A 57,671-nucleotide genomic window follows, 5' to 3' on the forward strand; every position below is an offset into this window, starting at 1 on the left:
CTGGGGCAGTTCAGCGGCCCGTTTGGCCTGTGCACCGCGATGAAACGACCAGGTGGCGGCACATGGATTGTGGGCAATGAGCTTTTCGACGCCGCCACCAACCTCCCCATCACCCCAGCGCCCACCCCGCTAAGCGCAGCCCACCCACTGGAATGGTTACCGCTACAAGCACTGCACTATCTTCGGGTGCGCAACCTCGATGTGAGCAGGAAAATGCGGGCCTGCACTGTCAGCGACGCCACGCGCCTGCTAGCGGAGCCGGAATCAGTACACGAATTCACATGCGGCGATGTGGTGCTTGCAGATATGGTGAATGAAATCATTGCCACTGTCCAAGCCCTCACCCTCCCGCCTGCAACGAAAGAACCGCCACAATGACCTCCTACCTGCGCACATTCTATGAAACGGTGACCACCACGTGGCCAACTACACCTGCCGATGGCCAGCCTGATTATGGGGTGGAGCTTCCGCCGCGCATCCCCACCCCGGCCACCGAGGATACAATCGCGGCAGTTGTTTCGCGCTACCCACTCGCCCCACCTGAACTTCTCTGCTTACTGCGGGAAGCGGATGGAACATGGCACAAGGGTGACTTCCGAGGGTTCCTGGTGTTTTTCCGTGAAGTGGATGGATATGTTGAGTCCGCCTGCCTGAACTCCTGCCAAGACATCCTCGACTATAACGAGACGGAAAGCCTCGAAGACTACTACGGTATGGACACGATTCGCGCCGAAGGGGAAAGTCTCCTTGACCCGCGAATCGACCCGACAATCCCCATGAATCAGCGCATGTGGATCGGCACCGACCGTGTTTTCTACGACGTGTACCTCGACTTCAACCCAGCGGAAGGCGGCAAAGTGGGCCAAGTTGTGTGGTCAGTACACGACGCCGACGAGTGGCGCGTCATCGCACCTAGCTTCGCTGACTACCTTTCAACACTCGAAGCACAAGCTGCGACTAACGCCCGGAACTACCACCCCTAGAGGCTGGTGAAAACCTGTGCTCACATCGGTTTACAGCCGCAGACACATTCAGCCTTGAAGCCGAAAATATGTGGGTTTTCGAAACACGAAACTACGTGAGTGTTCAGCCGCGATGATTAGCTTCACGCACCCTGCCGCACAACGTGTACAAGTAGTACGCTAGGGGCAATGATGCACGTACCCCTTTCCCAATTCCGCGATAAACTAAGCGACTACATCGCGGCTGCGCAGCGCGAACCCGTAGTTGTCACGTCGCGTGGAGCTAGGCGTCGCGCAGTTGTGGTTTCACCTGAGTTTTACGATCAAGCAGTGCAAGCGATCGAAGAACAAGAGGATATTCGCGCAGCAACCGAAGCACGCAACGAGAACGGACGTGTCTTAAATGATGAACTCATCCGCGAACTAGGGATCTGATGCTTTACCTCTGCCCCACGAAATTAGCTAGGTCCCTTCTGGCGCACAAGCAATGAGAAAGCTTACAGGCTCACTGCCCTAAGAATTGCGAGCGCGATCGGCGAACTAGCAAACAACCCACGACCGCACGGATGCATTCAGCTTTGGGGCGGAAATGGTGAGTATCGCATAAGGGTAGGCAGCTATCGGATAATCTATGATATCCAAGACCAAGAGCTCATTATTCTTGTGCTCCGGGTAGGCCATCGGCGTGAAATCTATCGCTAAATACACACAGTTACTCAATCGATAAGACCGCTATCAATATGACGCGAACGCATCATATCTAATACCTAACACCTAATTTTCGTGCTTTATTGAAAGCACCATATGCCGCAGCTGCATTTTCCATTCAAGCTACGTCCGCATTATTCTGCGGATATCCACCATTCATACCGTGTTTCAGGACCCGGTGATGTTGTCCAGCTAAAGCCGAGGACATCAGCATTGCTGACGCCGCTAGATAATTGTGGGCAAATAAAACAACAATTGCAGCGATTCCCATAACGATTGAGCCGACAAGATAAAGGCGAGCTTCACTCATGACACCCATTAAAACACCACTACCACCTTTCCGCCAGGCGCAGTTTCATCAGGAGATCAGTGGCACCAGGATGGCTGCTTAAATTGTGTCTTAGATTCAAGGTAAAACAGATATCCTTATCCGCCATCTTCCAGCACACGACCACCACAGCACCCCTCCAACAAAAACCCAGCAACTGAATAAGCTTCGAAATCTATTGGAATGAAGGATTTCCTTGTAGCCGAAAGGGAAAATATCCACAGGGAGAAATAGTTGTTTATTCTCCCCTGTGTGTAGATACAACCAAAGCGCATAAACGATCACAACGGTGAATTCTAAATTTTACCCAACCACCCGCGATCAGTGTCCCGCCTGATAACACCAACAGTTTTCTACGGCTTAAGAAGAACCGAGAATGCTGTGAGCGATAAGCATGTCGAGGCGTCTAACGTCGAGACCTCGACCGATTTTGATCTTAATCTTGCCCGCCCGTGTCCATAATTCGACTTCCGCGTTAAAGTCCAAAGTTCCTGCGTTTTCTGTAGACCACATATTGATTGACGAATAAGGAAGAGAGTAAATTTCCACCTTTTTGCCACGCAATCCTTGGGCATCACGTACAATCAACCGTTTCGTTGTGAAAATCGCGCTGTCACGTAGTGTCTTAAACGCCACCACAGGCTGCTCGCCAGGTACCATCAGCCCTACAACATCAGCTGGGATCGGCACTTCTTCTATGAATGTCCACTCAGCGATTCCCGCCATCTCCATAGCTGCACTCCTATCAATTTTTCAGCAAAAACTCACTTGAACATTACTATATCCCTTTCACTGTGGCAGGGTTGCCAGATTTCGCATTTTCGCTATTTTTGCCTTCCTGAGCTACTTTTATCCACTAATGAGCATTTGAGGACGTCTCTAATTGAACCACCTAGCTCGCCTTTTGACACAACGATCGTTTCCCAGCCAGTTATCAACCATCAGTGAAACTCATCAATCGCAGCCCACTCGTACCAACCAAACAAAATAGCGTTGGCGTAACCGGCAAAATTTAAAAGGCATCGCGAAAGTCGCCCCAAACGGTAAAAATTTCCTTAAAGCACGCGGTCAGATATCAGCCTACAAAATTCCTCTTTCCCAACATGAATATTGGCGGTGGCGAGTTGCTGCGCGTTGCGGTCAAACCAGGTTTTATTAAAAATCACTTCGTCGTCGGATATTTTCATACTGGAAATATTGGAGGAATTGATGCCCAGTTCATCTGGTTGCGGTTCGTGACCTGTGATTACTATTTCGCCGATCACCTCTAATGTCGGAATGGTGATTGCGTAAAACCGGCCTGCATCTGTGCACATAACCGCGATGGAATCGGTTATTTTCCAGATATTCGTCAGACACGTTTCATCCAAGTCCTGGAATTCTCTTTCTATTTCGCATGTGAAGTCGGGATACGATAATACAGCGAGTTTTTCGTCATAGAAATCTGCACATATAACGTGATTTCCCACGCTAAACATGAACGTTAATTCCGGTCGAAATTCATACGCAGTGGTAAGTTTTTGGCCGTCGAATTGGACGCAATAATCTTGGCTACCGTCCTGCCCGGCCGCGAGAGAAATGACGACGCGATCGGCATCAGGAAGCGGGATTATGTCGATGGTGGAATCACCAAACGGGTCAGGTAGCGCGAGTGTTCCGAGCGTGGTTACGGTGGAATCCGCGACAGTAACCTGCACGGAATCGGCGTCCAGGCGGCTAAAAGTCCAGTGATATTGACGCTTGCCGCCGGGGCTGGTTTCGTCCGCTTCTTCGGTCACGCACACGGCAGTGTTTTCCGCTTCGTTGTTTTCACAATCGGAGTTGGTAAAAAACGTTGTTTTAGGGATTAACTCTGTTGTCGTTTCGGTGTATTCCGTGATAGAAATCGGCCGCATTATGATCCTTTTGGGGTTAATTGCCTAGGCAGTAAAATGCCAAGGCTGTGATGTGTGGGATCGTGTAGTGGGTGGCAATTCGTTCCAGCAACTCCGCCCCGGTGGGCGCATTCATCGCACGCAGCTGGGCCCGATCGGTTTTCAACTGCTCATGATGTACACCGGACTGGCCTTGAAGCGCGATGCGCTGTAACCACGAATAGACCACGGTTGTGGGACTGGGATCGATATAGCCTAACTCTTTGTTGGGGCTAACGACTGCGATGTCGGCACCGCGCCGGTCAAGGCCCGGAATAAGCCGAGTTTCGTCGATCCATACGGCTTTTATTATCCGGTCGTGGACAACCAGCGTGATGGTTTCGGCATCAAGGACATCCGCCACCAGTCCCGCCACCCCGCACTGAGTGGCGGTGCGACTAAAAAAGTAGTCGGAACCGGGACCGAATGATATTTTGGCGAGATCCGCGTAACTAGGAGTGCCGGTAACGGTGTCGACGCCGGGTATGGTTGCGACGTCGCCACAAGTAACAGCCCGGCCTTGGGCAGCGCGAATGTTTTTGCCTGATCCGATGCGGCCGTCCGTGCTCGCAGACCCGCCGGAAATGATGACTGTTCGGGTGGATAGCTCGGTGAAACTGGTGTTGATGTCGCCAAGCCGGACGGGACCGTGCCATACTTTGGCAACATCGTTGAGAGTCCCTGGCGGGGTTTTGCCCACTGTATATAGCTTCCCGGTTTTATCGGCCAAGGTCACCACTACGCCGGCAAAGCCAGAGTCGGTGACAACGGGCTCGGCGAAGATTGGGGTGAAGGTTCCGTCGTCGCGCCCTGGGGTTAGTTCGGTGTAGCTGCGTCGTGCCACACCGATGGTGGCGGGGTTGTCGGGTTGGTGGGAAATAAGGTGGGCGATTTGCAGGAGGTTTCCGAATGCCTGGGTGATCGCTTGTCGACGTGGCCCGGTGCGCTGGTTGCCGCCACGGATCCTGTTGCGAACCGTAACCACGGCTGTCAGGGCGCGTTCCAAGCGATAAAGCTTATGGGTGCGCGCATGGTGAACAGCGGCAACCAGCTGCGCGTAACTGAGCGGACTGAGCGCGGGCAATCCGTAGGTTATCAATTCCGTTAACACTGGTTGGATAAGATCACTTGCTGTACGCAACGCCGCTTGCTGTTCGGATGTCGATAAAGCCGGGACGGTTTCTTCCTGTGGCTTGCTGTCGGGTGTGGCTGCCGCGATTGGGGTGTCGTCAGCGACATCGGCGGCAAGCGCGACGGCCCCGCAGTGGGCACATTTAGGTGACAGCAAACAGTCGCAGGCTAATTCGTTTTCACTAAAGGTAACGGTATTTGTACCAATCGTGATCGTTAGGGGCGCATCGCTAATCGTCCACGTTTGGGCATCCTGCGCGAGTGCATCGGCGCGTTTCTTGAGCCGAGTGGGCAGGTCACTGATGATGTCATGGATTAGCTGCGCTGGTAATTGGTAGGTCACGCTAGCACCTCCGTTACCCACCTGGCCAGCTCCAATGGGGTCACTTGGGCAACCCGCATTCCGGCGCTGGCTACCTGTCGAGCCACTGCTTCGTCGTAAGTAGCGACACCGGAATCATCCAAGGCTGCGCAGCCTAACAGTTTCACCCCGTCGTCGTGGAGCCGCCGAACGGTATCAACTAGTCGATTGATCGAACCATATTCTTCAAAGTCTGTAATGAGAATGACTGCGGTTCGGGTGGGATTTTCAATAAGCGTTTCGGCATACATCAGTCCCTTGGCAATATTGGTTCCGCCGCCGACGGAGATTTCGAGTAACAACGCTAGTGGGTCTTCGACGTGGTCGCTTAAATCGATGACCTGTGTGTCGAAAGTGACGAAATGTACCTTTAGTGTGCGGATTTGCGTAAGAATCGCTGCGGTCATGGAGGCATAGATGGTGGAAGCTTCCATCGACCCGGAAACATCCACAACAACGATGATGTGCCACGGCGAAATTTTTGTCTGCGTCTGGTAAAACCTCGGATTGACTGGGACGATTGTGCGCCGATTATCGTGTTCCACGACGTTTGTGAGATTCGCCCGAATCGTCGCGGCCAACGCTAGCCTGGGGGATTTCTTCGTCGACGTTTTCACGTTGGTCAGTTGCGTCAGTGCGGGGCGGACCGTGGTGGCGAGTTGTTTACTCAACTCCGATACGATGCGAGCGACTATGGGGCGCAGTTTCGCTAACCGCGCTTCTGGTAATGCACCTTTCAAATTCAAAATGGTCTTCAACGAATCCACGCTAGGTGTCACCGAATCAGGGTCGAGTGCGGCCGCCACATCACCGCGCCCAGCTTCAAGTGCATCACCGAAGATTTCTTGAACCCCTTGATGCCCAAATAGTGACTCGATGTCTTCTTTCCATACCCGGGCGGAGATAGTGCCAGGCTTATGCCCAGCAGTTATTCGGCCATCACCAGGTGATGCGTCCCCATTCGGGCTAAAACCATAGAGTTCATCCAAGGCCGTCGCCATTTTCTGCGCTGTACCGGTTAGTTGATCCGGCTGGGCACCGAGGATCAATCGCCACCGGGTAGCTGGATCGAAGGAAAGGTCCATCAACCCTAAGGCGTCAAGAAGTTCCCGGGCGCGGGCATCTTCCGTGGCAAACTCTACGGCGCGCTGCGGATCAAGTGTCGTATCGATGTGCCCAATGCGTTCGTAGAGCCGATCAAGAAACGCTTCGCGCTCCCCCGCTGATGTCAGATCAAACGTGGATCTGAAACTTGGCAGCATATTTATGAATGCGCTGTCCGCGATGGTTTCAATGTTGTCGATAAACTCGTCAAGCAAATACGAATCCGGCCAGGCTGGCCCCAATGCGGAAAGGAATCCCACCAAGTATGGTTTCGACGCCTGGTCGGTCCACGATCCCACTAACGCTTTCGTATCGTCATCGGGGGCAAGCGCATAGGCAGCTCCTTGCATAAGCGTACTGCCATGCGTTTTCAACCGGTACAGTGTGTGTTTAAGCAGACCCGCGTATTCGGTGCCAAAGGACATCAAGTGCCCTAATGCCCTGGCATCGTGGGGATCAGTGGAACCGGCGATGCCATTAACGCTGGAAATAATGATCGGCGCTAATTCGTCGGCAAGGCTAACACACCGGTTTTTAGTGTCGTCTGCCAGCAACAGGGCGCCAGCGTCCGTAGCGGAGACCACCCCGGATAAAGTTTCAGCAACCGTAATGGCCTGATGCAGGCTGAGGGAATTGAGCCAATTCCGGGTTAGTTCTTGCACAACATAGTTGACCACCTGGTCAATTCCGCAGCCAATGGCAACCCCCAATGTTGTCAGCAACGTGTCCAGTGGCACATCAGGCTCATTCAATGTCACCAATAGAATATGGGCCACGGCTTGCTCCACGGTAACACCGTGCGCTGCGGCAAGATTGGTCGCGGTCTCCGCACCGGGACTCCACGTACAAGTAATCGTGTACCCTTGCGCCTTCAATCCGCGTTGGGTGCCTTCGGTTTTGTCGGTTGTGTACGGAATACCCAAAACCTCAAGCTGTTTGAACAACACGTGTCGTTTCAGCGCGGTGTGGCCGCTGAACGGATCGACCCTAAGCGTTTTTGACGGTTCTTTGATTTCCGACGGCAGTTTCACGGAAGCCAATTGGTGTTTGATCTCGACAACCAGTGCCGGGTGTGGTGCCGCTGGCGCAACCGAGCCCCTTTTATCGCCTACCAACACCTCTTGGAGCGCCTGGGCGACCGCACGACCTCGACCTAAGATTTCACCGTGGGCAAACACGGTGGTCACGGCCTCGATGGCTTCACGACGCCCCACGCTTGGCAATTTCCGCAAGCTGGCCAAGTCTAATGCGACGCGGACCGCTTCCATGGTCTCTCCAGTTCCAGCCGGATGACCTTGGTGCCGAAGCTCACGGGTGACCGATACCATCACGTCCCGAACAACATCCACCACTTCGGCGCGGCTTTTGCCCATAACTGCTTGTTGCCACCAGGGGTCCCGAATCCCAGCCGCGTACCCGGACCGGGAATCAAGTTGTGCGAAAGAATACGGAACAACCGAGGCAGTAACCAGTGACCAGTCGGTTTCCAGATCGGGGGTGGTGTCGTTCGCACTGTTATCGAGCAAGCCTAAACAGTGATATGATCCAACCACTACCAGTGTGACGCCAGGCAGCTTTCTAAGCGCCTGGCGCATAAATTTTTCCCGCCTTAAAGTGTGATAATCCGGCGGTTGTAGAAACCTAGTTGCAGCGCCCACCGCCAATGCTGCGGTTTGGATATTATGCCACGACTGCCCCACCGCGGCGGTTTCTACCTGTGTATCCCAGCTTTCCTGGCTGATAACCTCAGCTATGCGTTCTTGGTGTTCCTGAACTTCAATTTCGTCCTCACCGACACATGGATGTTTCGGCGCACCAACTGGCAAATCAATGGCGTGGACCGGGATGTTTCGCTTATGTGCCCACCGGATGATCGCAAGCTCGGGCGAAAAATCCGCAAACGGGTACAAGCACCCCGAGTGCGGGTCCCCCGTCACTGCCGCAGCAATGGCGATCGGCGCCGTGGTTTCGTCATGCGCTAGCCACGTGATGCAATCGTGGAGGTCGGCGGGTAATTCCACCGCGATTGCTTCGGGGTTCAGTTCTTCGGCGGCCTCCACCACCATGCGGGCGCATGCTGGCGAGTGATGCCGGATGCCGAAAATATTCTCGTGGTGCCCAAGCTGCTCCAATGCCGCTTCGAGATCATAAGGTTTAACTGATGTCATCGCGGTGTTCCCAGATAGTAGACCATGGCGAATTGGGGTTAGCCTTCGCCCGACGCTGGACGGCTTTATCGAAATAGGCAACGATCCGTTCGCTGTCCTTTTCGTCGTCTTTACGCACCGCACCGAGGATGTGCCCCGGGATCAGACCCAATTGGGTGCCAGAATCCGGAAAATAGGCCGATGCCAAGCTAATGGAGGTTGAAATAGCAACCGCCTCCGCCGTTGACATGACAGTTGATGGTTGGGCAACGCTCCACCCCTCTGAGGTGATGCCTGTTCTGAGGTCTTTAAAAATTGTGACCAACGTTTCCACCACTAAGTCGTCCACATCGACGATGGCATGGGCATCCGCTATTGCGCGCTGGGTTCGGCTTTTCACCAATGCGATTTCGGCAGCTTTGTCCGCAATCGGGTCGATGTGTTCAAAATTGAAACGACGTTTCAGCGCCGCTGACATCTCGGAAACGCCGCGGTCGCGCAAGTTCGCGGTGGCGATAACGCAAAAGCCTTCCCTGGCAGCCACGCTGTAATCGCCTAATTCGGGAATAGCTATTCGACGCTCCGATAATACCGGCACCAGGCTATCTTGAATCTCCGGTTGACACCGGGTAATCTCTTCGATTCGAGCCACTTTCCCGCTGGTCATCGCCGTAAGCACCGGAGAAGGCACTAATGCGTTGATGCTTGGGCCCTCGGCAAGCAGCAGTCCGTAATTCCAGCCGTATCGTAGTTGGTCTTCAGTGGTCCCCGCACTGCCCTGCACCGTTAGAGCTGATGTTCCGCTGATTGCTGCCGCCAGTAACTCCGACAGCATGGATTTAGCAGTACCGGGTTCGCCAACTAAAAGCAGCCCTCTGGCACCCGCTAGGGTAACCACGCACCGCTCCACTAACGCCTTGTCACCAATGAATTTCGGCGGAATATCCATGCGGGTGTTACCCGCTAACCGCAATCCAGCGGCACCGCAGATAAACGCCACGACCGCTTGAGGGGTCAGCTGCCAACCGGGAGGTTTCGGCCCATCATCCCACCGCCGTAAAAACTCGATTTGTTCTGCGTATTCATCTTCCGGCACCAGCATCTGGACATTGAGGTTTTCCATAGCGAATGATTGTAGTTTTCGCCCCCAACACGACGGGGGCGATTCTCCCCCTTTTGTGGTTACTCGGCTTCTTGCCGCATAAACCACTCGTCCCACTCCACACTGTCCAACGGATCACCCGCCTGTAATTGCTCATCGAACACGCCAAATGTTTTGGTAAAACTGTGTGTTGTAGTGCGAGTTTCAAACCGCACTGTCACTATCCCATGCCCCACCCCTTGAATCCAGCCGTGCCCAAATTCCGGGTGGAACACATCCTGAGTGGGAAACCACGTCACCGCCGGTTCCTCTGAGCTTTCGGTTTCCTCGGGTAGATCGATGGCAGTTTCGTGGGTGTTGTCGCCCCGCACCCCGGATTCCCAATCCGTTTCCACGATCGTGGTGGGTTTGACGAATTGCAGTTCCGGAAATAGCATTTCTTGGCTTGGCTTTTCCAGATTGGAAAACGACACCCCCACCAAGCGGATTGGCCCTACTTCGTCCGGGTACCGCACCAGAAGATCGACCATGCTGCGCAGTTGTGACTGGTCGTCGGTGGCATACAGCACGGATTGCGACCTGGATTCGATATGAAAATCCGCCAGTTTTAGCTTGACGCTGACAGTACGGGCTCCACGCCCATCGGCGATAAGGCGTCGAAAAGCGGCTGCGAAAGCTCGATCAACGGCGGTGTCAAGCTCGGTGCGGGTGATGAGATCCTTTGGGTAGGTATATTCCGCACCAATCGACTTCGCCTCCGCGCGGGGCGCAACCGGGGCGGTGTCGTTGCCGCGCGCAACATTCCACAGCGACAATCCGACCGCTTTACCCAGGCTGATTTCCACTTCCTTGGGCGGCAGCGCCGCAAAATCAGCGATGGTGTAAACCCCCATTCGCTGCAATTTCACCTCCGCAACCGGCCCGATCCCCCACAGTTTCCGCACCGGCAGTGGCCCTAAAATCTCTGCTTCTTCCGCGCGCGAAATCACGAACGTACCGTCGGGTTTGGCCATGCCCGACCCGATCTTCGCCGCTTGTTTACCCGCCCCGGCACCTATCGACGACGGCAACCCCGTCTCCGCTCTAATTGCCTCACGCAGCTCATTCGCCCACTGACGCACCTCATCCGGCGAAGCTCCGACCAAGGCAGGCGGTTCCATAAACGCCTCGTCGATACTGATCTGCTCAATCACCCCGGCACGCGCCGCCACCAACTGAAACACCCGGCGCGACACCATCGAGTACAGCTTGTGCCTGGGGCGTACACTAATTCCGCGAAACCCCACCAGGGCGCGGGCTTGGTGCATCGGCATTGCTGATCGTGCTCCCAGGGCGCGGGCTTCGTAGCTTGCCCCGGCGACCACTCCCCGCCCGGAGGTGCCTCCCACCAGCACAGGCCTACCCCGGAGGGTGGGTCTGGTGAGTTGTTCGACGGATGCAAAAAACGCGTCCATGTCGATATGTAACACCCACCGCTGCATAGGTTTAAGGGTAGCAATAGATACCAGGATAAAGAGCTTTTGAGCTATCTACGGACGATCACCGCAACGACGACTAAGGCGATACCGACCAGTTCAATTGCGGTGGGTAGCTGCCCGAGCATGACTGCGCCGCAGATAGTTGCCACCAGGGGCATGAGTGCAGTGAGTACCGCATATAACGAGGCCGACGATAGCCGCATGGCGACGATTTCCAATGAGCTTGGAATAACCGTTGATAAGACTGCAAGGCCGACCACTAATCCAATCATCGTAGCCGGGTCCATCGGCACCGAGGTAGGAAACTGAAATACCACCAGTGGCAAGGCGAATAATGCGCCATAGAGCAACCCAACCCCCAGCATTTGTTGGGTTTCTTTTCTGCCTAACAATACCCGCGACATTTTCAACCCAACGGCAATGTACATGCCCCACCCGGCCGCTGCACCTAGGGCAAATAGTATGCCACGGGCGTTGTCTGTCCACTGCGCTCCGGATAGCACAATCACCCCTGCTGCAGCTAATAGGAGTGCAACCCACTGTTGAATTTTTCGGCTTGCAACTGCTCCGACAACAATGGGCCCCAAAAACTCCACGGCCACCGCTGTCCCCAACGGTATTGTCTCAATGGCGTTGTAGAAACAAATATTCATCAACACCATTGATGCCCCGTAGGCCATCGCGAGCTTCGATTTATCGCCCACGAAGCTTTTAAAATGTGGGCGATAAATGATTGTCATTATCAACCCGGCGCAAAACACCCGCAGCCAGGCAACGTGGGTTGGTGGCAAGACGACGAATAATCCTACCGCAACAGCTGCACCGATATAGACGCTGGCTCCGCTGGCAATGATCAATCCGATAGGCGCCAACCTTTGATAAGTGGAGTTTTCAGTCACGGCGTCTAAGATTAGTAGGTAATTTTACCAATGCCTAAAACGAAAAAGCCGTGTTATCCTTGGCTCTTGTCGTTATTTACACATCAACTACATAGTTAAGCACATCATGAAAAAAGCCTTAACCTGCACTCGGTCGGCCGCTATTGCGGCAGCACTAGCTACTACCTGTGCTCTTTTGCTTACCCCGCACGCGGTACTGGCGCAACCCTTCCCACCTGAAATCAAGGAAGAACCGCTACCGGATCTAAACCTTGCGGAGCCAAAAAGTAATCCGGGTAAGTATCAGGCGGTGCCGCACGGTGGTGCACAATACGTGGCTTTCGGCGATTCCTACGCGGCTAACCCCAACACCGAGGAACAATACGAGGCACGCCAAGACGGCGATCCGTGCCGCTGGGGTGATAATTCCTACCCCATGCATCTATCTAAGAACTTCTCGTCCTTTTTCAACGCCACCTGCTCGGGTGCTGTGATCGAACAGGATTACTTCAAGGCTGCGCCGGTTACCGCACGGCTGAGCCAATTGGTGGATCGGGCGGAAAACGTACACGCATTAGGACCACAAACGCAGCTGGTAACCATAACCATCGGTGGGAATGAAGCGTGGTACGCTATCCGCGACTATGGTCATTTGGGTTCCTCAAAGATGATCACCCCTGCGGAATACAGCCGAAGGATCGGCCCGTCGATCGCCCGGATTCGCGCCCAGGCTCCAAACGCCCGGATTTTGCTCGTCGGCTATCCCGAGTTTGTCGGTGCGGACAACCGTTTGTGTTATATCGACACCACCCGCTACGGCTTCCCGCTAAAGATAGTGGTGCACGACCCAACCCAACGTACCTACATCAAAGCGTTAAATGATGCCATGCGCATGTCTGCCCCAGATCTTGGCACCGAATACGTCGACGTGTTCACCCCTTCCCAAGGGCACGGATCCTGTGTACCGGATGACCAACGGTGGGTAAAAAATCTGCTCGATGCCCCGGAGCGCGATCCGCACCTTATCCTTCACCTCAATGAGGTCGGCACTAAGGAACAAGCCCGGATCGTTGGTGAATACCTGAAATTGGATAATCTGCCACAGCTTTAATCGTCGACAAGCACTAGCACCAAACACGATAGGTTCCTACCATGGCTGCATCGGAGTATTGCCCTGGGGTCGCGGTCACCGATCCGCAGACCTCCATTCGGCTCTGCCGGGAACTTATCTATCGGTTCTTTCCCGGGAATATCCGCAGCTCTAAAGTGTGGATTGATCCGCACCTCTACCCAACCAAACAGTTTTCCTTCAAGCGTCCGTTTGCCACAACTGATGCGACACGGGTAACGCCCGCGCAGCTCACCGCATTGTTTCCGAGCGAAGAGCTCTACGTTCTTCCGCACCACCCGGTCGCAGGCGTTGAAAACACGGTGCTGCGCGCCTCTAGCTCTATGCTTTTCGACGCCCTCAGCGACCTCGATAATCCCAACAGCGCGGCTCTTTCCACCATCATGGAATGGGCGTATATCTTCGACCAGGATTTCACCCACTGTTTCTGGGTTTCCGACAGCACCATGCCGATTCAAACACCCACTGGAAATATCCATCAGGCGATCATGTTCATGTATTCCCCCTGCCAGATTCACAGTTCCCATTAGCGGTTCGCCCACAATTGCCTGCGGTTTTCATGAGGAAATCAGCATTCCCTTTTCCCGAAACCGCACTACAGACAGCTATTATTCACTAATTCTTTTTGTGGACGTTTTCGCTATGAGCATTATCAATCGGTTTTATACTTTCATTTTCAGTGCCAACCTTGTCGATGGAATTATCGGTGCCTACCTGCCGCTGGCTGCCGCCGCCAGCGGATCTTCTGCGTTGACCGTGGGGATCCTATCCTTCTTTTCGTTTCTTCCGTGGCTTTTAAGCGCCGTGATTGGTGTTTATGTTGACACCATTGGAAGCGCACGATTTTTGTTGTTAACCACCTATTTTCGCGCGGCAGCGTTACTGTTGGCCGCGGTTCTTGCCTGGGCGGTCGGTGTTTCCCTACCAGTGGCACTTAGCTGGGTTGTAGTGGCATTCATCATCGGATTGAGCGACATGTCGACGGATATTTCCGCACAAAGTCACGCCTTCCGCCTCAACTCTCCTGCCCGGCCGGAAACGGTCTACGGCGCAGTCGCTACTCTCCAAACCATCAGCGGCATGCTTATTGCACCAGCAGTTGCTGGAGTTTTGGCATCAACTTCGGTCATCCCTGTTATCGTTGGCGCTGCAGTTGTGTCGGCACTCCTCATTCCATTGGTCGCAGGCATCAGCACGCACAACGCGTTAGGACAACCGCAGTCTGCCCACACTAGTGGCTCAGTCATTCGAGATGCGCAAGCTGGATTAACCGAGATTAGAAATGACTCGTGGTTAGGTCGCACCGCTTGGGTCATTGCTGCGCTAAATATTGCATCTGCTGCATCAATGACAGTCGCTACCGTCTATATAGTTCAACACTTGGCACTTGATCCGGCCGGAGTTGGTTTTCTATTTTCTGCCATCGGCGCTGCTAGCGCCATGGGTGGTGTCCTGGCTGCCCGGTACGCGGCGCAGATAGGTTTCCGAAAAGCGGTTGTATTTGGTGGCACCGGAATCGCTTTAACATTATTCGCCCCAGCACTTAGCTCCACTATTTCCATCGTGGCATTGGTCTGGGCAATTGGCGCATTGTTCTCACCGTTTTTCGGCGTGAGTATTATCAGCCACCGGCAAAAGTCTTATGATCCAAGCCTAATCGGACGCATCAACGGCGCCTTTCAATTCATTGGCGTAGGAATCGCACCACTAGGCGGCATCATCGGCGGCGCCCTCGCCAGCATCATCGGTTTAGTTCCAACCCTGTGGCTGGTCGCTGGATTCGCCAGTTTCGCCATCCTAAGCGGAAGGCCGTGGCAAACATAGGGAAAACCGCTAATCCTCACTAAAGTGACGTTTCACCAAATCGAAGAAAACCGGCATTGCGGTAGACGGAACTGGCCCGATCTTGTTGGCTGCCGTCGTTTTACATTGTGTCTTTGCGTTTTCGCAGGCTACTTCATAATCCTGTTTCGGAAAATCAGGAGGTAAACTTTTCCCTTCCTTCATAAGCAACCCTTCTTTCTCGACAAGCTCCCTAATTTCTCTTTTAGTTGACGGGCATTTCTTAGACGAGTGCATAGCAAGCCAAACCTCAAAGCAAGGATTAGAGACGATAACCGTTATTCCTTCTTCCTGGGCTAGCCGCATGGCTTTTTCGAGTTTGTCTCCCCACTCATCAACATCAACTATGGCGAAACACTCAACAAATTTACTCCTTCCTTCACCATCACGCGCGTCTCTTTCTTCGATTGCTTTTTCGACGACACTTAGTGGATCTGGATTCCAATTGCCCTTTGCTCCTTTAGGGATACAGCGAATTGCTATCTTTTTGTCATTAAGTACTCGCCCTAAGTTTTCAAAGTATTGCGGTTCAGTGCAGGTACCTTCAGTAACAACCAGAACATGCTTATGCTCTGGCATATTGGGGCCACGCCCTGCCCTGCGACCAAGGCGTGGACCAGCGTTTCTAGGTTGTTTTTTCGCCATAGGTTAGATTGCCTGTTTCTCCCCCGAAACTAGTCCACGAATCGTAGACGGAGAGGGATAAGGAATCGCACCATAATTTCCATCGAGATAGCGCTTTTCATAGTTTGCCTTCGGTTGGTTTGGATACCGGCTTAAACAGCGATATTCGCTGGCACCGCTATAGTTTTTCGATACAAACCAATACGAATCCTCTATTAGTCCAAGATCGCGACGTTGTTCCAAAATATTGGTGTTGTGCGAACTGAAAAAGAGTTGTGCACCTGCGGTATTGATTGATGGATCGCTGAAGCATTCCACCACCATCGATACAATCGCGCTGTGTAAGCTACTATCAAGTTCATCAACCACCAAAATTTTGCCGTTGCGTAAAACGTCCAGCAAGACAGGAGCTAGCGATAGCCACAACAATGTCCCGGTTGATTCTTCCTCCATTTCCAATGTGAATATTTCGCCGTTTTCTCCCCAATGTGCAAAGCGAAGAACGTAAGCGATCCGCTCAATCATTTCGTCTTCAAGGGTTTCCAGGTTAGGACGTTTGACTTCCGTATCTTCGCTGTTCAAGGTCTCGATGAATTCGATTAATGACTTCAAATGCTCGAAAGCCTTTTCAGGAAGTTCCTCCTCTTCAATACGGACATCTACAATCCCAGTGTCAGCGGCCTGTAGCATGAGCGCGAGGTCGTGAATGCGGAATTTATTGTTTCGTACCAATTGAATGAATTGTGAAATCCGTCGATCCCGATACATCTCACCAAGTGGTAATAGAACAATGGAGTCCAGCAAGACTGAACCGATCTCACCCAAAGTCCCGATATTGTGCTTCGTTGCTGCGGAAATAAATAGTTCAGAGTCATTAAACTTTGCCAGGAACTTGGAGTCCTCAGCAGGAAAAACGGATCGGTTGAAATATGTGTCGCCACCTGATCGCTCCCGATCCAGGCACAATGTCCATCGCGCTGCCTTGCGGGACAACCATTCACCGTGAATCCCGTCGAAAGAATACGAAAAACCATAGATATAGCGGGTTTCATTGTGGATGAATTCAAATTCAAAACTACTAGGTTGGTTTCGCCATTTTTCAGACAATTTGAATGGGTAATGCGGCTTTGGCCGACCACTTTTGGAAGATTGCCATTCCGTTGCGGATAGCTTGATCGCAGAAAGCGCAAAGCCTAATGCATCGATTACGTTACTTTTACCCGATGCATTGGCGCCAAACAGCGCAACCACCGGCAATGGCGTTTCTTTCTTTGTGGAAGTGAAATGAATAGTCTGCTCTTCACTGATGCTACGAAAATTTGAAACAGAAAACCGTAGTAGGTCCATAGCCCCACCATAACATCTAAATGGCAAATTTTTATATTTTTTATCAAAAATCTGGGTTAATAATTCGATTTCTACGGAGCTAAAGCCCATCCCTGCACCCGCTGCTGCAGAAATGGAATGATCTCGTTGAAACCGGTCAACTCGTCAATGGTTCCGAGCCACGGCTGTGTGATGGTGGTACCGGGTGTGTCGTCGATGACAATCAGGTGCCCGGTTGCGGTTCGACTCAGGGTGAGAATTGCGTTGTCTGCGCCAAGTCCGGTGATGGTGACGTAGTGGTCGGTGGCAGCGATGCCGGCGGTGCCCGTGATTATTCCTGCACCACCAACAGCTGCCTTGCCGTGGATGTGGGCAGAGCCGGAAATCTGAACCTGGTCGGCTATAGAAGCTTTTCCCGTGATTTTTGCGGAGCCGAAAATTTCCGGGGCACCAGTTATCCTCACCTCGCCGGAAATGTGGGGTGAGCCGGAGATTATCGCGCTGTCTTTTAATTCTGCATTTCCGGTGATGGTGGCACTTCCTTCCACTGTGACGGCATCGGCTATCCGGGCGTTAGCGGATACGGAAGCTGTACCGAAAATGAGCGCTTCGCCACCAACAGATGCTGTCCCGCTGATGCATGCCTGTTCGGATACCGTTGCACGTTCCGATACTGTTGCCTGGTCGCGAACAATTGCCTGGTCCGTGATGATCGCTACCCCAAAGACCAGAGCTTCGCCGTAGACTTTCGCATCCTTGTCCACCCAGGCGCAATCGGCAAGATTGCCTGGATGCTCAATCCAGCCGCCGATGTCACCTGCCCGAACGACTGGCGACAGGTCCCGGGTTGCCCTAATCCGTTTGAGGATGCGCGCATCGAATTCCAGCTCGTCGCCGCTAAATTCCCAATGTCTGATTAATGTCGTCATTGTGACTGCTCCCATTTCTGAGCCACGGTGGTTAACCATGGCGTGAGCGTCGAAAAGCGTTCGTCTAATTCGTCGATTGTGATAACCGTTGGTGCTTGGTAGGTCGCTGGTTTCGGTGGGTAATGCAGCGGCCTGGGCAGTGGGATCGCCGCACCCGGCGCAATCACGACTTTGTGCCCGGACCTGGTGCGAAACATCGTCAGGTGGGTGCCGCTGGCATCGAGTGGATCGATGGAAATCCAGTGGGAGTCGCTACACACGTCGGCGTCACCGGCAATGATGGCACGGCCGCATAGATGGACATCGCCATAGACGCGAGCCGTTCCACAGATATGCACCCGGTCGCCTACGGTGGCAAGCCCGCTCACCTGTGCGTTTCCGCAGATTTCCGCATAATCAGAGACACACGCGGCACCGGAGATGACGGCGTTGCCCCAGACGATCGCATCGACGCCGATATCCGCATTGCCGCGTATGTTTGCAGCGGATTCCACCCACCCGGCGCGACTGCCGGGAATGTCCGGCCAGCAGTCGGTGCTGTAGCGCAGGCGATAAAGGGTGTGCCCATAGTGGTCGCGAGTGTCGTTTGTGAGGAGAAATCGGGAGATTGTCATGACGCGTGCGAGTTGTTGGTGAGGTAAAAGTTGGCGGCCTGTACTGCAGCTTCGGCATCATCGACAGTGATAACCAGCGGCCGGGTGCTGCGGCGGGAAATCTTTATGCCCGGGCCACCGCGTAGCAGGATGGCGGTGGATTCGCCGTTGAAGCGATAACCCCAGCCACCGTAGTCACCGGGCGAAACGGTCACCAATTCCACCCCGGTGATCTCAGGCCATGGAATGGTTTTGGCAATTATTCCACCGAGAGCCCATCGAATCCCCTTGTCGGTGATAGTGACGGCCACTCGCAAAATCAGCAGCGCAATCACCAGTGTGATCACCCCGATCACCATCGTGAGTATGGAATCAACAAAATAGCTGAGAACCATCGCACCAATGGAGGTTACAATCATGAGCATCCCAACAGCCCAGTGTGTCTGTCCGGAGCCGATCCATATTACTTGTGCAGTCGGCGGAACCGAAAGACTGGGGATACTGGTTGTGGCGGAAGTTTTCGATGCTGCCCCACTATACGCAGCCGGATTTATGAGTGCGCGCCCCAGCAGGAAGAATCCCGCTGCGATTATTACCCCAAGCAGCAACCACGCGGGGGCGAATTGGGCTTGTGCCGGGTCAGTTAGGTCCCGTTGAATCCACAGGGAGTAAAGCGTCACAAAACCTAAGAAGCTGGTTATTGCCAGTGTTAATCCACCATGGATATGGAAGTTGCGTGGCGCGGGTGGGACCGCATAGAAACTAAAGCACATGAATGCACTTAAAAGCACTGCCATCCCTGTTATTCCGGCGATATATGTAACTGGGTCACCGAAGTTATCTGGGGTTGTGCCGCTAAAGTGAACCGCTATCTTTTCCGGCAGTCGCGGTAATTGTGCTACAGCGACTGCTGCCCAGATTGCGGTTAGTCCGACGTTCGCGGCCACTATTTTTAGTATTTCGCGGTGTTGAGGTTTGCTCATGTAAGTCCCCGCTTTCGTAGTTCGTTGATTACCGTTTCTGCTGAAATTGCGTGGTCATTACACGCTGTAGTTAGGGCGTCGATAAGCTTTTCGACGCTTGCCGGCACCGTAGCGTTAGGCGTTTGCGGCGCCAAAACGATCGCACCCCGGCTGCGGCGCAGTTCTATTACGCCACTGTCTCGCAAGTGTCGGTATGCCTGCAAGACAGTGTTGCGATTGATCCCCAATGCTGCAGCCAGGTCTTTGGCAACAGGCAGGTGGTCACCAGTTTTAAGTGAACCTTCCGCGATACGGATTACAACCTGGTCGATGATTTGTTGGTAAATCGGCTTCGTATTGGCTGGGTCAATGACGAGCAACATGCCTTTAGACTACATGAACTAGCACTACTAGCACAAGTAGCTTTAATTGCTTTAACACCGAAAAACCGTCGTCGGTTCCCATACATCTGGAAACTGATGACGGTTTAAGCGTCGAAAAGCTAAGTTTCGGCCACTTCGAAACTTAAACTTCATTTACGACAGTCGCGGCTGCCGCTTGATGTGATAATTAATCACCTGGCTAGCTATTTCAGCATCGTCGATACCGACAATAACGGACCCGGTCTCCCCCACCCTGGCCAAAACCTTTACCCCTGGGCCGTCACTGAGAACCAGCGCGGTCTGCTCTTCACTCAATCGAACGCCCCAACCACCGTATTCCTTCGCCGTTACCATTAACGATTCGGCTCCTGTTATTTTATCCCACGGCACCGTCATAGAGATTATATGAAGCAGCAATCCCACATGTATTCCATCAGCATTAATGGCGACCGAAATCTGGACAAGCTGCAAGACTATCAGCGGTAACACTATCCCCATGGCCATGGCTGAGACAGAGTGGAACATAAACCCAAGGAGAACAACCACACAACCGACCGCAATCAATACGACTTTCAGCTTCCGGCCGATCCGAACATTACCCGCCCAGGTTTGTTCCGGGGAGATTGCCGCAGATTCCCCCGATCGCCCTAACATAGCTGGCGCCACAGCCCGTGTGTTTACGATTACCCGACCAAGCAGAAAGAAAACCAGCGCAATAATCAATGCTGGAACAATCCACAGCGGCGAAAACTTAGCGTCAGCAGCCTTAGCCACACCGACCTGCCCCAGCACAATGCCTAACGTATAGGTTCCAAGGAAGCCGGTTGTTGCCAGCGCTAACCCACTATGTAGCCGGAAACTGTTAACCGACGCAGCACCAAGGCGCAACACTTGGCACAGGAATACAGAAACCAGCACGGCTATCAGGGCATGTGACCACACGAACACTGCGGGGCTGCCAAAGTTATACGGCGTTGTACCAGTTAAGTTGAACCCCACCGCCATGGGGTTCGGCAATTGGGCTAACTGCATGGTGGCATAGATCGCCCACAACGCAGTAAACACAATCGCCACCCAGGTCAGTTTGCGAATTTCGCGGCGCTTAGGATTAACCATCGTCGAACTCACTCCCCTTAATTATTTATAACCATTGTCGATGTATCGCTATGGTCACTGTACCCGCTCGCGGCGGCGCTAACAGGCTTTTCGACGAAAAACGCATCGGACGTAAAGTGCCTTGTAAAAGTCAAAAACCGTCGTCGGTTCCCATACATCTGGAAACTGACGACGGTTTAAGCGTCGAAAAGCTCCTTACACCTTTGACACAGCAGCCGTAACGTTAGCCACCACTTCATGCGGCAAGCTTTGATCTGTCACGACGCTAAAGTCCACCGCGAGGACCTCACCAGCGATAAATTCCTTGTGGCGGTTAGCCCACTCCACTTTATCGGCGGGCACAGCCAACGTAACCGCAATCCGGTCGGAGACTTCAAAGCCGCTAGACTTACGTGCGTCCTGCAACCCACGAACCACGTCTGCAGCCCAACCTTCGGCCTCCAATTCCTCGGTAACGGTCATGTCCAACAAAACCAAACCACCAACTCCTGGAATCTGAGCCGTGGACTTTGGATCAGCCGCAACCAACCGCTCGTTAAACTCATCCGGATTCAGCTCAATGCCATCAGCTATAACCGTACCGGAATCAGTGTGCTCATAATTACCAGCTTTGACGGCCTTGATAACCCGCTGCACATCGCCACCTAAGCGTGGACCTGCGACCTTAGCGTTAACTACCACTTCGAAGCGACCAACGGAATCAACATCATCGGTAAGGACAACCTCCTTCACGTTGACCTCATCACGGATGATAGCTGCGAAATCACTCAACTGGTCGGACTCCGTAACTGCAACAGTCAGTTTCGGCAACGGCAACCGGTTCCGCAACTTATGAGCCTTACGCAGCGACGATGCCGCAGAACACACGCCACAGGTTTCATCCATGGCAGACACTAGCGCAGCATCTGCCGGGAAGTCCTCCGGCTTCGGGAAGTCCGTCAGATGCACGGAGCGCACACCAGTCAAACCACGCCAGATCACCTCAGAGATCATCGGCAACAGCGGCGCAGTTACCCGGGTCAGCGTCTCCAAAACCGTATAAAGCGTATTAAATGCTTCCGGATGCTCATCGTCGCCTGCCCAGAACCGTTCCCGTGACCGACGCACATACCAGTTGGTTAACGCCTCACAGAACCAGCGGACTTCATCACATGCACGAGCGATATCCGTGTTATCCAATGCCTCATTGGTGTTTCGCACCAGATCGTGCAGCTTGGCCAGGATATACCGGTCCAGCACATCACTGGAATCCACCGACCAGGTTGCAGGCTTTGACGAATACAGCTGCAAGAAGGAATACGCATTCCACATCGGCAATAATGCTTGGCGCACGCCTTCACGGATACCCTGCTCGGTGACAATCAGGTTGCCGCCGCGCAGGATAGGCGAGGACATGAGGAACCACCGCATCGCGTCCGAACCATCCCGTTGGAACACCTCATTAACATTCGGGTAATTGCCCTTAGACTTACTCATCTTCAGGCCGTCATCGCCCAAAACGATGCCGTGTGCCACTACCTTCTTGTATGCAGGCCGATCAAAAAGCGCCGTTGCCAACACATGCATGGTGTAGAACCAACCCCTCGTCTGGCCGGAATACTCCACGATGAAATCGGAAGGGGAATGAGTTTCAAACCACTCCTTGTTTTCAAACGGGTAGTGCTTTTGCGCAAACGGCATCGAACCCGACTCAAACCAACAATCCAGAACCTCCGGAACCCGGCGCATCATGGACTTACCAGTTGGATCATCTGGGTTAGGGCGCACCAACTCGTCGATATATGGCCGGTGTAACGAGGTTGGACGCACCCCGAAGTCCCGCTCAAGCTCATCAAGGGAACCATAGACGTCCACCCGTGGATAGTTCTCATCATCAGAAACCCACACCGGGATTGGTGAACCCCAATAACGGTTGCGGGAGATATTCCAGTCCCGTGCACCTTCTAACCATTTACCAAACTGACCATCCCGGATATGCGCAGGCATCCACTCGATCTCATTATGGTTTAGTTCCACCATGCGATCGCGGAACTTCGTGACCGCTACGAACCATGACGGCAAAGCCATGTAGATCAGCGGCTCTCCGGAACGCCAGGAATGCGGATAGGAGTGCTCGATGGTTTGATGCCGAACCACCCGCTGCGCAGCTTTAAGGTCACGGATGATGTTCTTATTGGCATCGAATACCAACTGGCCTTCATAATCCGGTACCAGTGAGGTGAACTTACCGTCCATGTCCACCGGGATAACGACATCAATGCCCGCTGCCTCACAGGCAAACATATCGTCCTCACCGAAAGCAGGTGCAAGGTGGACGATACCGGTACCATCCTCGGTGGTCACATACTCCGCAGCGATGATCTGGAACGCATTGGGGTGATCCCGGAAATAGTCAAAGACCGGCTCATAAGTCAATCCCACTAGCTCTGAACCAGGGTGGGTAGACACCACCGTGTACTCCCCTAGTTCCTTGGCGTAAGCAGACACCAAATTTTCCGCCAATAACAACCGCTGGCCCTCAAAGTCTGCCACGCCACCAGCGCCAACTTCTACCAAGGCATAGGTAACGGAAGGATTCACCGCCAACGCCAAGTTAGAGGGCAACGTCCACGGTGTGGTGGTCCAGGCAAGTGCAGCAGCTCCCACCAGATCCAGGTTTGCCGAACTATCAGCAAGTCGACCAGTGATCGGCAACGTGACCGTAAGCGTCGGGTCCTGGCGCATCTTGTAGGAATCATCCAACCGCGTTTCCTGATTAGACAACGGAGTATGCTCCGCCCAGGAATACGGCAACACCCTAAAGCCCTGATAGATCAGTCCCTTATCGTAAAGCGTTTTAAACGCCCACATGACGGACTCCATAAAGTCCATGTCCATGGTTTTATAACCGTTATCGAAATCCACCCACCGAGCTTGGCGAGTCACATACTCTTTCCACTCCTCGGTGTATTGCAACACCGACGTGGCGCAGTACTCGTTGAATTTCTCTAGACCCATGGACTCGATCTCACCCTTGTCCTTGATGCCTAGTTGCTTCTCTGCCTCTAATTCCGCAGGCAAACCGTGGCAGTCCCAGCCAAAGACGCGCCCCACCAAATTGCCCTTCATGGTGCGGTAACGTGGGATGATATCTTTGACGTAACCAGTTAACAGGTGCCCATAGTGCGGCAGACCATTTGCAAAAGGCGGGCCGTCATAAAAAACGAATTCTTCATCAGCGGCACGGTTTTCTAAGGAAGCGCTAAAAGTCCGGCCATCAGCCCAATACGCTAAAACTTGCTGCTCCATTTCCGGAAACTTGGACGATCCACCCGTCATGTCGACTTTGGGATACACTTTGCCCACATCAGCCATGAGATTGTTCTCCTAAACCTACAAGTTTTTACCAGTTCTTTTATTGGTTGCGGGGACGCTTGCACGCGGTACCACCCCGCTTGGGTGCAGCTACGCTACACCCCACTTCATTAGGTTAAGGAGATGACGGTCTTACCCGTCCGGTTCTACTGAGGCACTTCATAGGTGCCGGTTCTTCCGGAAGGCTCCCCGGTGATTGCCGGATCATTGCCTAAAAATAAGGAGGGATATGTTATCTGATAATTCCACCGCAATGCTGATTTATGGTTCAGTGCTACCAACACAACCCCATAATCATCAAGTGCGATAAGACTTATCATGTGTGGTCAAGTATAACCGACCCTCAGTATCGAAATTCAAATCAGGACTGATCGTTACGCTTACGCACGTAATCAATCGTGAGACAAATCAGGCCCGCAACAGCCGAAATAATTGCAGCGAATTGCCAATAACCACCAGTCAGGGCCACGGATAGCACCAAAAAGCCGATGCCTAAAAACCCTAAACCAAGCGCAGCGATCAGCATATTTCACTCCGTTCCCAATTTAATGTGCATGGCCTTGGAAGCCATTAGATTTTACTATGTATTTCTAACAAATCTTGTGCTACAACCGCAAAAACCTCCTGGGTGAGATCGGTCGTCACCTAGGAGGTTTGCGTTCGCGCTTAGCTTAGATCAGCACTTACTTGTCACTGCCCGGCAAAGCAGAGCCGCGGGATTCCAACTCTTCCAATTGGCTTTGCAGCAGGGTCTTAAGCCGGGTGCGGTATTCGCGCTCGAAGGTACGTAATTCCGCAATCCGGGTTTCCAGAGCCGTCTGCTGCTGCTTAACAGTAGCCATGATTTCAGTGTGCTTACGCTCAGCATCAGCCTGAAGCGCATTAGCCTTGTCTTCGGCAGCCTTAACCTGAGCTTCAGCACGGGAGTTCGCTTCCGCAATAGTTTGCTCAGATTTCGCCTGCGCATCAGAAACCAGACGATCAGCCAGTGCATTCGCCTCAGCAATCTGCTTATCCGAACGCAACCGGGCGTCTTCCAGGGTGGCGCGCGCGGTAGCTTCAGCAGAGGAGATTTGCTTCTCAGCTGCAGCACGAGCGTCGTCAAGCATCGAACGAGACTCAGCCTGCGCCTCGCTGGTCATGCGATCAGCCATCTCCTGCGCAAGACCAAGCACCTTTGCAGCCTGCATGTGGGTGTCTGGGCTGACCGGGTCACCAGTTGGCAAGACTGCAGCGGCGGAAACCGATGCAGCGGAAGAAGCAGACTTTGCAGCTTCAGCTTCAGCCTTCGCTGCACGCGCCTCAGCATGTGCCCGCTCCGCATCAGCCTTCGCGTCCGCCAACTTCGCGTTGTACTCATTGCGCAACTGCGACTCGATCTGCGCACGAATTGCGGACTCATCCACGCTTGCACCACCGCGGGACGGCGCCCCACCGGAACGTGCCTGCTCAAGCTCAGCTTTGAGCTCTTCTACCTGCTGACGAAGATCATCGTTCTCGTCTTGAATCTCGGCGAGAGTATCCTCAACCAGGTCCAAGAACTGATCGACCTCATCCTCGTTGTAGCCGCGCTTGCCAATCGGCGGCTTGCTGAAAGCGACGTTATGCACATCGGCTGGAGTCAGCGGCATGGAACTATTCCCTTCGAGATTCATAGACTATCTTCAATCCGGATCCGTCGAACCGAAGATATAACTTTTATAACGTTCTTGTTAACCATAACGCACATTCAAGTCTAAATGTTAAGTCCAGTTATCAATCTGAACGCCGAACGCCCAGGAAGCACCTGCGCAGATTCCCGCGATTACAGCGGTAAACAGGTGTTTTAGATAGTCCAAAAAATTCTTATAATTTTTTGGATTTTTAGTCTTTTCACCGCCCCAAGTAGCCCACCCCACACTCCCACCGCCCCCAGTAGTGGGTACCAAAAATATAGAATCCATAAACCTTTTTCCGACACGCCCGTCGGAAACACCATGAAAGTATAAAGAGATTATCGTTCTAGTATTTTTCGCGTTTTCCGCGCGTCCCAATACCGTTAGACGAAAAAACTAACCGGCCCTTCCCACAGAAAAAACCGCAGAAAAAGGCCGAAAAACTAACGTCCGAACAACTGTTTTATGCCCATCGCCGCTTACAAACCGGCAATGTGAACCTTACAGCACTTGCTGGACCACAAGCTGCAAAAGCGACAAACCAAAGTACAAAACCAAGACGGACAGATCCAAGGCAACGTTATTCATTCGTAACGGTGGAATGATCGAACGCAGTGCCTTGACCGGTGGGTCAGTAAGTACGAAAAGAGTTTCAGCGAATCGGGTAAACCAACTCGGAGCTGTGAAGTTTCGGGAAAATGAGACGATCATTTCCACCAAAATCCTACCGATGAGGATGTACATGTAAATCTCGATCGCCCAAGACAAGGCAAACTTTACTACTTCCACGTTGTTTTCATTAACCTTCCGTAGTGACAAAACTGGGGTTTTAGCCTACTGCATTACTTTAAAGCAGGTTGCGAACTTGGAAAAACCGCTGCCCTAGCCTAAAAAATCCACGCCCTTACACCTTAGCCAATTAAGCTTAAGTCGCTAATGGTGAAACGACGTGGAGTACGAATTTGTTTCCAGTTACGAAGAATACAACATGATTATGTTTTAAGCGGAAGCGTCGAAGTGCAACATATGTGTGCGAGAGGAATTATGGTAACCACACTCGCACCAGCGCTATTGAATGTTCGCAGCTCGACGCAGGTCGTGAAGATCGACGGTTGAGTGCTCTGGCGTGATGGCAAAAATCTTGCCTTCCAGCTTACGCATCTGTCCCCGTAATGCGTAGCACAGCCCGGCAGCGAAATCGATGATGCGCTTCGCTTCATCCGCCTGCATTCCACTCATATCGAAAATAACGGCATCGCCATCGCGGAATGGCTCACCGATCTTTACGGCATCGTTGTAATTGAAAATCTTGACCGCAACGATCGAGGTGTTGTACACCACTTCGCGCTCGTCACGGTAATCGTCGTATGCAGGCTCGTAGGCAACTCGCTCCGGAGCGTATGCTACGGCACCGTCGTAGCGCGGCGCGTCTGCATAATATGGATCCTCGTGCTCCATCTCATATGGGCCAAGACCGAAGAATTGCTTTGTTTTATTGACGATTGACATGGTGGTTTAGTTCCCTTCCCCTCGTATATCTGACTGGTATCAACTTCGTAACGGTTGGATATTTTTTAAAGTACTGTGCCCTACCGTGTGTTACTGGTTCGGACACGCGGTGTGGCGTGAAAAATTTGCCAAATTTCTCTTATGAAATTTTAAGTAAGAAATATGACGCCCGCTTGCCGCCCAGTGGTTCCTTCCCGGCGATAAGAAAAGAAAGATTCGTCCTCAATAGTGCAACGCGGATCGGCGTCAATTGCGGTCACACCCAGCCCCATTAATTGGCGTACTAGGCCAGCACGGACATCAATTCCCCATGTTTTCTTATATGTCCGGGTTAACGAACCAGGCAGATGCTTTTCGACGTCACGGGCCATCGCTTCTGGCACCTCATAACGGTTACCGCTGGCCGCGGCCCCCAGTAACGCATGTATGTTTTCTGGCTGTGCGCCGAGCCTCATCATTGTTTCCACGGTTGTGGACACTATCCCATTCCTAGCGCCCATCCGCCCGGCATGAACGGCGGCAATAACGCCAGCTTCGGTATCGGACAGCAACACTGGCACACAATCGGCCACAAGAACGCACAGCGCAAGCTGGGTGTCGGTGGTAACCATCGCATCGGTAGCAGGCACAACTGTTCCTCGCATTTCCTGATCAACAATGGTTACTGTGTTGGAGTGGATCTGTTCCATCCACAACAGTTGCTCGAATTGCAGGCCAAGCACCGAAGCCAATCGCTCTCGATTGGCACGAACCGCCTGAGGATCGTCACCGACATGTTCACCAAGATTGAACGATTCATATGGGGGTACAGACACACCTCCGAACCGATTGGTAAACACTTTACGGACGGGACGACTATCGACGGTTCTTGCCATTGACTTCCTAAACTAGCGATTGAATTCTTCGGCGTTTGGGGTTAACTGCGATATGATCGCGGTTTATATAAGGCGACCTAAAATAACACCAGTAATTACCGGAGGAAATCCGGTACGTCTAGTTCATCACTATTGGATGCAGGTTGTTCCCGGTGCTCCCGATTGGTAAACAGTCCACCGCTGCGATCATCGCGGTACGAAGGCTGGAATTCCGTGGAGCGACGATGCCGGGCATCATAGTCATCTTCACGAGACTCTTGGCCAAACAGTGATGAGCCCTCAGTGACCGGGGCTGGAGTAACTGGCTCAACCAAATGCGGCTTTTGTACTTCTGGCTCCGGCTGCCGCTGAATCGGGGTATCAGATTTGCGCCCTTCGAATCCGGTAGCGATAACAGTAACCCGGACTTCGTCACCTAAGTTATCGTCAAAAATGGTTCCAAAGATTAGGTTAACGTCGCCGTCTGCCTTTTCTTGAACCATGGTGGCAGCGTCATTAACTTCCTGCAGTCCGAGATCAGAACCGCCAGCAACAGAGAGCAACACTCCCTTGGCACCCTCCATCGTCGATTCTAAAAGCGGGGAGTTAATGGCCTGTTGAGCTGCGCTCATAACGCGATTTTCACCGCGTGCAGAACCTACACCCATGAGTGCCGAACCAGCGTCGGCCATAACGGAACGAACATCGGCAAAGTCAACGTTAATCAGACCTGGGATAGTGATTAGGTCGGTAATACCTTGAACACCGTTGTGCAATACCTGGTCGGCGGCACGAAACGCCTCCATCATGGTCAAATTGGAGGAATCCAGCTGCAACAGGCGGTCATTCGGGATCACTATCAAGGTGTCACACACCTCACGCAGAGCATCGATTCCAGCCATTGCCTGGCGGGTACGCTTCTGACCCTCGAACTTGAATGGTCGAGTAACGACACCGACGGTCAACGCGCCCATTTTCTTAGCAATGGCCGCCACCACGGGAGCAGCACCCGTTCCGGTTCCGCCACCTTCACCTGCGGTAACGAATACCATGTCTGCACCCTTGAGGGTTTCTTCAATTTCGCTCTTGTGGTCTTCAGCGGATTGCCGTCCGACCTCGGGGTTAGCACCGGCGCCTAGGCCACGGGTTGCCTCCCGGCCAATGTCGAGCTTTACATCTGCATCGGAGAACATAAGGGCTTGCGAATCAGTATTGACCGCAATAAATTCAACGCCCTTTAATCCCTCCTCAATCATGCGGTTGACGGCGTTGACGCCGCCGCCGCCGACACCAACAACCTTGATAACGGCGAGGTAGTTATCTGGGGAAGTCATAAATGAGACTCGCCTTTCCGTATGGGTATATCCAAAGTTTTGCCTATCGAATCCTATCGTGAACTAAATCCCAGTGAGGTAATTTGGGGTCATTTATCTGCACCCAGCCCCGTGAGAAAGCCAACAATATGATTCTGCTTTCGCAGTTACATCTTGTCCGAAAACTCGGCACTGGGTGGGGACATTTTGGGCGGCGTGTCGGCACCTTCAACCCAAGGTTTAGACTTTTTACGTGCGATTATGAGAATTACCTAAATGGAAATCGAATATGCTACCAGCGGATTCTAGTACCCCCTACGACAGTATCCCCAGCGACTATTTTAAACACTGTTCTCACTTTTCACCCCATGAGCAGCGCGATTAACTAAAGTGCACAATTGACTTTTTCAGTCACAATAGTTCCTAGTATCACCATCTACCCCAGCGCCAACTGCCACGCAATTCAAATGATAAATCTAGGGAAATTTTTTCTCCAGCAGTGAAAAAATTTCTATCGAACCGCGATGACTGGGGCACCCGAAATATCAAGTTGTGCTTCAGGTCGAGACAATGCCGCGGCGAAAGCAACTGCTTTATCGCTATTATTCTCCGGTGCTCCCCAGAAAATGACTCGACCGTCGTGAAGCGCCAATTCCACCGCAATACTGTCTTTGATGCGAATCTCGGCGATATGGACTTTCATGTCCGGGCCTATTGCTTCAAGAACTCCGATCACCGACCGCAAGAAATTTGCGTCGTCTTCGGATGCCCCGGTCACAGCAATCGCGCCTTCCGGATGATTTTCAATAACGAACGCCACACCATTGGCATTGATGAGGTGCTCACCATCTTCACGCGGCGCATAAAGGATGGCTTCGTGCTCCTGCAATTTCACTTCTACTGTGGAAGGAAGTTTTTTTACCGCTGTTGCCGAGGCAATCCACGGCAATGCAACAAGCTGGTTGGCAACCTCATTCGTATCCACCCGGAGTACGTTTTCCCCCACCAGCGGCTGAGTTATAGCTTCTAGTTCCTCCGACGTGGTGTGTACTTGCCCGGACACGTCTACTTTCTTCACCGTTATTACCGGATAAAGCCATAAGGTCAACGCCGCACAGGCAATGATGACGAGCCCGAGAACGGTAATGAGAAACTTTTTCATAGCTGCCCTTAGTCAACCGACTGATTTTCGTTCCGTAATTGCAACAGAATTTCGTCGGCAAGCATCGTAACAGAACCTGCCCCCATAGTAATCACCATATCCTGTGGCTGGGCAATGTCAGCGATAGCTGCCGGTACCCGAGAAAAATTCGGTTCAAATAGTGCAGGCTTCGTCATATGCTGCGTGATGATCCGAGAATCTATCCCCTCAACAGGTTCCTCCCGCGCGCCAAAAATATCGAGAACTACTACGTGATCGGCAAGCGACAGCGCCTTAGCAAATTCAGTTGCGAACTCCATTGTGCGGGAATACAGGTGAGGTTGGAAGGCCACTACTACTCGGCCGGAGCCCCGAGCATCAACCTTTTCCCGTGCTGCTGTTAAAACAGCTTCTACCTCCGTCGGGTGGTGTGCATAATCGTCGTATACTTCCACCCCTGCAAACTGGCCAGTTTCCACGGCCCCGTGGAACTCGAAACGGCGGCGAACACCGGTGAATTCCGAAACCCCAGAGGCGAGTTTTTGTAACTCGCCACCGGCTTTCACCCCTGCGGTGAGCGCAGCAGCTGCGTTTAGCACCATGTGCATTCCCGGTATGTGAAGCGTAATTACCACTTCCTTGCCACATACTGTCAGACGCGCAGTGGTGGCATTATCCCCCACCTTTACTTCTTCAACGATTGTGTCCGCTAGATCCGGATACTTTGCCGCCGCCTCGGCCGTGCCATAACCTACAACCGTAATGTTGTCTTTCTTTCGTTGCCCCAGTTCAGCTGCATGATCGTCGTCAAGACAGACAATTAGACAACCAGAATCGGACACCCGGTCTGCAAAATCGGAGAACACCTGAAAATATGCCTCCGGGGTTTTGAAGAAATCCAGGTGATCTGGCTCAATGTTGGTAACCACCGCAATATCTGGGCTATATCGCAACAGCGACGCATCAGATTCATCAGCCTCCGCCACAAAACATTCGCCATTTCCCTGGTGAGCATTGGTGCCGGCTTTATTCAATTGACCACCAATAGCGAAACTCGGATCCATTCCAGCAGCTTGCATAGCTACCACAGCCATTGAGGTGGTGGAAGTTTTACCGTGAGTACCGGCGATGAGCACTTGAGTTGATCCCACCATGAGTTCGCCTAGAAGATCGGAGCGGCGAATCACTGGAATATTGTTCTCAGCTGCTGCAACCAATTCCGGATTGTCTTTCGGAATCGCTGCAAACGAAGTCACCACCACGGTTGGCAATTCATCCGAAAGCCGTAGATTCTCGGGCTTATGTCCAATTGCAATTTTCGCCCCCATTGATCGCAATGCCAAAATCGGACGGGATTCCTTTACGTCAGAGCCGGTAACGACTGCACCGCGACTCAGCAGAATTCGGGCCACTCCCGACATTCCTGCCCCGCCGATACCGATTAAATGAACACGGGAAAGATCATAAGTGTTGGTCATGGGAAACGATGTGTTCCTTTCATACATATGTCACGGTCTAAGGTGACGTGTTCATATTGGCCAGGTCGACAAACTGCCGTGAAATAGGGTCGCAGCCTAGGCTATGTAGCGGTAATTTCTTCCACAATATCTGCTATCACCTCGGCAGCATTGCGCTCAGTGGCGGAGATCGCAGCCTGTTTCATTGTCGCCAATTCTGCTTCGTCTCCCAAAAGATTTGACACGACATGCAGGAATCTGGCCTCAATCTCAGCGTCGTTAATCAACAACGCTGCACCTTTATCCACTACATCTTTCGCATTCAATCCCTGTTCACCATTTCCATGTGGCAACGGCACATAAACGGCTGGCAATCCCGCTGCGGTGACTTCCGCCACCGTCATTGCGCCAGAGCGGCACACAATCAGATCCGCCGCGGCGTAAGCTGCGGCCATATCTTCGATATACGGCACCGCACAGTGATGTTCGCGCGGTGTAGGCGGCTCATTCTTTGCTCCAAACGCATGCAGAATCTGAAAACCGGAAGCCACCAGATCCGCGGCGGCGTTGTCCACCGCCGCGTTTAGCGACGCTGCCCCTTGCGAACCGCCTGTAACAAACACAGTTTTGCGGTTAGGATCTAACCCCCAGTTGGCTAAAGCGCGTTCGCGGGTTTCGGTGCTTTGGGCAGCTTCACTTATCGACGCCCGAATCGGAATCCCCACAACTCGTCCCGACATACCAGAGTTCTTCACTGCGTTAAGCCCCAAGCCACCGAGTTTCACCCCGAGCTTGTTTGCCATCCCGGCCCGGGCATTGGCTTCGTGAACGATAAAAGGAATCCCGCTCATCTTCGCAGCTATATATCCAGGAGCCGCGACATACCCACCGAAACCTATGAGAATATCCGCATCAAAGTCTTTTAAAATTTTACGGGTTTGAGCGATGCACTTAATAAGACGAAACGGCAGCTTAAACAGATCGCCGTTGATGTTACGGGGAACGGGAACCGGGTTAATAAGTTTCAACTCAAAACCGCGGGCTGGAACGAGACGGGTTTCCAAACCTCGCTGAGTTCCCAATGCAATCACATTACTGCCGCGTTGCTTTAGCACGCTTGCGACCGCAAGTGCTGGTTCAATGTGGCCTGCGGTACCACCACCGGCAACGACAACGTTTAGGTATGTCTTTGTCATGTCTTCTATTGTTCCCGTTCAAATGAGTATATTCAGGAAGTTGAAAACTTCTTCATCTAGCTCACCGTAAAACTTCACGCACGAGCACCAAAACGAACGATACTCCACCAACACCCACCAAAGCTATTAGCGCATTGCATCACGCTCACCCACGCGGTGGCTACCGCTGTCGATATGGCCGGGAGTTTCGGTAGCTTCCGTCGCGGATTCCATCCCGGTACGGCTGCGACTCCGGCATTGTACGAGATCTGCTACGATAGGTCGCTCCGCGTTCCGAAATAGGTTGCCGCAGCGTCTGACCCCCGCGTCGCGATCTGGTGCGTTGGGTATCCATGCGCTGTGCTGCATTACGTACGGGGACTTCTCGGATCCGTTGGTCACGTACACCTGGACGCTTCAAGCGGCGAGGTTCCGGTTCCATATAGCCCATTCCTTCGCCGTTGCGGGGGTAGCTGTTCTTACCGCGACGCTGTGGGGTGTCTAGCCCCTTGAGGGTTGGCTCTGGCAGCCGAAGCAAGTTTTCGAAGGTTGGCTTTCCGTAATTTGCCATCGCGGAAATTGTCTCTGGTTCGTGTCGTGCGCAATTGGCTAGAAGCCCCATAGCCGCCAAGGTGATCACCGCCGAGGTGCCACCAGCGGAAATTAGTGGCAGCTGAATACCAGTGACTGGGAGCAACCCGATAACGTATCCGATATTGACGAATGCCTGTGCCACGACACCTGCGGTCAAGGTAGCTGCTAAGAGAGAAAGAAACTGATTAGAGGTTTTCATCGCGATTCTAAAACCGATAAAACCTAGCCAACCAAATAACGCGATAAAAAGTATGCCTCCGACGAGCCCTAGCTCTTCACCGATAATGGCGAAAATAAAGTCGTTTTTGGCTTCGGGAAGATAGAACCACTTGGCGCGCGACTGCCCAACCCCAACCCCGGTCAGCCCACCGTCGGCAAGCGAAAGGAAGCCCTGATAGGACTGGAATGCGGCATCTTTCGATTCCTCAAAATGCCCAAACAGCGCATCGAAATATACTTCGAAGCGTTTACCACGGAACCCGCCCGATAGTGCCAGAACGACGACACCCAACAATGCAGTACCGCCGAAAGCCATGAGAAGCTTTCCGTTGATGCCTGCGAAAAATAAGATCGCAAAAACCACGGACAAAAACGTCAATGCCATACCGATGTCTTGCTCAAGAATGATGAGCACACACATGAAGGTCGCAACACCAATAAAATTAAAGTACCGAGTGCCAGGCGCGAAACCGGTAAATTTATGTCCAGCCAGGTAATGTGCGCCCCAAACGGCGATGGCAACTTTGGCAATTTCGGAGGGTTGCAGGCTAAAAAATCCAAGGTTAAGCCACGATTGTGAACCTTTTGATTCCAAACCAGTACCAATGCCTGGAATCAACACCGCGATAAGGAGAATAAAGGCCACAGTTAATAGAACCCCGGAGAATCGTCTAACCCACTTGATGGGCATACGCAGTGCCAACCACATGGTGACAAAGCCCAAAACAACCATGATGCTTTGCCGTAGAGTGGTGGCCCACACTCGCTGTCCGTCAGCAACGGAGGTAGACATCGACGCGCTCATCACCATGGCAACGCCGAAGAATGCTAGGAGTAACACGACCAACATAATGTTGAAGTAATCGAAGTACGGTCGCCGGAAAATGTCTTCACGGCGACGCCGGAGCGCTTCCCACAATGTGGGGTTTGCTGATCCGGAGCCGCGCTGGCCTGCGGTTTGTGCCGGTGCGGTCATGATTACCTCTACTTTATAAACATCGTGGCAATTACTGGGGTTCTCCTTCGTGCCCATCAGTAACATGAGCACCAAGATGCTCACTAATATACTGGGTAAACAAGTTTCCGCGGTGCGCCATACCGGAATACATGTCTAAAGATGCTGCGGCGGGGGCTAAAACAATCGCGTCACCCGATTCAGCTTGCGTTACCGCCCACGCACACACCGCCGACATTGCCTCCTCCGGGTCCGTTGCATCAGTGACGAACACTTCCACGCCAGGTGCTAGCTTTTCGACGGCTGCAGCGATCACCTCGCGATCAGCCCCAAGCACCGCCACCGCCTTCAGACGCTTCGCATGTGTGGCAATCAACTCAGAAACATCTGCGTCTTTGAGCTGACCACCAGCAATCCACACGATGGATTCATATCCAGACAACGCGGAATCTGCAGCATGCGGATTCGTAGCTTTGGAATTATCAACCGCCACTATTCCGTCTTTCTCCGCAACAACTTGGCCCCGATGTCCTGCCACTTCAAATGTTGCCAAGGCGGCAGATACCTGAGCCGCACTGACACCTACCGCACGTGCCGCGCCAGCTGCCGCAAGAGCATCGTAAATTCCGGCAGTTCCGGGCGGTTGGATTCCGTCCGCTTCAGCCAGAACGACTTCCGATTCACCGGTTAGCTCATCGCCGTCAACGACCATGCCGGTTGCGTCGACAAGCTTTCCCTCCCGGATACCTAATTGCCCCGGCATCGGTTCCGCCAAGCTAAAACCAACAATGTTCTCTGTTGTTTCCAATCCAGCTACTTGCTCCATTACCAGCGGATCATCCGCACCAACAACAGCAATTGGTGCTTTGAGAACCTTGGCTTTAGCCGCTGCATATTCAGCCATCGACCCGTGCCAGTCGATATGATCTTCGGCCAAGTTCAGCAGGATTCCCACTTCTGGCACTAAATCCTTAGACCAATGCAGTTGGAAACTCGACATTTCCACTACCAAGACATCCGCTCGATCAGCACTAGTGAGCGCATCGGCAACGGAAACACCAATGTTTCCCACCGCTACGGCAGCTGCACCTGCTTCAACAAGCATGGCGGCAAGCATAGCGGTTGCTGTGGTCTTACCATTCGTACCGGTAACCACCAACCAACTGCGGCTTGGCCCAAAAACTTTAGCTTGATCAAGTAGATAACAAACCTCAACGTCGCCTACGACTTCAAGGCCAGCTTCGGCAGCTGCGACCAGTAACTTAGCCGTTGGCGGCCACCCTGGTGACGTAACAACGCAGCTATAGGTGCCCAATCGTTCCTGTGCCTGTGCAACAGAAATCCCGACAGCCCCAGTGGCCTCGGCCGCCTCGGCGACAGCAGTTTCGTTTTCGTCAGTAATCTCCACACTCACGCCGAGATCAGTAAGCAGTTGGGCTATTCCCCGCCCCGAGATTCCAGCACCGGTTACTAGCACCGGACCAGCAAGAATAAGTGGCAACTCTGCTGTGGCAGTCTCAGTAGTTTCGGTAGCCATGTGTTAAATACCTCCCAGCGACAGCCACTCACCGTAGAAAATAGCTGCGCCAAATAGTGCGGCAACGGAAGCAATCAGCCAGAACCGAATCACCACTGTGGTTTCAGCCCAGCCGCCGTTTTCGAAATGGTGATGGAACGGCGCCATCCGGAAAATACGAATTTTACGGGTCCGATAGCCGACCACCTGGATCACAACCGAGGCTGCTTCGATAACGAACAATGCCCCGACAACAATCATCAGCAATTCGGTGCGGGACGCGACCGAAATACCAGCTACCAATCCGCCGAGGGCAAGTGACCCCGTATCACCCATAAAAATCTTGGCAGGGGCAGCGTTCCACCAAAGGAAACCCAAACAAGCCCCTAGGCCAGCTGCTGCCAAAACCGCCAGGTCCAATGGGTCACGAACGTCGTAACAACCGGGGGCTGCGGTATCGGCACAAGAATTACGGAATTGCCAGAACGTAATCGCGGCATATGCACCCATAACGATTGCGGTTGCACCAGAGGCCAAACCATCAAGGCCGTCGGTTAAGTTGACCGCGTTACTCCAGGCGGAAATTAAGATGTACATGAATGCCAGGAACACGATGATTCCAAGAATGCCGCCGCCGAATGCGATGTCTACGGTATCCAGATCCCGCAAAAAACTAAGATGCGTTGACCCTGGCGTTAAGCCGTCTTCGTTGGGAAACAGCAGGATTAAAATACCAAAAGCCAATGATGCGGCTAATTGACCCGCCAGCTTAGCCCGCTTGTTTAGCCCCAGATTCCGGCCAAGGTACAGCTTGATAAAATCATCCGCAAAGCCTAAACCGCCCAACACCAATGTGAGGCCTAAAACCAGAAGGCCCGAGGCGGTAAAACCACCAACATCGGTGATTTCTCCGTAAGTCGCGGTGGTCACGTAGGCCACGGTGATACCAGCCAGAATCGCAATTCCACCCATCGTCGGAGTACCGCGTTTACGCAGGTGCGATTTCGGCCCTTCTTCCCGAATCTCTTGTCCTATTCCCACCGCGCTGAACTTTCGGATCAACCACGGAGTAATAAAAATGGACACCAGTAGACCAATGGCCCCGGCGAGAATCATCTGGGTCATTGCTTAGTTCTCCTGCTTTCCGTTATTCGCCAAAACTGCTTCAGCGACCTTCCACAGTTGGTAAACATTTGATGCCTTTGCCAACACCACGTCAGAAGGCTGCACTTCGTCCAAGACAATCTGCGTGGCTTCATCGCAATGTGCCGCTGCGGTGACTTTCACTCCTAAGTGAGAGGCCGCAGAAACCATTGCTTCGCTGTTACCATCGTTGCCAACAATTACCAGTTGGTCAATTCCACTTGTTGCCACGACATCAATGAGCTGGCGGTGTTCCTCGATCGCTTCTTCACCTAACTCCGCCATCGGACCCAAAACCGCGATGGCGCGGGCACCATCACCTTGGTGTTGCTTGGTTTTAGCTAAAACTGCTAACCCAGCTCGCATTGATTCTGGATTGGCATTGTAGGCATCGTCGATCACCACCACCCCATCCCCCCGTTGGCGGACATCCATTCGGTGGGCAGAAACTGGAACATGTCCTTTGACAGCAGCCACGATGTCAGCACAATCAATTCCGGCAGCCAGTCCCACCGCTACTGCCGCAAGCACGTTGGACACTTGATGCAACCCAGAAAGCTGAAGTCCAATCTGCTCTGACGAAACATTCCCCTCATCATCGCGTATGTATAGCCGAAACGATGGCCGAGTCAATGCGTCCACTTCGATATCTTCGGCCCATACACGGGGTGGTTGCTGACCATAGTAACGACCACCTGCCGCTACTGGTTCCGAATCCTGAGAACGATAGTTAGTCGAGTACAGCCAAACGTCTGCCTGGGTTCGGCTCGACATTGCAGCGACAAGTGCATCGTCACCATTCAAAATCGCGATACCGGATTCAGGTAGCGCTTCAACCAACTCGCCTTTGGCGTAAGCGATGTTTTCCCGAGAGCCAAATTCGCCAAGATGAGCGGAACCGACATTTAAAACGACGCCGATTACCGGTGGTGCAATCTCTGCCAGTTGTCTTACATGCCCGATACCCCGGGCAGACATCTCTGCCACAAGGAACTTGGTTTCAGGTGTACACCGCAATGCGGTATAGGGGTGACCAATCTCGTTATTAAATGACCCAGGTGGCGCGACGGTAGGCCCCGAGCTGCGCAGCACTGTGGCGATAATGTCCTTCGTCGATGTCTTACCTGCCGAGCCAGTAACACCTATAACCTTCAGTCCTGCCTGCCGTTTGGCGAGATCATCAACAACAAACCGCGCAAGCTTCGCTAATCCCGCTAACACGGCGGCGACTGAACCATCCGCATCGTGTTCCGTAGCGTAAGAAACCGTGTCACTCGCCATTTTTTCCGCAGGCGGAACGATAACTGCGGGCACTCCCACAGCCCGAGCAGCTAGCACCCCGACTGCCCCGTTGATCATTGCTGTTTCAGCGAAGTCGTGGCCATCCACTCGGGCGCCAGGGATAGCAAGGAAAAGATCGCCCGGGTTAACTGCACGTGAGTCGAATTCCACGCCGCCGGTAACTTCTTCCGCCCCGGAGGCATCGGCAAGCGTCCCACCCACGATATCCGCAATCGTAGCTAGCGTGAGATTAATCATTGTGTTTCACTTCCTTGCCAAACCGGGTGTTGATTGCGGCTTGAAGTTCTTCCCGGTCATCAAAGTGGTGTTGCACCCCCGCGATGAGTTGTCCAATTTCATGCCCTTTGCCCGCCACCACAACTACGTCTCCTGGTTGCGCCCACGCAACCGCTGTTTCGATTGCTTTTCGACGGTCCCCTAGCTCGATCACCTCTACCTGGGGATTGGTCTGTGTTACTTCCGCATCCGCCGTACCGGCTAGAACCGCAGCACGAATGGCTGCCGGATCCTCCGAACGAGGATTATCGTCCGTAATAATGACGAGATCCGCCCGTTTCGCCGCTTCTTTGCCCATGATCGGCCGTTTTCCGGCATCTCGATCGCCACCAGCGCCAACCACGATCGCAACCCGGCCGGATGTCTGCGCGCGGACAGTATCTAATACCGCTGCAATAGCCGCAGGTTTGTGAGCGTAATCAACAATCGCCAAGAATTCTTGTCCACAGTCAATTCGCTGCATTCGCCCTGGAACGCCAACGTCCGCGATACCCGCGATCACGGCCGCACGATCCGGTACACCGGCAGCATCCGCCAAAGCTACCGCTAGCGCCGCGTTAGCAACATTAAATTTTCCAGGTAGCGGCACAACAAGCTCAGCTACGCCATGGGAGTTGGCCAGCGAACAAGTTTGAATCCCATTAGCTGCCACCTCAACGTTTTCGGTGCGGTAATCAGCGTTGTCATAACACGAGGAATCTGGGGTGGTTGCAACAGTCCACACTGCGCTGTCTTCACGCTCGGCGCAGGCGACATCAAACATCTTCCTGCCCCACTCATCATCAACACAAATGACTGCTCGATCCGCCCGAATCGGCGAACCTGCGGCGAAAAACATCGCCTTAGCATCAAAGTATTCCGACATGGACGAGTGGAAATCGAGATGATCCTGCGACAAATTGGTAAAACCGGCCACATCAAAGTCCACGCCTTGAACCCGCCCTAACAAAAGAGCATGGGAGGAAACCTCCATCACCACATGGCTTACACCTTCCGCACGCATACGCTCAAATAACGCCTGCAACGTTGGTGCCTCCGGGGTGGTCAAGGAGGTAGGAACCGGTTGACCTGCGATCCGGGTACCAGTGGTGCCAATCAGCCCTACTTTCAAACCTGCACGCATCAATCCGGCTTCCAACAGGTAACTGGTAGTGGTTTTGCCAGATGTACCAGTAATACCGATGACTGTCATGTCTGCGGATGGGTTTCCATACACCTGCGCTGATAGCATCCCGAGGACTTTTCGCACATCAGGTACTTCCAACACCGGTCGGGTTTCGCCTTCTTCCAACAGAATTAGCCAGCCCGCGTGGTCGGTAAGCACCGCTGCGGAATGAGTGCGAGCCGCGAACTGCGCCCCATGCACTTTCGTTCCAGGCAGCGCAGCAAACAATCCACCATGTTCTGTATCCGACGAATCTAGACTGACAGAGGTTATCGCCTGCGCCAATAGATCAGTGGGGGCATCGGCTACGCTTTCTGGCACATGCACAGTGGCGTCGATAAGCGTAGCGAGATCAGAAATCGTTGGTGTCATTGTCTACCTCGCGCTCCTTTCACTTGTGGTTTTAAGTATGGTCGGCATCCTTAGATCACGTTAATTCCAGCCGACAAAAGTGTCCTTGTATGAAATTAGTACATAGTACCGACACGACAGGTGCCGATCGGCAATCAGATTTTTACGTATGCATCCCACACTGTGGTTTTTGTGTATAAATGCCCATAAACGGTAACCAAGCCCACAACTTTACCCCGTCTGTGGGATAAGCCCGTCTTCAACTGTTTTCGTGCCACATTACTGAGCCTGTAAAACCAATTGCCCTTCTGCTGGCGGCGAAAGTGGGACGTTATCGCGATCAAGAAGCCAGGAAGCAATATCGTGGAACAGCGGCGCTGCGGACTGGCCGCCTTCACCATGTACACCCCGAGTTGGGTTATCAAGCATCAAAGCCACCACAAATCGCGGATTGTCGGCGGGCGCGATGCCTGCGAAAGTAATCCAGTATTTCGAATTGGAATAAGCACCTGTATTGGGGTCAACCTGCTGGGCGGTACCAGTCTTGCCCGCAATCTGATAGCCCTCGACTGCTGCACCCGCACCGGTGCCTTGTTGAATGCCAGCCGGATCTGATTGCACAACCGAACGGAACATATCCACTACCGTGCGTGCGGTTGATTCAGACACCACCCGAGTCTTTTTCGGTGCGGGTTGTTCGATCACTTTGCCCGTGTTATCGCGGATTTCTGCCACGATTCGCGGCTCTATTCGTTCGCCACCATTCGCCAGAGTCTGATACACACCTGCCATTTGCAAAAGCGTCAAACTCATGCCTTGTCCAATAGGAAGGTTGGCAAACGTACCGCCTGACCATTGTTCCAATTGTGGCCGCAGACCAGCCGATTCACTCGGTAATTCAATTCCGGTCGTTTGCCCAATACCAAAACCAGTCAAAAGCGAATCGAACCGTTGCTCGCCTAACCGTTGCGCCAACATGAGTGTTCCCACGTTCGATGATTTACCAAAGATGCCCGTGGTGGTGTACGGAGTTGGCCCATGATCCCATGCATCTTTCACATTCACACCCGCCATATCAATGGAGCCGGGAACCGTCAGCACTTCATCAGGGGTGGAAAGCCTATCCTCGATCACACCTGCCGCCGTGATGATCTTGGCAACTGAGCCAGGTTCAAACGGCTCAGAAACCGTGGAATTGCCAAATTTCTTGCCTCGATCAAGTTGTTTTTGAATATCCCCCATTGGGTTAATAGCGTCAGTGTTAGCCATCGCTAGCACCTCGGCGGTTTCAACATCAAGGACAACTGCCGAAGCGCCCTTCGCCCCGGAATTAGTCTTGGCTTGCTCAAGCTGCTGTTGGACATATGTTTGCAAATCCAAATCGAGGGTCAACGTCACATCAGAACCGTTCATGGCGGCGACTTGATCACGAGTAGTACCAGGAATAATCTGCCCATCTGTGGAAACATCCACCACAGTCTGCCCATTGATACCAGACAACAACGAATCATTAGAGGCTTCAAAGCCAAACTGTCCTTGGCCGTCTTGGCTAATCTTTCCAATAACATTGGATGCAACTGACCCATTGGGGTACTGACGGATGTCTTGAATATCCGCCGCAATTCCGTGGTGTTGTTCCGAAATCGACACAGCTACGTCTGGATCAACGTTGCGAACCAATACTTCGTAGGTTGTGTCCGCATCTAGTTTCTTGCGGATTTCTTCCGACTTGATCTCGCTTGTCGACGCCCCAGTCTCAGCGATGATCCGCGGAATTTCCTCGGAATATGAGTCCAAATAGTCAAGCACTTTTTGGTCAATGCGCTTTTCGCGCTCCTCTTTGCTTAACCCGTAGTAATTGTCAACGGATTTAGCTAAATCATTGTTTGCCACATAGCGCAGCTCCTTGCGCAAATTCTTCGGCGACACCGTTAACGAACGCGCCTGCATGGTATAAGCAAGTTGCTGACCAGACCTATCTTGAATTTCTCCCCGCCGTGCCGGGTCTGTGTACACCCGATACCGCTGATCAGCTGCCTTTTGGCTCAGTTCTGGCCCCCAGACCAACTGCACCCACGCCATGCGACCTGCCAGTAATACGCACACGCCTATGGCAATGACTTGAACCCACCGTAACCTACTCAGCATTGTTGTTCGCTGTGTCTCAGGACGGGAAGGCTTGCTGCTAGGGCGCTCTTGGGGCTGGCCCGTTTGACGAGTACGGGGCGAGTTAGTTGCTCGCCCCGTACGGCCAGATCTCGGCTGGTTCACTACTTACACCTTAGTCGGTTCACTCTATCTAATTCCCGGACGGAATACTTGCAAGATATGGTGCAACATTTGGCAAGGATGGTTGCACCGGCTGAACCTCATTGAGGTTTCCGGAAACCTCTTGCGTCGCCACTGGATCACTTGAGGCAACCCGTGGCCGAACTTGCTGACCATTGACATCAACTATAGGGCGAGTTACGTCACCTGGCGGGCGTTGCTCCACCATGTCGCCGGTTTCATTTCGGATTAGTATTCCCGGCTGGTCGGGAACAACCATCCCCATCTCCTGCGCCTGTCGCGCAATTTCCGCAGTAGCAGACACGTTTTGCAGATCGCGATTCAGCGTTTCCAGCTGATTGTGCAACGTCGCTTCCTGATGCCGCAATTGCTGAATCTGGAAAGTTTGCTCCGTTGAAAGACCTGACAGCACCATCGCCATAACAACGCCGAATACCAGAATCAATGACGTTGAGGCTGCAAACCGAACTTTCTTCGGATCCGCCTTCGGCCGCACCAAGCGCTTACCCCGCTCAGTAAATACCTGTTGCGAACCAGCGGACCGCTGAAACTTACGCTTCGGTACCGCTGTTGTCCGTGGCCGATGCGGCACCCGGGTAGGCGCACCCGAAAAATTATGCTGCTCCACCAGCGACGTGGGCTCTGTGAGGACCATCGTGGTTCCGCTAGAACTGCTGAGATCGCGCGACGTGTACGCAGACGGGCGATAGCTTTTCGACGACCTACCGCGCGCATAAGAAGACGCATCACGATTGTGGGCACGATGAGTGTTCCTACTGTCCCTGCGACGAGGCTCTCTGATTTGATATTGGGTGCTCATTCTTTCGTCTCCTTTCTGTCATATACGCAACTTCCGTCCGGGTTCAACGCTTCGATTGCACGAACTCGAACCGGTGCCGCCCGCGGATTTTCCGCGATTTCTGCCTCTGTAGCTTTTTCTGCACCACGGGTAACCAACCGGAATTTGGCCGCATATTCCGGAAGATCCACAGGCAAGCCCGGTGGTGTTTTTGACTGACAAAGCTCGCTGAAAAATTTCTTCACCAGCTTGTCTTCCAAGGATTGATAGGACATGAATACCGCCCGACCACCCGGGATCAACCGCTTGGTGATCAGCGGAAGAACATTTTCGATGGCCTCTAGCTCCTTATTCACTTCCACTCGCAACGCCTGGAACGTTCGTTTAGCAGGATGCCCACCCGTACGCCGGGTCGCGGCTGGAATCGTTTCGTACAACAGCTCAACCAACCGCGCTGACGTCGAAAAGCTACGTTTTTCTCGTTCCTTCACGATCGCCTTGGCGATTTTTCCCGCGAACCGTTCGTCACCGTAGTTTTTTAAAATCCGGGCTAAATCCCCATGCGAATAGGTATTAAGAATGTCCGCAGCAGTTATGCCTTCGGTATCGTTCATCCGCATGTCAAGCGGCGCATCGACGCGATATGCGAAACCACGGGCTACTTGATCGAGCTGCATCGACGACACGCCCAAATCAAACAAGGCATCCGCGATACCCTGCTCCAAAGCGGCCTTGCACGCCACATTCCCGGACTCGGCAGCCTCTTCCATCGGTTGAATAAATTGATCGAACCGAGTGTGAAGCCCCACGAAACGATCCCCGAATCGTTCCAGACGACGCCGCGCCGCCTCCAATGCGTGAACGTCCCGATCCAGGCCGATCACGTAGGCATCAGGAAAAGTCTCCAAAAAGAATTCAGAGTGCCCACCAGCACCCAAAGTCCCATCAATGATCACCGCACCCGGACCCGCATGAGCGATCGCTGGCGCCAGCAATTCGGTCACACGATTACGCAGCACTGGTACATGCCCATGGTTGGCTGTCAGCTCATCCTGCAACTTACTTGTTGATTGTTGGGGATCGACCATTACAGCCCCCTCTCTCGCACCGTGTCCGTTTATTGTCTGTTCCTACATGTAGCGGTGTGCATAGAGCCCCACTCGAGTAAAAAATTCTGATATCGGGGAAGTACACCAGACTTATTCACTTCGAGTGGAGTTCTTACGCACACTCCCAATGCGTTGCAGCAATCGCCTACTACAACAGGCCACCCAGCACATCAGCATTTGCTTCGGCAAACGCTGCCTCTGTCTCCGCCTGGTAGCGGTTCCAGGATTCGGCGTCCCAGATTTCCAGGAAGTCCATCGAACCAATGACGACACATTCCTTTGTCAACCCCGCATATGCACGATGCGCCGCCGACAGGGTAATTCGCCCTTGACCGTCCGGTCGTTGCTCGTCAGCACTAGCCGCCAAGTTTCGGATAAACGCCCGGGCTTCGGGATTTGTGCGTGAAACCTCAGCGGCCTTACGCGCCCGTTGGATGAATTCCTCTTTGGGGTAAACCGCCAACGAGTGATCCTGCCCTTTCGTCACCATCAACCCTCCTGCTAATTCCTCTCGAAATTTCGCCGGAAGAGTTAATCGGCCCTTATCGTCAAGCTTCGGTGTGTAGGTACCAAGAAACATCTCGGAACACCTACCTCTCCGAAAACCTCCGCGATATAACGAACAACTTCCTGCAGTTCCAAGAAAACCGAGTCACATTAGTCCCAACTTTCCCGTCACTGTCCCCCACAATACCCCACAATCCCCCACTTTTTACACTCCGGATCGATTTTCTTCGCCACTTTCCAGAAAATATGCACCTTAAGCTGCGTATTTATTGGTGGGGAAAAATGACACGCCACCCCCAAGCGCCGGAAAAAATGGTTAAAAAATGGCAACAATAATCACAATTGCAAAAATAGCCACTACAGCCATTCCCTTAACTTTCAACACCAAACGACAACAATCACAACTCCTTACCTGGGAATTTAATCAAACCAACCCCGCCTAACTGGCAAAATAGCAGCCAAGATCAGCAAACAAGCTACCGGCCCCATCCCCCACCCAGTGGGGCAAAGTGGGGGTCGTGGGGCAAAGTGGGGAAACCCAACCCGACCAACACAGCGCATTTGATACCTCATGTTGGTGTAATTTTCCTCACACCAAAACCCCCGCACTTCACCAATCTACGTAGAAGCCGACGCTCACTCAGACGCCTACCCATTTTTCGCGATGCTGTGTCGTAGGTCTTCAGCAACCCGGACTAATCGAATCCAGCCAGACACACCAGTTCATACAAAACATAAAAACCGCGAAACCCCACGAACGCCACAGGCATTTCCGTCATCCCATGACCACATCGGGGCTTCCGGTGAGTTCACTCCAGAAACTTGCAGCCACTCGCCTTTAGAAATAATTAAAACGCCTGATAAACGGTAAAAATACGAGCTAGATAAATACATTCACATTAACTCCACGCGCAGCTGGTACTTTCCTGTTTTAAGACTCGGCCGGTGAAATCTCCGTCTTGTAGAAGTGTGTGTGGGTGCTTGTCGACGCTGCCAGCGTGGCGTGTGGGTTGGGGTTGTTGCGCCAGTTTTTGGAAGTCGGGGATTGCAAGGTTGCGGTTGGTTCGTTCCTGGGGTTTTAGGGAGTATTGGGTGGAATCTCCGACTTGATAGGGGTGGTGGGTGCGAAAGTCGGAGATTTCCGAAATCCGAACAGCTTTGGTCGGTATTGACCCTAGGTTTTGCGTAAATCTCCGACTTGAAGAAGTGCGTGGCTGCTTGTCGACGTCGCCGGCGTGGCGTGTGGGTTGGGGTTATTGTGCCAGCTTTTGGAAGTCGGGGATTGTGTTTAACGCCTGGTTCTTTCCAGCGGTTTTGGTGCTGGGTGGGTGGAATCTCCGACTTGATGGGGTGGCGGTGGGTTACCCGTTTGGGGGTGTGTGTATTTTTTATGGAACCGATTGGGGTGGTGAGTGAGTCTAACTCTATAGAGCACGTTGTCTATATGGTTTTACACTGGTTGTCAGTGGCGTTGAAAGGCGGTTTTAGAAAAATGGTCAAGAAAATGTCAATGCATGCCAGGACTATGCCTAATCAGATGACAGCTCGTTCAGCACACCGCGTCTTAATAGCAACTGTGGTGTGCTGTGTCTTTCTGCTTTCTGGCTGCGGGCTATCTACACCTTTGGCTCAGTACTTGGCTGTTAAAAACCAGCCGCAATCCCACCAACTACCAGCGTCATCGCAGGTGGCTGAACCGAAAACGCTTGGTGAGGTGTTGGAGGTAGGTACCGGAACGTTTGACCCAAGCGACCCTAATTTCATGGTTTTTGATCCCTGCGGGGAAGTAACCAAAGAACAATATGAAGAGTTCGGTTTTGTTGTGTCAGATGTTTCTCGGATAGCCCGCAAAGATTTTGCCGTGTGTACCCTCAGACCGAACGATTATTCCGACGGCAACGTTGGATTCAATATTGCGACTGATGTTGTTACTTATGAACATGTAGCCTCATTAGGTCTTATTGTGGATCAGTCGTTGGTATCTCTGCCAGATCACTGGTATCAGCATAAACTCTCTGATATTGATGATGAACTCAGCTGTACGATAGCTGTCCCCACGAATAGAGGACGATTCACTATTACATCGCTCGGATCGCGATTGACTTTTGGTCTAACACCTGAGAAGTCCTGTCAGAAAGCAGTAGACATGTTGCAGAAAATCTTTGCTCTGAAAGGATAATCAATGTCCATGCTAATTAATTCGCCATCATTTGTGGCGGCGTTTAAAAGTATCCAAGATGCACAAGTTGATACTCATAGCCTGTTGGGAACCACATTGAAGCAAACGCTGAGTGGTGGGTTTTCATCATTGTCTGGGTTACACGAATTAGGGCTTAATCATGCGCAGGTGATCCAGGGTGGGGCAGGTAGTGCCCGGGATGTGCTGGCGAGTTTCCGGGATTTGGTGGAGTGGTTGGGGATGAACCTGCGGTTAAATCATGTGGCGTTTACTGGCCATGATCTTGCGTTATCGCGTGGGTTGGATACCGCTGACAGTGGTGGAACGTTTGAACACGATATTGCGGAGTTTGCGTCGAAACCGGCGGCGTCGTTTGCGGATTTCCCATTCCTCCCACCTACTCCGGTTCCGTCGGTGTCGTTGGAAACATTAGTCGCACAACTGGGTGCGACACAGTCGGGTCAGGCTGCTCAGGCTGCGGCGGATTGGCAGTCGATGGCGACGTATGCAACAAGTATCGCGACACAGTTAGAAGGTATTGCGTCCCAGTTATCAGCGCAGAATCAGGGGGTTGCGGTGTTGCGGGCAACTGCTGGGATGAAGGCTACTGCGGCGAAAGCATCGTATTTCGCCGCGAACGCCACAGAGATGGCGAGGTCGGTGGGGATTTTGTCGACGATTGCGCCGCATTTCCACACTCAAGCATCCCAAGCATTGTCTGCGTTGCAGACTATTGCGAATCCTGCGGAGAAAGAAGCAGCCGAAAAAGCGTATCTGACGGCGTTTCATGGGATATATAGTGGTGCGTTATCCCAAGCAGTACCAGTAATTAGAAACCTCATGATTGATAACAGCCCCGGCCTAGGTGGCGGTAGTGCCACGATCGGGTCGGATTCCACTGGTGCACCACCTGCACCCACCACGAATGCGCTTAGTCCGGCGGGGATGGGAACGCAGGCCGCATCAACTGCAACACTGCCTGTTACTGGTGGTGGGGTGGGTACACCAACAGCACCGGTATCGGGTATGCCACCGATCACGGGGCTACCCACAGGTGCAGGACCGGGTGGTTCCGGTGTTGGTGGTGCGCCGGTGTTTAGTGGACTTACCCCCGGCATGGGTGGGAATAATCGTTCCGGGTTAAGCGGTGGTGGGAGTATTCCCGCGTCTGGTGGACTCCGACCCGGACACTCCGCTACCAGTGGTGGTCGTAGTACCACTGGTACCAGTATGGGTGCCGGTATGAACGGACTCGGTGGTTACGGTATGGCCGGTGGGACAGGTTCGGCTGGCATGCGAGGCGGAACCGGTGGTGCTGGTGGCCGCGCATTCGGCAGTGGTGGTCGTGGCTTTGGCACCGGCATGGGTCCTGGTGGTGGGGTTGGTGTGTCACCGAAAACCCCGAACGCAACCGGTAGCGGCAGTGGTGGTGTGGGAAACGGCACCAGTGCTGGTGCGAAGTCAGCCGCTGGTGCTGGTGGTGCAAACAGTGGCGGGCGTGCGGGTACCCCGATGATAGGTGCACCGATCGGTGGGCAGAACAACAACAATAATGAGAATCAGCGGAAACGTAAAAAGCCGATACGGGGTATTACCACGAGCGTGGAACGAGACGTGAACCTCAAAGCGTTGTTAGGCGAACAACCCAAAGTAATCCCAGGTGTTATCGGAAACTGGGTACGCGAATAGTTATCCTTAAATGGGTTTCAGGGGACGTCGAAAAGTATTAAACCCCGATTATTATCGGGGTTCGCCGTGCATGATTGGATTGAGCTAGACGCTTGCTAAGAAATCTTCAGCGATCTTTTTCGGGCTTGCCTTTTCCGCGCCAGCTGAACGTTCATTCATCTCAATGAGGCGTTCTGTAGTGAGTTTTTGGTTTACCTCATTGATGACGTCCCGTATTTCAGGGGCAACAGCAGAATCCCGTAGCAGTGGTAAAACTTGCTGCGGCAAAATCATGTTCTTAGGGTCTTCAAGTGTCACAAGATCGGCACCAAATAATGGGCTTGTTGTGTAAATATCGGCGATGTCGGCGGCACCAGATTCCAAAGCCTCAATTGTCAGCGGCCCACCGCTGTCGGAAATAGCCAAGAAGTCTTTCACAGGCACGTTATAAACATCTTTTAAACCAGCAGCACCATACGGACGGTCTTTCAGCTCAGGGTTGCCTGCAACAGTGACAGATTCCAGAGTAGAAAGATCGGCGAGTGATGTGAGATTGTGCTTTTCCGCAAATTCCCGGGTTACCCGGTACGAATCTTTAGATTCAGCAGGCGCGGGCTCCCCAGCAGCTATTTCTTCCGGTAAGACAGTTTTCAACTTTTCAATGATCTCCGCTGATGTCGCACCAACCGGTAATTCTTCAGACGTTTTGGATAAGTAAAACTGGGTGACGTTACCAGAATATTCTGGGACTATGTCAACGCTGCCTTCCGCAAGTGCCTTAAGATATACTTCGCGGGAACCGATACCAGATTTAATAGAGACATCGTATCCCTTAGCTTCCAGCGCTGATGCCCATATAGTGCCAATGATTTCCGATTCCGGGAAATTAGCTGTTCCAATAGTTATAGTTGAGCTATCATTTGCGCTGGTTGTATCACTCGATTGTTCAAATGGGTCAGCGGCGCAAGAAGTCACGAGACCAGCGGTGACGATGGCTGCGACCGTTCGAAGTATTTTTTTCATTGCTTTTGTCCTTTTCTTTCTGTTGGTGTTTTCTAAGACTATTTTCGGGAAGGAAATCGGTTATCAGCTTTATGCTGAGCCCAGGCAAGCACGACGTCGGCAAGTAACGCAAGCAGCGATACTGTAATCGCACCGATCAGAACCATCGTGTAATCACGCAGCGCAATGCCGTCGATAATATAGCGACCCAAACCGCCCATGCCGATGAAGGCTGCAACTGTGGCTGTTGATAAAACCTGCAGAACACAGGAACGGAAGCCACCAAGGATGCTCGGCAGCGCCAACGGCCAGGCCACTTGGCGGATAACTTGAGTAGAGGTCATTCCCATTGCGAAAGATGCATCATAGACTGCGGGGCTAACCGTGCGCACCCCGTTTATCGTTCCCGCTAGTACAGGTGGAATCGCCAGGATAATCAATACCACCACTGCCGCAAACAACGAATGCTTGATTCCCACATACAGCGTTGTGAGAGTGAGAAGACCCAATGTGGGTAGGGCGCGCAAACCACCGCTTAGGGCTAAGACGAACTGCGCCTTGGCGCTGCGGCCTAAAACCAACCCTAGACCGACACCAATTATGGTGGCGACAATGATCGCAACCCCTGAGATTTGTAGATGTTCGAGAATACGAGTGAATAAATTATCCATGTTTCCTCCGCCACGGAGCAACAACCCGGGTAAGCGCCAACAGTATGACGTCGAAAAGCACTGCCAAGACAACAGTGCCAATGACACCAGCGGCAACTTCGGTAGGAAATGCTCGGTTAAAACCGTTTGTAAATAATGTGCCCAATGACTCCACACCGATTAACGCACCAACAGATACCAAGCTGATCGTGCTGGCTGATACAACTCGCAACCCGGTAAGCATCTCAGGCAGTGCCAACGGTAATTGCACTGCCCACCACCTATGCCGATTTGAATATCCCATGGCTTGGGCAGCAGCCAGAACTGATCTGTCAACGGATTGCAACGCATCCGCTGTGTTTCTTACTTGAAGTGCCAGACCATACAGTGTCATGGCGATAATCACGTTCAACGGTGACAAAATTGAGGTACCAATTACCGTGGGCAAAACCACAAACAACGCCAACGACGGAATTGCATACAACAACCCTGATCCAATAATCAGCGACTGGTTCATCCGTTGAGAACGCTGTGCCCACGCCCCCAACGGTAGCGCCAAAATAAACGACAAAACCACTGGCGGCCAAACCAAATTGATATGCGCGAGTGTCAATCTGATTAACAGGTCCTGGTTTCCTACTATCCAATTCATTAATCCAAGACACCCCGCACGCGGCCATGTGCATCAACAATGACATCTTTATTGTTATGCGACGCCACATGTAATTTTCGATCGTCAAGACCGACAAATTGTGCGACGAAGTCATTGGCCGGAACAGTGATAAGCTCCTCAGGTGTCCCAGCTTGTTCAATCTTCGCACCGACGCTGAGTAAAACGACCTCGTCACCTAGCCGGAAGGCTTCGTCAATATCGTGGGTAACCAAGATGATCGTTTTCGCTAGATTCTGTTGTAACCGCAACATCATGGTTTGCAGTTCCCGCCGCACCACCGGATCAACCGCACCGAATGGTTCATCCATGAGCAAAATATCCGGTTCAGCAGCCAACGCACGAGCAACACCGACACGTTGGGCTTGTCCACCAGAAAGTTCAGCCGGGTATCTGTCAGCTAGTGCAGGATCAAGATCTAGCAGCTGCATGTAGTGGGCCACATCGGTAGTCTTGTTTTGCAGTTGAGCCACCATGGAAATATTGTGAGCTACCGTTCGGTGCGGCATAAGCCCACCCTGCTGCATAACGTAACCTATCGAGCGCCGCAGCTGAACCGGGTCGCCCTGAGCAATGTCCTCACCCCGGACAACAATGCGGCCCGTGGTGGGTTCCTCCATTCTGTTAATCAGCCGAAGTAGTGTCGATTTACCGCAACCAGACGACCCAACCAGACAGGTGGTTTTTCCTTCTTTAAACCGGTAGCTGAAATCTTGGACCGCAGATAAGGTGGCCTGTTTTTTATTATTTGCGGAGTACGTCTTTGTTACAGAATCAAAAAGAATCATAATTACCTAATGTAAGAAATTGTGGCCAAGCGGTGACCAATCACACGCCCTAAATGAGTGCGCCCATGATGAGTTCTTATTGCGCGGGGAGAAACTCACCAGAGCCATCGCCTGCTCAATAATTAGCGCGCTGTTGGACATTCACCTTTCGTATATCGCAGCATGCTCAAAACCAGCTTTCCGTATCCAGCCTAACCACTTTTTCATTTCCTCCGGTTGTCAGTGCGCTGGAAAAACTCGGCCAGCAGTTGAAAATCCTCCCATTACAACCAATAAATGGTGGCAATTATTCCCGCAAGTTTTCGCAGTTCAGGTCACCTGCAACACAAAAACCGGTTTGCTGCGATATGTATGCAAACCGGTAACGAAGAAATATTTAAATTGTGGATTTTAATTTTCGAAGCGACGCCGGAAATTGTCTTCCATCCGGTCGCCTAATCCGCCGCGACGCTCACCCCGGCTACTCCGAGAAGACTTGCTTAGGGAGGAGTCCCGAACGGCACCGCCGCCGCGCAGCATCCATACGCCGCCCGCGACCATAACCAAAAATCCCAGAACGCTTAGCCCCACTAGCCATAGCGAAACTTGGCTTAAGGCAACACCGGTTACTAGCAACACAAGGCCAATGACAATTACCGCTATTCCACGTAATGTAACTAGGCCCTGCTGCCCGCCAAATTCACCGCCGGCAACGGCGGCACTGAACTTGGGATCTTCGGCGAGCAAAGATTGCTCGATCTCCTTGAGCAATTGTTGCTCATGCTCGGAAAGTGCCACTATTCCTCCCATTGGCGAGTGATCCGACAACGATGATTTAATGCATTTGCCTTGTTATGCGCCGAGCAAGAACCAGCTACCTGCAAAACCAACTGTTAGTTATGAATATACAACTAAGTTACATTAATAAATAATGTCCATCTACCTGTTACAACGACAAGGGTAATAGTAAAGTTCCCCATGGTGTAAATAACAGGTAGAACCACCACAAAAGAACGGGAACGAAAGGTTGATGGCGAAAACTGTGATATGAGCTAAACGCCACAATTTTGCTTAAGCAGCTGCCGGGGTTCCGCCATTATCAAACTCAACCGCATCGAGAAATTCGCCTGCCAACCTGATCAGACGATCCACAATGGCGGTATCCACATTTGTATCGATCCCACTTGATACCCGAGAACGCAACCGGGAATACTGGCCCAACGTGTCTGCCCACTGCGCTGAAATTGCATCCACTAATCGCAATTGATCCCAGGCATTGGTTGGCTTGCGGCTTCGTTTTGCAACCGCGCTTTGGGCTATCCGAGCTGCAGCTGTGCGAAGCGCAGCTTGGTAAGCGTACTCCAACGCAAGGTCAAGACGTCCTTGACCTCGGTAGCCGATCGCCTCGGACAACAAAAGATGCGCTTTATGGATAAATTCTGCGCTTTTTACTGGGCGATCACTAAAACGTGTTGTTGCAGAGACGACGGTGCTCATAATCTCCAACTCCTTTCTTATGAAAATAACTTTGAATGATTACCGTGATCTACTGTCATCATTCTCTGTTGTCTGTTGACACCATAGAAAACAACTCCGACATGACCTACCCCAATTATAGAACGTTCGTTCGACTTTGAAAAGGGTGTGGAATATAAAACTTCGATAATTTTGCACACGCCTTCACCCACAATGGAGAAAAAAGTGGTTCGATGAGAAGTTGTGTCCCTGATTATTCAACCCCTCAGCACCCTGGAGTTTTCCGCGTTAGCTCCAATACTCGTCGATATTTACATTGATGCGATGGGTTATGAGAAGAAAATTCGCTCTTCGCGGATCAAAGCATGGCGGCTTGCTGTAACGGAACGTAATTTTCAGGCCGTATGCGCTCACGACAACACTCATGTTTATGGAGTCGCGTACGGATACCACGGCAGTCGAATTCAATGGTGGGATCAAGAAATAAGGCGAGGATTACGAGAACGTGGGGGCGCTACCAGCCAAGAACTTACCATGCTGAATAACTATTTCTCCTTGATGGAGGTGCATGTTTCCCCTGTCATGCAAGGCAAAGGCATCGGACGGGAATTGTTAAAAGGTCTTCTTTCCAAAGCGAACGCGCCGTTTACGTTGCTTTCTACTCCTGAAGTCCCGCATGAGGCTAATAATGCCTTTGGCCTTTATCGATCCCTAGGATTTTTCGATGTTCTGCGTAATTTTTATTTCCGGGGAGACGACCGGGCATTTGCAATCCTCGCTAACAAAATATGATCTTGCCCTTTAGGTACTTTGACCCCACCCAGATCGTGAATAGCCTAAGCTCCTGCAATAGTCTCACGCAGGTTCAACCGTAGAGGCTTGCTAAGAATCTCACTCGGGCACCCCTACCCCACGGTGTCGCGCGACCACTGACCTCTGCATTGTCTTATGTGCTTTACCGCACTGCGTCATGCCCCAGTTCCGGACCCCAAGCTGGCGCCATTCCCAAATTGTGCAGCACTTCCTGAGTAGCCCTGGCGAAGTTCAACGTCATGAAATGGAGGTCAGGCGCACCTTCAGCGATGAGCCGTTCAGCCATAAGTGTTGATTCTTCAATTCCCACTTTTCGGATTTCTTCTTGGTTTTTACTCTCATCACCATCAGCTGCCTTGAGGAGCCTTTCTTCGAGTTTCGCTGGCAGCTTCGCCCCAGAAAGCTCCAGTTGCCGCCGCACAGAACGCAGCGAGGTGATCGGCATGATTCCTGGGATAATGGGTTTTAGCCCCTGCTCTGGGTCGCGCGCCAATCTATCCCGAAGGCGAAGATAATACTCAACATCAAAAAACATCTGAGTAATGGAAAACTCGGCTCCTGCTCGAAGTTTAGCCAGGGTAAACTCCGTGTCAGCTTCCAACGTTGGTGCCCGATGATGCCCTTCCGGAAAGGATGCGATGCCGATATGGAAGTGTGAGGTTTCGTCTAACCGCTTAGTAAGTTTAATAAGTTGCTCTGCGTATTCGTAACCGCCTGGAACTGGCTGCCACTCCCCCAGCGGATCAGCACCCGGCGGATCGCCACGTAACGCCAAAAGATTAGATAGCCCAGCATTAGCATAGTCACACAGAATCTCAATCAGCTCTGATTCCGTGTGCCCCACAAGAGTCAGGTGCACCAGTGTTGTCAGCGGATGCCGCGCCAGCTCGTGGGCAATTCGCATTGTCCGATCCCGGGAGGAACCACCCGCACCATAGGTCACCGAAACGAAAGCGGCACCTAGATCATGGAATACTTCCGCAGCTTTCCACAGCCGTTGCTCTGCTTCATCATTGCGAGGTGGCATAAATTCCACCGAGAATGGTATGCGTCCCGGCGCGGTAGCGGAGATAACGTCGACGATGGAACGTTGATAACGGGCAGGAATTGGTGCGGACATGGTTTTGTATATTATCGCCAAGACCGGTTTTATTAATCCTTTAGCGATACAAAATGCATATAACCCAGCTTTACTGGCATTTTTCACATTTCAGATTACCCAGATCGGTTTGATTCCGGTTTCTTGTGTACGGGCTCTTCGGTGCCGGTGGGCTACACTTAAGTAGTTATTGCAGGCTTTTTTCAAGGCTGTTTTTTACGGGTATGTTAGGTGTGGCTACTGTCATGGGAATTGAGACGGAACGTATGGATTATGCTGAACGAACCGAGCTTGGTGCGATGCCCGCCCCGGAGGAGATTCCCCACTTGGTGGCAGAAAGTTTAGAACGGTTTTTCCGAAACCAAGATTCAACCATTGCTGCCATTGGCGAACCAGTTTCCCGCACGGTGGGAATGTTGGAGCAATACGTTTTGGGTGGCGGGAAACGTATCCGGCCACTTTACGCTTGGGCGGGGTTTTTAGCAGGGTGCGGTCCAACTGCGGATGATATGTGCTTTTCGACGCCAGGAAATGCCCACTTCACTAAAACCAATGACACAGATAACCATGTCGGTAAAGACCAGCCACGGCTTCCCGAAAAGATAGATGCCGTCATTAATGCGATTAGTTCATTAGAGCTGATTCAGGCCTGCGCGTTGATCCACGATGACATCATTGATTCCTCTGATACCCGGCGCGGCAATCCAACAGTGCATCGGGTGGCGGAGCGCCGCCATATGGATCGTGGCTGGTTGGGTGATTCCGGCCATTTTGGGCATTCCGTTGGCATTCTTGTTGGCGATTTGGCAATGGTGTGGGCTGATGATTTATTTCATGGCTCTGGTTTGAGTTCTGCTGCGTTATCTAGGGCATTGCCAGCCTGGCGTGGGATGCGCACCGAGGTGATTGGTGGGCAATTGTTAGATATCACGGTTGAGGCTTCTGGAAGTGAAGATATTGACATGGCGCATACTGTCAATCGCTTTAAAACTGCAGCCTATACCATTGAGCGGCCGTTGCATATCGGCGCCTCAATCGCTGGGGCCTCCGACGCGGTTATCACGGCTCTTCGCGCGTATGGCACCGATATTGGGGTGGCATTTCAGTTACGGGATGACCAATTAGGGGTTTTTGGCGATCCGTCGGTAACTGGAAAACCTGCTGGCGATGATTTACGGGAGGGCAAACGTACGGTTTTGGTCGCTACAGCGTTAGCTCTGGCTGAGGCACAAGGAGATCACCCGACTGCCGCGTTGATCCGTTCTGGTTTGGGGCGAGTGACGTCGCCGGAAGCAATCGCTGAGTTAACCGAAGCGATTCGAGTAACGGGCGCAGCTGAGGACGTCGAAAAGCAAATTTCCATGCTCACCGATGCGGGGTTGGCGCATTTGGATTCGGTTGATCTGCCAGAGTCAGCACGAAAGTTGCTGCATGTCTTAGCTGACCGGGCGACGGCGCGACACACTTAGCTAGAATGTAGCGGTTGTGAGTCTTAATTGAGATATTTCTTTCCGGGTAAAGGGGAACTATGACTGAACGGGAATCATCCGCCCCAGCTGGAATCCGGGGTGGGCTTGGAACGCACTCGCAGCTGGTGCAACCTGCTGCCGTGTGGCGGCTGGGGCTGCTGGCCACCTTCATCATTTTC

Annotated in this window: 55 protein-coding genes (2 of these 55 running past the window's edge); 13 read left to right on the top strand and 42 right to left on the bottom strand. The window is 52.5% G+C overall.

Features of this window, described 5'->3' with window-relative positions:
* From CMUST_RS10460 to CMUST_RS16375, 4 genes are all read left to right on the top strand, one after another.
* A protein-coding gene (locus CMUST_RS10460; RefSeq protein WP_158408224.1) for a hypothetical protein crosses the window boundary here: on the top strand, positions 1-378 show its 3' end. The gene continues 1,371 nt to the left of window position 1, outside the view; only the last 378 of its 1,749 coding nucleotides appear in the window; the start codon falls outside the window, past its left edge; its stop codon occupies positions 376-378.
* The gene (locus CMUST_RS16040; protein ID WP_052844672.1) at positions 375-983 is read left to right on the top strand and encodes an SMI1/KNR4 family protein; all 609 of its coding nucleotides are present in this window, start codon (positions 375-377) and stop codon (positions 981-983) included. The genes CMUST_RS10460 and CMUST_RS16040 overlap by 4 nt, the downstream gene beginning before the upstream one ends.
* Positions 984-1,151: 168 nt before the next feature.
* Positions 1,152-1,397 carry a type II toxin-antitoxin system Phd/YefM family antitoxin gene (locus CMUST_RS10470; protein ID WP_047262476.1) on the top strand — a complete coding sequence of 82 codons (246 nt, stop codon included), beginning with the start codon at positions 1,152-1,154 and terminating at the stop codon, positions 1,395-1,397.
* Positions 1,398-1,493: 96 nt separating this feature from the next.
* On the top strand, positions 1,494-1,664 hold the full coding sequence (locus tag CMUST_RS16375; RefSeq protein WP_236690203.1) for a type II toxin-antitoxin system RelE family toxin: 171 nt from the start codon (positions 1,494-1,496) through the stop codon (positions 1,662-1,664).
* A gap of 124 nt (positions 1,665-1,788) precedes the next feature.
* Here the strand turns inward: CMUST_RS16375 and CMUST_RS10475 are convergent, their stop codons facing one another.
* From CMUST_RS10475 to CMUST_RS10510, 8 genes are all read right to left on the bottom strand, one after another.
* Positions 1,789-1,980 carry a hypothetical protein gene (locus tag CMUST_RS10475; RefSeq protein ID WP_144414192.1) on the bottom strand — a complete coding sequence of 64 codons (192 nt, stop codon included), beginning with the start codon at positions 1,978-1,980 and terminating at the stop codon, positions 1,789-1,791.
* 378 nt (positions 1,981-2,358) lie between these two features.
* Positions 2,359-2,730 carry a PH domain-containing protein gene (locus CMUST_RS10480; protein WP_047262478.1) on the bottom strand — a complete coding sequence of 124 codons (372 nt, stop codon included), beginning with the start codon at positions 2,728-2,730 and terminating at the stop codon, positions 2,359-2,361.
* 323 nt (positions 2,731-3,053) lie between these two features.
* A complete protein-coding gene (locus tag CMUST_RS10485; RefSeq protein WP_047262479.1) occupies positions 3,054-3,893 on the bottom strand; it encodes a hypothetical protein in 840 nt (279 codons plus the stop codon).
* Between the two features lie 16 nt (positions 3,894-3,909).
* Positions 3,910-5,385, bottom strand: a complete 1,476-nt coding sequence (locus tag CMUST_RS10490) for a hypothetical protein (protein WP_047262480.1) — start codon at positions 5,383-5,385, stop codon at positions 3,910-3,912.
* Positions 5,382-8,675 (bottom strand): DUF5682 family protein, encoded by a 3,294-nt coding sequence (locus CMUST_RS10495; protein WP_047262481.1) that lies wholly within the window; start codon positions 8,673-8,675, stop codon positions 5,382-5,384. Before CMUST_RS10495 ends, CMUST_RS10490 begins: the two co-directional genes overlap by 4 nt.
* Entirely contained in the window at positions 8,662-9,777 is a 1,116-nt protein-coding gene (locus CMUST_RS10500) for an ATP-binding protein (protein WP_047262482.1), read from the bottom strand. Before CMUST_RS10500 ends, CMUST_RS10495 begins: the two co-directional genes overlap by 14 nt.
* Before the next feature lie 59 nt (positions 9,778-9,836).
* Positions 9,837-11,237, bottom strand: a complete 1,401-nt coding sequence (locus CMUST_RS10505) for a DNA polymerase IV (RefSeq protein ID WP_047262483.1) — start codon at positions 11,235-11,237, stop codon at positions 9,837-9,839.
* A gap of 44 nt (positions 11,238-11,281) precedes the next feature.
* Positions 11,282-12,133 (bottom strand): EamA family transporter, encoded by an 852-nt coding sequence (locus CMUST_RS10510; RefSeq protein ID WP_047262484.1) that lies wholly within the window; start codon positions 12,131-12,133, stop codon positions 11,282-11,284.
* Positions 12,134-12,239: 106 nt separating this feature from the next.
* Here CMUST_RS10510 and CMUST_RS10515 point away from each other — a divergent pair, with 106 nt between their 5' ends.
* The 3 genes from CMUST_RS10515 (at position 12,240) to CMUST_RS10525 (ending at position 15,065) form a co-directional block, all read left to right on the top strand.
* Complete coding sequence (locus CMUST_RS10515; RefSeq protein ID WP_047262485.1) at positions 12,240-13,223, top strand: SGNH/GDSL hydrolase family protein; 984 nt, start codon at positions 12,240-12,242, stop codon at positions 13,221-13,223.
* A 41-nt stretch (positions 13,224-13,264) separates the two neighbouring features.
* Positions 13,265-13,771, top strand: a complete 507-nt coding sequence (locus CMUST_RS10520) for a hypothetical protein (RefSeq protein ID WP_047262486.1) — start codon at positions 13,265-13,267, stop codon at positions 13,769-13,771.
* A gap of 112 nt (positions 13,772-13,883) precedes the next feature.
* Entirely contained in the window at positions 13,884-15,065 is a 1,182-nt protein-coding gene (locus CMUST_RS10525) for an MFS transporter (RefSeq protein ID WP_047262487.1), read from the top strand.
* Between the two features lie 9 nt (positions 15,066-15,074).
* Here CMUST_RS10525 and CMUST_RS10530 read toward each other — a convergent pair whose 3' ends face one another.
* The 27 genes from CMUST_RS10530 to mraZ all read right to left on the bottom strand — a co-directional run bounded on the left by CMUST_RS10530 (position 15,075) and on the right by mraZ (position 45,772).
* Positions 15,075-15,662, bottom strand: a complete 588-nt coding sequence (locus CMUST_RS10530; RefSeq protein WP_158408225.1) for an RloB family protein — start codon at positions 15,660-15,662, stop codon at positions 15,075-15,077.
* A gap of 69 nt (positions 15,663-15,731) precedes the next feature.
* Complete coding sequence (locus CMUST_RS10535; protein ID WP_047262489.1) at positions 15,732-17,144, bottom strand: AAA family ATPase; 1,413 nt, start codon at positions 17,142-17,144, stop codon at positions 15,732-15,734.
* Entirely contained in the window at positions 17,126-17,962 is an 837-nt protein-coding gene (locus tag CMUST_RS10540; protein ID WP_052844674.1) for a polymer-forming cytoskeletal protein, read from the bottom strand. The genes CMUST_RS10535 and CMUST_RS10540 overlap by 19 nt, the downstream gene beginning before the upstream one ends.
* Positions 17,959-18,576: an LbetaH domain-containing protein gene (locus CMUST_RS16045; RefSeq protein ID WP_052844676.1), complete on the bottom strand. Its 618-nt coding sequence runs from the start codon at positions 18,574-18,576 to the stop codon at positions 17,959-17,961. The genes CMUST_RS10540 and CMUST_RS16045 overlap by 4 nt, the downstream gene beginning before the upstream one ends.
* Positions 18,573-19,538, bottom strand: a complete 966-nt coding sequence (locus CMUST_RS10550; protein ID WP_047262490.1) for a hypothetical protein — start codon at positions 19,536-19,538, stop codon at positions 18,573-18,575. Before CMUST_RS10550 ends, CMUST_RS16045 begins: the two co-directional genes overlap by 4 nt.
* Entirely contained in the window at positions 19,535-19,900 is a 366-nt protein-coding gene (locus CMUST_RS10555) for a GntR family transcriptional regulator (protein WP_047262491.1), read from the bottom strand. The genes CMUST_RS10550 and CMUST_RS10555 overlap by 4 nt, the downstream gene beginning before the upstream one ends.
* 153 nt (positions 19,901-20,053) lie before the next feature.
* Positions 20,054-21,028, bottom strand: a complete 975-nt coding sequence (locus tag CMUST_RS10560; RefSeq protein ID WP_236690102.1) for a hypothetical protein — start codon at positions 21,026-21,028, stop codon at positions 20,054-20,056.
* 183 nt (positions 21,029-21,211) lie between these two features.
* Positions 21,212-24,370 carry an isoleucine--tRNA ligase gene (gene ileS, locus CMUST_RS10565; protein WP_047262493.1) on the bottom strand — a complete coding sequence of 1,053 codons (3,159 nt, stop codon included), beginning with the start codon at positions 24,368-24,370 and terminating at the stop codon, positions 21,212-21,214.
* A 146-nt stretch (positions 24,371-24,516) separates the two neighbouring features.
* On the bottom strand, positions 24,517-24,690 hold the full coding sequence (locus CMUST_RS16820; RefSeq protein ID WP_158408226.1) for a hypothetical protein: 174 nt from the start codon (positions 24,688-24,690) through the stop codon (positions 24,517-24,519).
* A 41-nt stretch (positions 24,691-24,731) separates the two neighbouring features.
* Positions 24,732-24,896 carry a hypothetical protein gene (locus CMUST_RS16825; protein WP_158408227.1) on the bottom strand — a complete coding sequence of 55 codons (165 nt, stop codon included), beginning with the start codon at positions 24,894-24,896 and terminating at the stop codon, positions 24,732-24,734.
* Between the two features lie 157 nt (positions 24,897-25,053).
* Complete coding sequence (locus tag CMUST_RS10570) at positions 25,054-26,001, bottom strand: DivIVA domain-containing protein (RefSeq protein WP_047262494.1); 948 nt, start codon at positions 25,999-26,001, stop codon at positions 25,054-25,056.
* A 525-nt stretch (positions 26,002-26,526) separates the two neighbouring features.
* Positions 26,527-26,814: a YggT family protein gene (locus tag CMUST_RS10580; protein ID WP_083987529.1), complete on the bottom strand. Its 288-nt coding sequence runs from the start codon at positions 26,812-26,814 to the stop codon at positions 26,527-26,529.
* A gap of 279 nt (positions 26,815-27,093) precedes the next feature.
* Complete coding sequence (locus CMUST_RS10585) at positions 27,094-27,534, bottom strand: cell division protein SepF (RefSeq protein ID WP_047262496.1); 441 nt, start codon at positions 27,532-27,534, stop codon at positions 27,094-27,096.
* A 149-nt stretch (positions 27,535-27,683) separates the two neighbouring features.
* Positions 27,684-28,409, bottom strand: a complete 726-nt coding sequence (gene pgeF, locus CMUST_RS10590; protein ID WP_047262497.1) for a peptidoglycan editing factor PgeF — start codon at positions 28,407-28,409, stop codon at positions 27,684-27,686.
* Positions 28,410-28,504: 95 nt separating this feature from the next.
* Positions 28,505-29,722, bottom strand: coding sequence for a cell division protein FtsZ (gene ftsZ / locus CMUST_RS10595; protein ID WP_047262498.1), 1,218 nt, complete (start codon positions 29,720-29,722; stop codon positions 28,505-28,507).
* A gap of 490 nt (positions 29,723-30,212) precedes the next feature.
* A complete protein-coding gene (locus CMUST_RS10600; protein WP_047262499.1) occupies positions 30,213-30,863 on the bottom strand; it encodes a cell division protein FtsQ/DivIB in 651 nt (216 codons plus the stop codon).
* A gap of 8 nt (positions 30,864-30,871) precedes the next feature.
* Complete coding sequence (murC, locus tag CMUST_RS10605) at positions 30,872-32,320, bottom strand: UDP-N-acetylmuramate--L-alanine ligase (RefSeq protein WP_047262500.1); 1,449 nt, start codon at positions 32,318-32,320, stop codon at positions 30,872-30,874.
* Positions 32,321-32,421: 101 nt separating this feature from the next.
* Positions 32,422-33,495, bottom strand: coding sequence for an undecaprenyldiphospho-muramoylpentapeptide beta-N-acetylglucosaminyltransferase (murG, locus tag CMUST_RS10610; protein ID WP_047262501.1), 1,074 nt, complete (start codon positions 33,493-33,495; stop codon positions 32,422-32,424).
* Positions 33,496-33,655: 160 nt separating this feature from the next.
* Positions 33,656-35,263 carry an FtsW/RodA/SpoVE family cell cycle protein gene (locus CMUST_RS10615; RefSeq protein ID WP_047262502.1) on the bottom strand — a complete coding sequence of 536 codons (1,608 nt, stop codon included), beginning with the start codon at positions 35,261-35,263 and terminating at the stop codon, positions 33,656-33,658.
* Positions 35,264-35,294: 31 nt separating this feature from the next.
* Positions 35,295-36,779 (bottom strand): UDP-N-acetylmuramoyl-L-alanine--D-glutamate ligase, encoded by a 1,485-nt coding sequence (gene murD / locus CMUST_RS10620; RefSeq protein ID WP_047262503.1) that lies wholly within the window; start codon positions 36,777-36,779, stop codon positions 35,295-35,297.
* Between the two features lie 3 nt (positions 36,780-36,782).
* Entirely contained in the window at positions 36,783-37,883 is a 1,101-nt protein-coding gene (gene mraY / locus CMUST_RS10625; protein WP_047262504.1) for a phospho-N-acetylmuramoyl-pentapeptide-transferase, read from the bottom strand.
* A gap of 3 nt (positions 37,884-37,886) precedes the next feature.
* Complete coding sequence (locus tag CMUST_RS10630; protein ID WP_047262505.1) at positions 37,887-39,440, bottom strand: UDP-N-acetylmuramoyl-tripeptide--D-alanyl-D-alanine ligase; 1,554 nt, start codon at positions 39,438-39,440, stop codon at positions 37,887-37,889.
* Positions 39,433-41,016 carry a UDP-N-acetylmuramoyl-L-alanyl-D-glutamate--2,6-diaminopimelate ligase gene (locus tag CMUST_RS10635; RefSeq protein ID WP_052844679.1) on the bottom strand — a complete coding sequence of 528 codons (1,584 nt, stop codon included), beginning with the start codon at positions 41,014-41,016 and terminating at the stop codon, positions 39,433-39,435. Before CMUST_RS10635 ends, CMUST_RS10630 begins: the two co-directional genes overlap by 8 nt.
* Before the next feature lie 258 nt (positions 41,017-41,274).
* Positions 41,275-43,143, bottom strand: a complete 1,869-nt coding sequence (locus CMUST_RS10640) for a peptidoglycan D,D-transpeptidase FtsI family protein (protein WP_047262506.1) — start codon at positions 43,141-43,143, stop codon at positions 41,275-41,277.
* A gap of 151 nt (positions 43,144-43,294) precedes the next feature.
* Positions 43,295-44,104, bottom strand: a complete 810-nt coding sequence (locus CMUST_RS10645; RefSeq protein ID WP_144414193.1) for a hypothetical protein — start codon at positions 44,102-44,104, stop codon at positions 43,295-43,297.
* Positions 44,101-45,171 carry a 16S rRNA (cytosine(1402)-N(4))-methyltransferase RsmH gene (gene rsmH / locus CMUST_RS10650; protein WP_047262507.1) on the bottom strand — a complete coding sequence of 357 codons (1,071 nt, stop codon included), beginning with the start codon at positions 45,169-45,171 and terminating at the stop codon, positions 44,101-44,103. Before rsmH ends, CMUST_RS10645 begins: the two co-directional genes overlap by 4 nt.
* 169 nt (positions 45,172-45,340) lie before the next feature.
* Positions 45,341-45,772 carry a division/cell wall cluster transcriptional repressor MraZ gene (gene mraZ / locus CMUST_RS10655; protein ID WP_047262508.1) on the bottom strand — a complete coding sequence of 144 codons (432 nt, stop codon included), beginning with the start codon at positions 45,770-45,772 and terminating at the stop codon, positions 45,341-45,343.
* A 1,049-nt stretch (positions 45,773-46,821) separates the two neighbouring features.
* Between mraZ and CMUST_RS17065 the strand changes: the two genes are divergently transcribed.
* The 3 genes from CMUST_RS17065 (at position 46,822) to CMUST_RS10670 (ending at position 49,567) form a co-directional block, all read left to right on the top strand.
* Complete coding sequence (locus CMUST_RS17065; protein WP_047262509.1) at positions 46,822-47,115, top strand: hypothetical protein; 294 nt, start codon at positions 46,822-46,824, stop codon at positions 47,113-47,115.
* A gap of 121 nt (positions 47,116-47,236) precedes the next feature.
* Complete coding sequence (locus CMUST_RS10665) at positions 47,237-47,878, top strand: DUF3558 family protein (protein WP_236690103.1); 642 nt, start codon at positions 47,237-47,239, stop codon at positions 47,876-47,878.
* Positions 47,879-47,881: 3 nt separating this feature from the next.
* Positions 47,882-49,567, top strand: coding sequence for a hypothetical protein (locus CMUST_RS10670; RefSeq protein WP_047262511.1), 1,686 nt, complete (start codon positions 47,882-47,884; stop codon positions 49,565-49,567).
* Positions 49,568-49,651: 84 nt separating this feature from the next.
* Here the strand turns inward: CMUST_RS10670 and CMUST_RS10675 are convergent, their stop codons facing one another.
* From CMUST_RS10675 to CMUST_RS10705, 6 genes are all read right to left on the bottom strand, one after another.
* Positions 49,652-50,569, bottom strand: a complete 918-nt coding sequence (locus CMUST_RS10675) for an ABC transporter substrate-binding protein (protein ID WP_047262512.1) — start codon at positions 50,567-50,569, stop codon at positions 49,652-49,654.
* Positions 50,570-50,607: 38 nt separating this feature from the next.
* Positions 50,608-51,219, bottom strand: coding sequence for an ABC transporter permease (locus CMUST_RS10680; protein ID WP_047262513.1), 612 nt, complete (start codon positions 51,217-51,219; stop codon positions 50,608-50,610).
* Entirely contained in the window at positions 51,212-51,850 is a 639-nt protein-coding gene (locus tag CMUST_RS10685) for an ABC transporter permease (RefSeq protein ID WP_047262514.1), read from the bottom strand. The genes CMUST_RS10680 and CMUST_RS10685 overlap by 8 nt, the downstream gene beginning before the upstream one ends.
* A complete protein-coding gene (locus CMUST_RS10690) occupies positions 51,850-52,656 on the bottom strand; it encodes an ABC transporter ATP-binding protein (RefSeq protein ID WP_047262515.1) in 807 nt (268 codons plus the stop codon). The genes CMUST_RS10685 and CMUST_RS10690 overlap by 1 nt, the downstream gene beginning before the upstream one ends.
* Positions 52,657-53,046: 390 nt before the next feature.
* Entirely contained in the window at positions 53,047-53,433 is a 387-nt protein-coding gene (locus tag CMUST_RS10700; protein ID WP_047262517.1) for a DUF3040 domain-containing protein, read from the bottom strand.
* Positions 53,434-53,706: 273 nt separating this feature from the next.
* The gene (locus tag CMUST_RS10705; protein WP_047262518.1) at positions 53,707-54,132 is read right to left on the bottom strand and encodes an SAV_6107 family HEPN domain-containing protein; all 426 of its coding nucleotides are present in this window, start codon (positions 54,130-54,132) and stop codon (positions 53,707-53,709) included.
* Positions 54,133-54,354: 222 nt separating this feature from the next.
* On the opposite strand from CMUST_RS10705, the gene CMUST_RS10710 reads away from it, so the two are divergent.
* A complete protein-coding gene (locus CMUST_RS10710) occupies positions 54,355-54,903 on the top strand; it encodes a GNAT family N-acetyltransferase (RefSeq protein ID WP_047262519.1) in 549 nt (182 codons plus the stop codon).
* A gap of 163 nt (positions 54,904-55,066) precedes the next feature.
* Here the strand turns inward: CMUST_RS10710 and CMUST_RS10715 are convergent, their stop codons facing one another.
* A complete protein-coding gene (locus CMUST_RS10715) occupies positions 55,067-56,044 on the bottom strand; it encodes a methylenetetrahydrofolate reductase (RefSeq protein WP_047262520.1) in 978 nt (325 codons plus the stop codon).
* Between the two features lie 245 nt (positions 56,045-56,289).
* Between CMUST_RS10715 and CMUST_RS10720 the strand changes: the two genes are divergently transcribed.
* Together CMUST_RS10720 and CMUST_RS10725 are read left to right on the top strand one after the other, a co-directional pair.
* Complete coding sequence (locus CMUST_RS10720; protein ID WP_047263574.1) at positions 56,290-57,492, top strand: polyprenyl synthetase family protein; 1,203 nt, start codon at positions 56,290-56,292, stop codon at positions 57,490-57,492.
* Between the two features lie 59 nt (positions 57,493-57,551).
* On the top strand, positions 57,552-57,671 hold the start of the coding sequence (locus CMUST_RS10725; RefSeq protein WP_083987535.1) for an alpha-(1->6)-mannopyranosyltransferase A. It continues 1,386 nt past the right edge of the window; only the first 120 of its 1,506 coding nucleotides appear in the window; it begins with the start codon at positions 57,552-57,554; the stop codon falls past the right edge of the window.

The organism is Corynebacterium mustelae (assembly GCF_001020985.1).
GTDB classification, from domain to species: domain Bacteria; phylum Actinomycetota; class Actinomycetes; order Mycobacteriales; family Mycobacteriaceae; genus Corynebacterium; species Corynebacterium mustelae.

Excerpts from the sequence above, each read along its gene's own strand:
- CMUST_RS10555 (WP_047262491.1), bottom strand. The coding sequence starts at position 19,900 with ATGTTGCTCGTCATTGACCCAGCCAATACGAAGCCGATTTACCAACAA.
- CMUST_RS10495 (WP_047262481.1), bottom strand. The coding sequence starts at position 8,675 with ATGACATCAGTTAAACCTTATGATCTCGAAGCGGCATTGGAGCAGCTT.
- rsmH (WP_047262507.1), bottom strand. The coding sequence starts at position 45,171 with ATGGTCGATCCCCAACAATCAACAAGTAAGTTGCAGGATGAGCTGACA.
- mraZ (WP_047262508.1), bottom strand. The coding sequence starts at position 45,772 with ATGTTTCTTGGTACCTACACACCGAAGCTTGACGATAAGGGCCGATTA.
- CMUST_RS10640 (WP_047262506.1), bottom strand. The coding sequence starts at position 43,143 with ATGCTGAGTAGGTTACGGTGGGTTCAAGTCATTGCCATAGGCGTGTGC.
- CMUST_RS10540 (WP_052844674.1), bottom strand. The coding sequence starts at position 17,962 with ATGACGACATTAATCAGACATTGGGAATTTAGCGGCGACGAGCTGGAA.
- ileS (WP_047262493.1), bottom strand. The coding sequence starts at position 24,370 with ATGGCTGATGTGGGCAAAGTGTATCCCAAAGTCGACATGACGGGTGGA.
- CMUST_RS10535 (WP_047262489.1), bottom strand. The coding sequence starts at position 17,144 with ATGGGCTTTAGCTCCGTAGAAATCGAATTATTAACCCAGATTTTTGAT.
- murD (WP_047262503.1), bottom strand. The coding sequence starts at position 36,779 with ATGGCTACCGAAACTACTGAGACTGCCACAGCAGAGTTGCCACTTATT.
- CMUST_RS10475 (WP_144414192.1), bottom strand. The coding sequence starts at position 1,980 with ATGAGTGAAGCTCGCCTTTATCTTGTCGGCTCAATCGTTATGGGAATC.
- CMUST_RS16045 (WP_052844676.1), bottom strand. The coding sequence starts at position 18,576 with ATGACAATCTCCCGATTTCTCCTCACAAACGACACTCGCGACCACTAT.
- CMUST_RS10470 (WP_047262476.1), top strand. The coding sequence starts at position 1,152 with ATGATGCACGTACCCCTTTCCCAATTCCGCGATAAACTAAGCGACTAC.
- pgeF (WP_047262497.1), bottom strand. The coding sequence starts at position 28,409 with ATGGCAAGAACCGTCGATAGTCGTCCCGTCCGTAAAGTGTTTACCAAT.
- CMUST_RS16825 (WP_158408227.1), bottom strand. The coding sequence starts at position 24,896 with ATGCTGATCGCTGCGCTTGGTTTAGGGTTTTTAGGCATCGGCTTTTTG.
- CMUST_RS10615 (WP_047262502.1), bottom strand. The coding sequence starts at position 35,263 with ATGACCGCACCGGCACAAACCGCAGGCCAGCGCGGCTCCGGATCAGCA.
- CMUST_RS10480 (WP_047262478.1), bottom strand. The coding sequence starts at position 2,730 with ATGGAGATGGCGGGAATCGCTGAGTGGACATTCATAGAAGAAGTGCCG.
- CMUST_RS10645 (WP_144414193.1), bottom strand. The coding sequence starts at position 44,104 with ATGAGCACCCAATATCAAATCAGAGAGCCTCGTCGCAGGGACAGTAGG.
- CMUST_RS10585 (WP_047262496.1), bottom strand. The coding sequence starts at position 27,534 with ATGTCAATCGTCAATAAAACAAAGCAATTCTTCGGTCTTGGCCCATAT.
- CMUST_RS10635 (WP_052844679.1), bottom strand. The coding sequence starts at position 41,016 with ATGACACCAACGATTTCTGATCTCGCTACGCTTATCGACGCCACTGTG.
- mraY (WP_047262504.1), bottom strand. The coding sequence starts at position 37,883 with ATGACCCAGATGATTCTCGCCGGGGCCATTGGTCTACTGGTGTCCATT.
- CMUST_RS10500 (WP_047262482.1), bottom strand. The coding sequence starts at position 9,777 with ATGGAAAACCTCAATGTCCAGATGCTGGTGCCGGAAGATGAATACGCA.
- CMUST_RS10675 (WP_047262512.1), bottom strand. The coding sequence starts at position 50,569 with ATGAAAAAAATACTTCGAACGGTCGCAGCCATCGTCACCGCTGGTCTC.
- CMUST_RS10690 (WP_047262515.1), bottom strand. The coding sequence starts at position 52,656 with ATGATTCTTTTTGATTCTGTAACAAAGACGTACTCCGCAAATAATAAA.
- CMUST_RS10630 (WP_047262505.1), bottom strand. The coding sequence starts at position 39,440 with ATGATTAATCTCACGCTAGCTACGATTGCGGATATCGTGGGTGGGACG.
- CMUST_RS10720 (WP_047263574.1), top strand. The coding sequence starts at position 56,290 with ATGGATTATGCTGAACGAACCGAGCTTGGTGCGATGCCCGCCCCGGAG.
- CMUST_RS10550 (WP_047262490.1), bottom strand. The coding sequence starts at position 19,538 with ATGAGCAAACCTCAACACCGCGAAATACTAAAAATAGTGGCCGCGAAC.
- CMUST_RS10680 (WP_047262513.1), bottom strand. The coding sequence starts at position 51,219 with ATGGATAATTTATTCACTCGTATTCTCGAACATCTACAAATCTCAGGG.
- CMUST_RS10530 (WP_158408225.1), bottom strand. The coding sequence starts at position 15,662 with ATGCCAGAGCATAAGCATGTTCTGGTTGTTACTGAAGGTACCTGCACT.
- CMUST_RS10570 (WP_047262494.1), bottom strand. The coding sequence starts at position 26,001 with ATGCCGCTGACTCCAGCCGATGTGCATAACGTCGCTTTCAGCAAGCCG.
- CMUST_RS16040 (WP_052844672.1), top strand. The coding sequence starts at position 375 with ATGACCTCCTACCTGCGCACATTCTATGAAACGGTGACCACCACGTGG.
- CMUST_RS10505 (WP_047262483.1), bottom strand. The coding sequence starts at position 11,237 with ATGCAGCGGTGGGTGTTACATATCGACATGGACGCGTTTTTTGCATCC.
- CMUST_RS10525 (WP_047262487.1), top strand. The coding sequence starts at position 13,884 with ATGAGCATTATCAATCGGTTTTATACTTTCATTTTCAGTGCCAACCTT.
- ftsZ (WP_047262498.1), bottom strand. The coding sequence starts at position 29,722 with ATGACTTCCCCAGATAACTACCTCGCCGTTATCAAGGTTGTTGGTGTC.
- murG (WP_047262501.1), bottom strand. The coding sequence starts at position 33,495 with ATGACAAAGACATACCTAAACGTTGTCGTTGCCGGTGGTGGTACCGCA.
- CMUST_RS10705 (WP_047262518.1), bottom strand. The coding sequence starts at position 54,132 with ATGAGCACCGTCGTCTCTGCAACAACACGTTTTAGTGATCGCCCAGTA.
- murC (WP_047262500.1), bottom strand. The coding sequence starts at position 32,320 with ATGACCAACACTTATGATCTTTCCCGTGTTCATTTAATCGGTATCGGC.
- CMUST_RS10665 (WP_236690103.1), top strand. The coding sequence starts at position 47,237 with ATGACAGCTCGTTCAGCACACCGCGTCTTAATAGCAACTGTGGTGTGC.
- CMUST_RS10485 (WP_047262479.1), bottom strand. The coding sequence starts at position 3,893 with ATGCGGCCGATTTCTATCACGGAATACACCGAAACGACAACAGAGTTA.
- CMUST_RS10715 (WP_047262520.1), bottom strand. The coding sequence starts at position 56,044 with ATGTCCGCACCAATTCCTGCCCGTTATCAACGTTCCATCGTCGACGTT.
- CMUST_RS10600 (WP_047262499.1), bottom strand. The coding sequence starts at position 30,863 with ATGAAAAAGTTTCTCATTACCGTTCTCGGGCTCGTCATCATTGCCTGT.
- CMUST_RS10670 (WP_047262511.1), top strand. The coding sequence starts at position 47,882 with ATGTCCATGCTAATTAATTCGCCATCATTTGTGGCGGCGTTTAAAAGT.
- CMUST_RS10685 (WP_047262514.1), bottom strand. The coding sequence starts at position 51,850 with ATGAATTGGATAGTAGGAAACCAGGACCTGTTAATCAGATTGACACTC.
- CMUST_RS10515 (WP_047262485.1), top strand. The coding sequence starts at position 12,240 with ATGAAAAAAGCCTTAACCTGCACTCGGTCGGCCGCTATTGCGGCAGCA.
- CMUST_RS16820 (WP_158408226.1), bottom strand. The coding sequence starts at position 24,690 with ATGATAAGTCTTATCGCACTTGATGATTATGGGGTTGTGTTGGTAGCA.
- CMUST_RS10520 (WP_047262486.1), top strand. The coding sequence starts at position 13,265 with ATGGCTGCATCGGAGTATTGCCCTGGGGTCGCGGTCACCGATCCGCAG.